The following is a 57,671-nucleotide window of genomic DNA, read 5'->3' on the forward strand; positions in this document are numbered from 1 at the left end:
ACGCACCGATGGCAGAAGACACCGTGTTCGAAGACAAAGGCGTGAAAGTGGTCGTCGATGGTAAAAGCCTGCAATTTTTAGACGGTACCGAGCTCGACTTCGTCAAAGAAGGTCTTAACGAAGGGTTTAAATTTACTAACCCTAACGTGAAAGATGAGTGTGGCTGCGGTGAAAGCTTCCACGTCTGATACTCGCAAATACCCCGTGTAGCGCAAGTTGTACGGGGTATCACGCTCTACTATGAAACCCCGAGTCTGTTATGGATTACTTTACCCTCTTTGGGTTACCGCCAGAATTTGCCCTTAACACTGAGCTGTTGGCTACCCGTTACCAGGAGCTGCAACGCCAGTTCCATCCTGATAAATACGCCAGTCGCCCCCAGGCAGAAATTCTGCTGGCGGTGCAACAGTCGGCGACCATCAATCAGGCATGGCAAACACTGCGTCATCCATTGCCGCGCGCAGAGTACATCCTCTCCCTCAACGGTTTTGATCTGGCGAACGAACAGCATACCGTGCGTGACACCGCGTTTTTGATGGAACAACTCGAATTGCGCGAAGAGCTTGATAATATCGAGCACGCCAAAGATAGCGACCGCCTGGAATCCTTCCGCGCCAATGTTAATGCGATGGTGAAAACCCGCATGGCTTTGATGGTAGAGCAGTTGGATAATCAGGACTGGACGCAGGCGGCGGATACTGTGCGTAAACTGCGTTTTCTCGATAAACTGCGCAGCCAAATAGAACAACTCGAAGAAAAGCTGCTCGATTTTTAACTGGAAGCTCAATATGGCGTTATTACAAATTAGTGAGCCGGGCCTGAGTGCGGCACCCCATCAGCGTAAGCTTGCGGCGGGTATCGACTTAGGCACCACGAATTCACTGGTTGCAACTGTTCGTAGCGGGCAAGCTGAAACGCTGCCTGACCATGAAGGGCGTCACCTGTTACCTTCGGTGGTGCACTACCAGCAACAAGGCCTGAATGTGGGCTGGGACGCGCGTGCGCAAGCCGCAACAGATCCGGCAAACACCATCAGCTCCGTAAAACGTCTGATGGGCCGTTCGCTTGCCGATATCCAGGCGCGTTACCCGCATCTGCCTTATTCATTCAAAGCGAGTGAAAACGGCCTGCCGATGTTAGATACCCCGGCCGGGCTGCTGAACCCTATTCGTATTTCATCCGACATCCTTAAAGCACTTTCCGCTCGCGCAACCGAAGCGTTAGAAGGTGAACTTGATGGCGTGGTGATTACCGTTCCTGCTTATTTCGACGATGCACAACGCCAGGGCACCAAAGACGCTGCGCGTCTGGCTGGCCTGCATGTGTTGCGCCTGCTTAACGAACCGACCGCAGCGGCTATCGCCTACGGCCTGGATTCTGGCAAAGAAGGCGTTATCGCGGTCTATGATTTGGGCGGCGGTACTTTTGATATATCTATTCTGCGTTTAAGCCGTGGTGTGTTTGAAGTGCTGGCAACCGGCGGCGATTCCGCGCTGGGCGGCGATGATTTCGACCATCTGCTGGCTGACTGGTTGCGTGAGCAAGCCGGTGTGGCTGATCGCAGCGACAACCGAGTGCAGCGCCAGTTACTCGACGCCGCCATTGCTGCGAAGATCGCCCTGAGCGATGCCGAAACCGCGACGGTTGAAGTCGCAGGCTGGACAGGCACTGTGACGCGCGAGCAGTTTAACGAGCTGATTGCAGCGCTGGTTAAACGTACTTTACTGGCTTGCCGCCGTGCGCTCAAAGACGCAGGCGTGGAAGCAGATGAAGTGCTGGAAGTGGTCATGGTTGGCGGTTCAACTCGCGTACCATTAGTGCGTGAACGTGTTGGCGAATTCTTTGGCCGCACGCCGCTGACTTCCATCGACCCGGACAAAGTTGTCGCCATTGGTGCGGCAATTCAGGCGGATATACTGGTGGGTAATAAGCCAGACAGCGAAATGCTGTTGCTGGATGTGATTCCACTGTCGCTTGGCCTCGAAACCATGGGCGGCCTGGTAGAGAAAGTCATTCCACGTAATACCACCATTCCAGTGGCGCGTGCGCAGGACTTTACGACCTTCAAAGACGGCCAGACGGCGATGTCGATTCAGGTGTTACAGGGCGAGCGCGAACTGGTACAAGATTGCCGTTCACTGGCTCGTTTTGCGCTGCGCGGAATACCTGCGATGCCAGCGGGTGGGGCGCATATTCGCGTCACCTTCCAGGTGGATGCTGACGGCTTACTGAGCGTCACCGCGATGGAGAAATCCACCGGCGTTGAAGCATCAATCCAGGTGAAACCTTCTTATGGCCTGAGTGATGGCGAAATCGCCAGCATGATTCAGGACTCCATGAGCTATGCCGAGCATGATGTGAAAGCGCGCATGCTTGCAGAGCAAAAAGTCGATGCAGCCCGGGTTCTGGAAAGCCTGCAGGGTGCATTAACCAGCGATGCCGCGCTATTAAGCGCTCATGAGCGAGCGGAAATTGACTCAGCGGTTGCGGCGTTAAGTGCTGCTGCAGCGGGCGATGACACCGATGCTATTGAACAAGCCATTAAAAACGTAGACAAACAAACACAGGATTTCGCCGCACGTCGTATGGATGAATCAATCCGTAAGGCGCTGAAAGGCCACTCCGTGGACGAGGTTTAACATGCCAAAGATTGTTTTTCTGCCTCATCAGGATTTGTGTCCAGATGGTGCAGTTTTGGAAGCGAATGTCGGTGAAACCATTCTTGACGTTGCACTGCGCAACGGCATCGAGATTGAACACGCCTGTGAAAAATCCTGTGCCTGCACCACTTGCCACTGTGTCGTGCGTGAAGGCTTCGACTCCCTTGCTGAAAGCACGGAAGATGAAGACGACATGCTGGACAAGGCCTGGGGCCTCGAGCCTGAAAGTCGCTTAAGCTGCCAGGCTCGCGTGACTGATGAAGACCTGGTTGTTGAAATGCCACGTTACACCATCAACCATGCACGTGAGCACTAACAGGAGTAGCTTATGGGACTGAAATGGACCGATAGCCGCGAAATTGGCGAAGCGCTGTACGACAGCCGCCCGGATCTTGATCCAAAAACGGTGCGTTTTACCGATCTGCACCAGTGGATCTGCGATTTGGAAGATTTTGATGACGATCCAGGCGCATCCAATGAAAAAATTCTGGAAGCGATTCTGTTAGTCTGGTTAGATGAGACTGACTAATTGAACCAAGCGGGCTGCCTCAGGCGGCCCGTTTTTATATGAAGCATGAGCTGAAAAGTATAAGGAAAAGAAAATGTCAGAAGCCATGAAAATCACGCTATCCACCTCGCCTGCCGATGCGCGTTGGGGCGAAAAAGCCGCTTACAGTATTAATGACGAAGGAATTACCCTGCACCTGACAGGCAAAGATGACCTGGGGCTAATCCAACGTGCGGCACGTAAAATTGACGGCCAGGGCCTGAAACACGTACAGCTGGCAGGTGATGGCTGGGATGTCGAAAAGAGCTGGGCATTCTGGCTGGGTTACCGTGCACCGAAAGGCACGCGCAAAGTTGACTGGGCTGTGCTTGGCGAAGCCGAGCAAAAAGAGCTGAATAACCGCCTGAAAATCATCGACTGGGTGCGCCACACCATTAACACGCCTGCTGAAGAGCTCGGCCCGGAGCAACTGGCTTCCCGCGCCGTTGACCTGCTGTGTGACGTGGCTTGCGATAATGTTTCTTACCGCATCACCAAAGGCGAAGATCTGCGCGAGCAGAACTATATGGGTATCCATACTGTTGGCCGCGGTTCCGAGCGCCCACCTGTGTTACTGGCGCTGGATTACAACCCAACTGGCAACCCGGATGCACCGGTTTATGCCTGCCTGGTCGGTAAAGGTATCACTTTCGATTCCGGCGGCTACAGCATGAAGCAAAGTGCATTCATGGATTCCATGAAGTCCGATATGGGCGGCGCTGCCACCATTACCGGTGCACTGGCATTTGCAATCACTCGCGGTCTCGATAAGCGCGTGAAACTGTACCTGTGCTGCGCAGACAACCTGGTGAGCGGTAACGCCTTCAAACTGGGCGACATCATTAAATATCGCAACGGCAAAACCGTTGAAATCATGAATACCGACGCAGAAGGCCGCCTGGTGCTGGCTGATGGTCTGATTGACGCTTGTGCGCAAAAACCAGAATTGATCATCGACTGCGCAACCTTAACGGGTGCGGCGAAAACCGCGTTGGGTAATGATTACCACGCGCTGTTCAGCTTTGACGACGGGCTGGTCAACCGTTTGATGGAAAGCGCTGCGGCAGAAAACGAGCCATTCTGGCGTTTGCCGCTGGCTGAATTCCACCGCAACCAGTTGCCATCTAACTTTGCCGAGCTGAACAACACTTCAAACGCGTCCTTCCCAGCAGGTGCCAGCACGGCGGCAGGCTTCTTGTCCCACTTCGTGGAAAACTATCATGAAGGTTGGCTGCACATTGACTGCTCTGCTACTTACCGTAAAGGTGCGGTTGAGCAGTGGTCCGCTGGCGCAACAGGCATTGGTGTACGCGCGATTGCGAATTTGTTGACTGGAAAGTAACGTTACCTCAAGTTAATGTCGGATGTCGCTAACGCTAATCCGACATACGAAGGTAATGAAAGCAGTTGTAGGGTGGATTAGCGAAGCGACATCCACCATATTGCTGGTAAGCGAGCGGTGGATGGCACTTCATTTATCTACCCAACAAATTCTCATTCTGTTTTCCCCTGGAATTACCATGTCAGAAGCAAAAAACGAACTCGAAACGCTGCTTGAGCAGGCCGCCACGGAACCCGCTCACCGCCCGGCATTCTTCCGCGTGTTACTGGAATCCACCGTTTGGGTACCGGGTACCGCCGCTGAAGGCGAAGCTATTGACGCCGATAGTGCAGTCGAATTGCAGCACTGGGAAAAAGATGACGGCACATCCGTCATTCCGTTCTTCACCTCCGTTGAAGCGTTGCAACAGGCGATAAGCCACGAACAGGCATTTGTCGTGATGCCAGTGCGCACTCTGTTTGAAATGACGCAGGGCGCGACACTGTTTCTGAATGCAAAACTGCCCACCGGTAAAGAATTTACCCCGCGTGAAATCACTCATTTGATAAGCGATGAAAGTGACCCTTTAACTCAGCAGGAAGTGCTGGATGGCGGGACATCTTTGCTGCTTTCCGAAGTGGCTGAGCCACCGGCACAAATGGTCGACTCCCTGACCACGCTGTTTAAAAACCTGAAAACCGTGAAGCGTGCGTTTATCTGCTCGATTAAAGAACATGCAGATGAACAACCGAACCTGCTGATTGGTATTGAAGCTGAAGGTGATATCGACGCGATTATTCGCCAGGCGGGAAGTGTTGCAACGGACACCTTACCGGGCGACGAGCCAGTCGATATTTGCCTGGTGGCGGAAGGTGAGAAGGGCATCAGCCACTTTATGATGGCGCACATTACACCTTTCTATGAACGCCGTTGGGGCAGTTTCCTGCGTGATTTTAAAACCAACCGGATTATCTGATTTTTTATGCTGTTGCCTGCAACAGCAATAAATCAATCAGCATCACCAGATTCGACTCAAATGAGGTGATCCCGGCGGCCTCTGCCGCATAGTGGATTGCCTCGTCATACAGCGGAAAATGCACATCAGCCAGTTCGGATAAACTGTTTGGCGATGCTCGCGTGAACGCCACAATCGACATCCCCACATTTTGCGCGACCCGCGCCTTATCCAATACTTGCTCTGTTTCACCGCTGCGAGAAATGGCGATAAACACCTGATACTTTGAGGCGTTACTTAAAAAGATGCCCCGACTGTCGCCCGGCCCGGAAATAAACGCCGTTTTCCCCAACACCTGAAGTTTCTTGGTCAGGTATTCCGCGAATAAATAAGAAAACCCGGCTCCGTACAAAAAGAAACTCTCTTTTTCCCGCAGTAATGTCGCAAACTCCGCCATCAGTTCAGGCGTGACCCAACGGAAAGTCTGGCGGTAATTATCGACAAACTGATCAAATAAAACCGGCAGTTCGCTGGTGGACTGAGCAGGTTGGTTAGCAATATGCGGAGTGCTGGAAAGTAGCTGCTTACAATGCCAGATAAACTCGCTGTAACCGCTAAATCCGAGCTTCTGGCACAGTCGCATAATGGTGGCGCTGGAAACAAAAGTCACCTGAGCAAGTTCCCGCACCGTGATATTACCTACCAGCAATGGGTGGTTTGTCACGTGCGAGAGAACGCGGTATTCAGCGCGGGTTAAAGATTCCCCGCGCTCAAGAAGACCTGCCAGTCGGTTGTCCATTACTGTGCTTGAGCAGGTTCGACGGGTAAATCCGGTCGTGCTCCCCATTCACTCCAGGAGCCGTCGTACAATGAAACACCGTTAACGCCAAGCGTGGTTAGCGCCAATACCACCACTGCTGCTGTTACGCCTGAACCGCAACTGGCGATAATCGGTTTATCAAAGCTCACGCCCTGGCGGGTAAAGATTTCACTCAGTTCATCGGTAGTTTTCAACTGACCATTTTCTACCAGATCGCCCCAGGGTACGTTCAGCGCACCTGGAATATGCCCACGCCTTAAACCAGGACGAGGTTCATCCGCTTGTGCGTTAAAACGTGGAGCAGGGCGAGCATCAACAATCTGCGCAGTGCCTTCATGGCTAACCAGCAGAACATCGGTCAGGCGCTTAATCACCATTGGATCGAAATTCACGTCGAAATCGCCTTCCGGCAATTCAACATCACCTTGCTGTAGAGGCAGTTCTTCACGCTGCCAGTCGGCCAGGCCACCAGCCAGAATCGACACACTTTCAACGCCGAAAGTACGCAGCATCCACCATGCTCGCGGTGCGGAGAACAGGTTGCCTTCATCGTAAACAACCAGATGTTTATCACTACTGATACCCAGCTCTCGCATGGCGACAGCAAAGGCTTCAGCACGCGGCATCATATGTGGTAAAGGGCTGGTGTGGTCGGAAAGGGCTTCGATATCGAAAAATACTGCGCCAGGCAGATGGCCGGCACGGTACTCAGCCTGCATATCACGTAAATGTTCCTGACCAGCTGGTGCCATACGAGCATCAATAATCTGGATGTTCTCATCATTAATATGTTCTGCGAGCCAGTCGCCCGCAACGAAGAAAGTGGTGGACATGGTTGCCTCCGAATCGTTATTTACTCTCGGATTGTCGGTGTTTTTCACCAAACCGACAAGCAACCATGTCCAGGTGCGCGAGGTGCCTCGTATTTATTGCAAAACTATTTCACAGCCTCGCCATCTTTCCAGGCCTGTTGCAGTTGCGGCCAGTAATCGCGATTAGCTTCAATCATATCGTCGAGAATCGCTTTTGCATGTTGCATAGTAGGCACGCTGCGGTTGAGCGTAAACGCCTGCAATGCCTTTTCATAACTGCCTTCGATAGTGGCTTCGACCAGCAATTGTTCTGAAGCTAGCTGCTGCATCAATAATGTCTGATGGAACAGTGGAACCGCACCCATGCGTACCGGTTCTGGCCCTTCGGAAGTGATATAAGCCGGGACTTCAACCATTGCGTCATACGGCAGGTTGGCAATCGCCCCTTTGTTTTCCACAATCACCAGGTGACGCTGGCGCAAATCAAAGGCCAGTGAACAAGCGACATCAACAATAAAGGCACCGTGTACGCCAACATGGAATGCGTCCGGCAAAATCCCGGTTTTTTTGTATTCATCCGCCGCTGCAAACAGCTTCTTCTCGCGCCCATCCATCACTTCGTTGGCACGAGTGTAATCAGGGTTTTGGTGCTCAACGATGTCGTTTGGCATTAGGTAATACTGCAAATACGGGTTCGGCAGATATTCCGGGAAATGGTCCATAATCGGCTTAATGTGACGCCAGGTTTTCACCCATGACGGGTCGGAATGTTGCGGATCGGTTTGTGCGGCATCTTCTGTCAGTAGGCCAAACTTAGCGATATGGCGGCGCAGCTCCGGCAGGCGGTCTTCGCCATCAACCAGCACGCGGGTAAACCAGCCGAAATGGTTCAGGCCGAAGTAATCGACTTCCAGCTTGTGGCGATCAACCCCAAGAATGGCACCCATATTGCGCATTGCCGCTACCGGCATATCGCAAATATTTAACACGCGAGCTTTCGGGCGCAGACGACGAACCCCTTCAGCAACAATTGCCGCCGGGTTGGAATAGTTCACAATCCACGCTTTTTGATGGGCGTAACGCTCAACAAAATCACATAACTCGACCATAGGCAAAATGGTGCGCAGGCCATATGCCAGGCCGCCTGGCCCGCAGGTTTCTTGCCCAACCACACCATGGCGTAGAGGGATTTTTTCATCCTGCTCACGCATCTTATATTGCCCGACGCGCATTTGTGCGAAGACAAAATGGGCACCACTAAAGGCAACTTCCGGGTCAGTAGTTACGGTGAATTTTATGCTTTGGCTATGGTCGCGAATGACTTTCTCAACCACCGGAGCAATGACCGACTGGCGCTCGCCATCAATATCGTAAAGGCGAATTTCAGCTAACGGGAAATCGGCCAGGCGCACCATCAGGCTTTTAACAATGCCAGGCGTGTAAGTACTACCGCCACCGGCAATGGACAAAATAAATGGGGGGTTAAACATCATTGACTCCTTTAGAGAAATGTCTCTACTGCTTCACGCATTTTTTTGACATGCAGCCCGTAGACCACCTGAACGTTATTACCTTGTTTAATGACCCCTTTCGCACCCGTTGATTTCAGGCGGGGTTCGTCGATAACTGACACATCGCGCACCGTGACTCGCAAGCGGGTGTAACAGTTGTCGACCACTTCAATATTGGCCCGGCCACCGAGGCCTTCGATAATCGCTTCACCCAAGCCATCGTTGCTGCCTTTGGCTTGATACTCTTGTTTGCTATACAGTTTTGTCTCCTGGTCATCACTCTCGCGCCCCGGCGTTTTCATATCGAAACGGCGAATCAGGAAACGGAACACCAGGAAATAGATAACCGACATCACCAGCCCGACCGCGATGTACATCGGCCAGTTGGATTTCTCGGTGCCAAGCGGCAGGTTATAGAGAATGAAATCGATAATTCCGTTGGCACCGATGGCGTGAACGCCCAGCAGATAGAACAGCATCATGCCAATACCAGTCAGTACCGCATGCACTCCGAACAGCAGTGGGGCGACAAACAGGAAGGAAAACTCCAGTGGCTCCGTAACACCAACCAGCATGGATGTCAGGGCTGCCGGGATGAGAATGGCTTTGGCTGCTGCTTTGCGCTCAGGTTTCGCCGTCATATACATCGCAAGAGCCGCAGCAGGGAGGCCGAACATTTTGCTTATGCCGCGAGCATCCCAAACAACGGTGCTGCTAAGTTGATGGACGCTCGGACATGCCATTTCTGCGAAGTAAATATTGCGCGCGCCCTGGTAAACGCTGCCGCAAACATCGGCAGTCCCCCCTAATTCGGTATACAGGAATGGGGTATAAACAAGGTGATGTAGACCCGTTGGCACCAGAATACGTTCCAGGAAACCGTAGATAGCAACGCCAAATGCCCCGGCACCTTTAATCGCCAGCGCCAGTGCGCTGATACCATGCTGAGCAAATGGCCAGAGTTCGCTCATCACCACGCCAAGCAACATTGAAACCGGCAGCATAATAATGGCGACAAAACAGTGGCCGGAGTAAATGGCCATCGCGCCAGAAAACTGTACGCTGGAATAGCGGTTGTACAGATATCCTGAAAGCGCCCCGGTCAGTATCCCGGCAAAAACACCCATCTCAAGCACTTGCACACCTAAAACCATGCTTTGCCCAGCGGCCCGCATTTGGTCGGCAGGTGCTAATTCGCCCTGCAATTGCAACGTTACATTCATCGCATTAATGAAGACGATAAAAGTGACCAGGCCAATCAATGCTGCATATCCTTTGTCTTTTGCAGCAAGGCCAATTGGGATCCCAACGCCAAACACCAGAGCCAGGTTTGCCAGTACCGAAACGGCAGATTTAGCGATCAGCACACCCGTATGCTGAATAGAAGAGTGACCGAGGAACGGTAAGTACTCGGCCAGGTTTCCATTGCCCAATACATTACCAAACGCGATAAATAAACCGACGATGGGTAAAATAAGTACTGGGCCGTAGAGCGATTTTCCGAAGTTTTGTAGGGCATTAACGGCACTTTTCATTTAGCAGTCTCTTATTATTACTTTGGCTAAACACCGCGTTGAGGCAGCGACTCAGCCAGAAATGTAGCAAGAAAAAAGGCACTTCATCCATCTATCCTATTGTTTTAAAAACAAATGACTCACAAGGTAACATATAACCTTTCAGGTTGTGATCGCGCTTGCACTTTGAAACGACACGCTGATGAAACCGTTGCACGATGCCAGCTTCCCTTTGCGAGCGAGTACGCAATGCCGAATTTGGATACTTTCGTTTTTCTGATGAACCCGCATAATAGTTGTAGAACTTGGTGATTTAATGGGCCCAATCGGCCAGGGATAAAAATGAGATCAATTCGTCTGGTAGGACTGGCAGCAACGCTAATGGCTGCTTTGGCACTTGCGGGCTGTGACAATAACGACAAACCAAAACCGGTGGCGAAGAGCGAAACTTCCGCTCAGCAACAGGATGCTACCCCAGTTAAGCCTGATGCCTCGCAGCTTGAAAAACTGGCGAAGGATTCAGCAGGCAAGCCGCTTAAATTGCTTGATGCCTCTGAAGTACAGCTTGATGGTGCAAGCACGTTGGTACTCACATTCTCGATTCCCTTAGATCCCAACCAGGATTTCTCCCGGGTGGCGCATTTAGTCGATAAAACCAGCGGGAAAGTTGATGGTGCGTGGGAGCTTTCAGCCGACCTCAAAGAATTGCGTTTACGCCATCTCGAGCCGAAACGTGAACTGATTTTGACCGTTGATAGTGGGCTGCTTGCACTCAATAAAGCGACATTCGATAGTAATTTTGAGAAGCAAATTTCAACCCGTGATATTCAACCGAGCGTTGGTTTTGCCAGCCGGGGGTCATTACTTCCGACTAAAGTTATTGCCGGTTTACCGGTCATGGCGCTCAACGTCGATAAAATTGACGTCAATTTCTACCGTATAAAAAGTGAATCACTAGGTTCCTTTGTTAGCCAGTGGCAATACCGAAACTCAGTATCTAATTGGGAATCGGACAATCTTTTAAAACTTGCTGACTTAGTTTACAGCGGCAGGTTCGATCTTAATCCGGCACGTAATACCCGCGAAAAATTATTGCTACCGTTAGGCGAGATTAAGCCGCTGCAACAGCCAGGCGTCTATATCGCCATTATGAATCAGGCAGGCCATTACAGTTACAGCAACGCGGCGACGTTGTTTACTTTAAGTGATATCGGGGTGTCAGCTCACCGCTACCATGACCGCCTGGATGTGTTTACTCAAAGTCTTGAAAATGGTGCTGCACAATCAGATGTCGAAATCACGTTGCTTGATGAAAAAGGGCACACGCTTGCACAGGCTAAGAGTGATGGCGATGGTCATGCGGTGCTTGAGAAAATAGAAAAAGGCACGTTGTTGCTGGCGAGAACAAGCGAGCAGACGACGATGCTAGACTTAAACCGCCCGGCGCTGGATCTGGCCGAGTTTAACATTGCTGGTGAGCCCGGTTTCAGTAAGGAGCTGTTTATGTTTGGCCCAAGGGATCTCTACCGCCCTGGGGAAACAGTACTGCTGAATGCATTGTTACGTGATAGTGACGGGAAGGTATTACCAGCACAGCCAGTAAAACTGGAAGTTGTAAAACCTGATGGCCAAGTCGCCAGAACGCAGGTCTGGCAATCAGAAAATGGCTTATATCAGTTCAGTTATCCGCTAAGTCATGATGTACAAACGGGTAACTGGCAAGTGCGTGTAAATACGGGTGATAACCAGCCACGCATTTGGGCTTTTAAAGTTGAAGACTTCATGCCGGAGCGTATGGCTCTGAACATCACAAACCAATCGCAATCCGTTGGCCCTGATGAGTCTGTGAATTTCCAGATTGCCGGGCGTTATTTGTACGGTGCACCAGCTTCCGGGAACAGCTTGCAAGGGCAATTGTTCCTGCGCCCATTACGTGAAGCTGTATCGGCCTTACCAGGCTTCCAGTTTGGCGACATTAACGAGGAAAACCTCACCCGAAATCTTGATGAGGTTCAGCTTCAGCTTGATGAACAAGGCAAAACAACGGTAAGCACAGATAGTCAATGGGCAGATGTTCACTCACCATTACGGCTGGTACTGCAAGCCAGCTTGCTAGAGTCAGGTGGCCGTCCGGTAACACGCCGTGCGGAGCAAGCTATTTGGCCTGCGGAAGCACTGCCGGGCATTCGTCCTCAATTTGCGAGTAAAGAAATTTACGATTACCGCACCGACAGCACACGAATCCAGCCGATAGTCGACGAGGACACGAACGCAGGTTTTGATATCGTTTATGCCAATGCTAAAGGTGAGAAACTGGCGGTCTCTGGTCTTGATGTGCGTTTAATTCGCGAACGTCGGGATTACTTCTGGAACTGGGAAGAGGGCCAGGGCTGGCAGTCTCAATACGATCAGAAAGATCTCGTAGAGGCTGAACAAAAACTGGATCTTGCCGCAGGTGAAACGGGCAAAGTGGCTTTCCCGGTTGAGTGGGGTTCCTACCGTCTGGAAGTTCGCGATCCTGACACTAATATCGTCAGTAGCATTCGTTTTTGGGCAGGCTACAGCTGGCAGGACAACAGCGATGGAGAGGGGGCTGTGCGCCCTGACCGTGTAACGCTGAAAATTGATAAACCGAGTTATAAGCCTGGTGACACCATCAATCTGCATATTTCTGCTCCGGCGGCTGGCAAAGGCTATGCAATGGTTGAGTCCAGCGATGGCCCGCTGTGGTGGAAAGAAATTGATGTTCCGGAGAAAGGTCTGGATATCGCTATTCCGGTCGATAATAGCTGGCAGCGGCATGATCTGTATCTCAGCACGCTTGTTATTCGACCTGGAGATAAGAGCCGTGCCTCCACGCCAAAACGTTCTGTTGGGATTTTGCATCTGCCACTGGGAGACGAAAGCCGCAGACTGGCGCTTTCTTTAGAAGCACCAACTAAAATGCGTCCGAATCAAAACCTCACGGTTAAAGTAAAAACCAAGCCGATTAACGGTGAAATGCCAAAGCAAATTCATGTGCTGGTTTCAGCTGTGGATAGCGGCGTGCTGAATATTACTGACTACAAAACCCCAGATCCTTGGGAAGCCTTCTTTGGCCGTAAACGTTATGGAGCGGATTTATACGATATCTATGGCCAGGTCATTGAGGGGGAAGGGCGGCTTGCGGCTTTACGTTTTGGTGGTGATGGCGATGAAGGTGACGAATTAAGCCGTGGCGGTAAAAAGCCGGTAAACCATGTCACTATCATCGCTCAGCAAGCTCAGCCAGTGCAATTAGACGCAAATGGTGAAGGTACTGTCACGCTCCCTATTGGTGATTTTAATGGTGAGCTACGGGTTATGGCGCAAGCCTGGACCGACGACCACTTTGGTAACAGTGACGAAAAAGTTGTTGTTGCGGCTCCGTTGGTTACTGAACTTGCAGCACCACGCTTCATGGCCAGTGGTGACAGTAGCCGTTTGGCTATGGACCTCACCAACCTGACAGACCAACCTCAACAACTTAGTATTAACCTGAAAACTACCGGCTTGATTGCATTGAACTCTGCTTCAGTGCAATCCGTGACGTTACTACCGGGTGCACGCAAAACCGTGTTTATTCCGGTTCGCGCATTGAACGGCTTCGGTGATGGGGAGTTAGCAGCACAAATTACCGGACTTAGCTTGCCTGGTGAAACTTTTGCCCCACAGCAAAAACTGTGGAAATTAGGTGTCCGTCCTCCGTTCCCGGCGCAAAACATCAACAGTGGTGCGGTGCTTGCAGCGGGTGAAGTTTGGGATATTCCACCGCAACACATTTCCGGCCTGGCACCTGCAACACTTGAAGGCCAGGTGCTATTGAGTGGTCGGCCGCCGCTAAACCTCGCTCGCTATATTCGCGAACTGAAAGCCTATCCATATGGCTGCCTGGAACAGACTACTAGTGGGTTGTTCCCGTCGCTTTATACCAACCAGGCACAGTTAGCAGCTCTGGGCATTACAGGAACTAGCGATGAACAGCGCCGCGCTGCAATCGACCTGGGGATTGCTCGCCTGCTGGACATGCAACGCGACAATGGCAGTTTCGGCCTATGGGACAAAGAAGGGCCAGAAGAATACTGGCTAACAGCGTATGTGACCGATTTCCTTGTTCGTGCGAGTGAGCAGGGTTATAGCGTTAATACTGACTCGCTAAATAAAGCTAACCAGCGCCTGCTACGTTATCTCCAGGATTCCGGAGTTATCGCTTTACGCTACAGTGATGATGCTGCTGCCAGTAAATTTGCTGTTCAAGCGTACGCCGCTCAGGTATTAGCTCGTCAGCAAAAAGCACCATTGGGTGCCTTGCGTGAACTTTGGTTGCGCCATAGCAGTGCTCGTGCAGGCTTACCGCTGTTACAACTTGGTGTGGCACTGAAGTTGATGGGAGATGCACCACGAGGTGATGAAGCTATCAAGTTAGGTTTGCAAACCAGCCGTAGCGACGAACGTATCTGGATGGCAGATTATGGCAGTGAGTTGCGTGACAAAGCGATGATGCTGAGCCTGCTGGAAGAGAACAAATTGCTACCAGAACAGCAGAATCAATTGCTGATGGACCTCTCTAATCTTGCATACAGCCAGCGCTGGCTTTCCACGCAGGAAAGTAATGCGTTGTTCCTGGCGGGTCGCAACTGGCAAACGGCGAAAGGGGATTGGCAGTCACAGGTATCTTTTGCAACCGAATCATTATCGGGTACTCAATCAGTGACACGTAATTTGTCTGCTGAACAACTCGCTGGCCTACAGATTTCTAATACCGGGACGGGTAATCTCTATCTTCGATTAGATACGGTTGGTTATCCACAACAGGCTCCAGCGCCTTACAGCAACGTGTTGCACATCGAACGCCATTTCCTTGATGCGAAAGGTAACAGCAAGTCGTTGTCAGAATTGAAAAGTGGTGAATTGGTGATGGTCTGGCTGGATGTATGGGCAGATAAAAATGTGCCTGATGCTCTGGTCGTTGATTTGCTGCCTGCCGGGTTTGAGTTGGAAAACCAGAACCTTTCTGAAAGCAGCGCCAACCTGAGTGACAGTGATAGCCAGATTCAGGGCTTGTTGAACCAGATGCAGCAGGCGGATATCCAGCATATGGAGTTCCGTGACGATCGCTTTGTTGCCGCGTTACCGCTCAATGAAGGCCAGCATGCGACCCTGGTTTACCTTGCTCGCGCTGTGACTCCGGGAAACTATAACGTGCCGGTTTCACAAGTGGAGTCGATGTATGTACCTCAGTGGCGGGCAACAGGAACCAGCACCGGCATGCTGACTGTTCATCCGTAACTGGCAAGGCAAAATGCTAAAGCCATTTCGCTGGCAGCGCCGCTATTTCCTGGTGGTGCTGCCAATTATTTTATGTCTGGGGATTTGGCTGGCAGACCGGCTTTGGCCGCTGCCGCTTTCTCAGGCGAATAACGCACGAGTTGTCGTCGCGGCTGATGGCACACCCTTGTGGCGTTTCGCTGATGAGAACGGGATCTGGCGCTATCCGGTTACGTTAAACGATGTTTCACCTCGTTATCTCGAAGCTTTAATCAACTATGAAGATCGCTGGTTCTGGGATCATCCGGGAATTAATCCTCTATCGATTTTGCGTGCAGCCGGGCAGGATTTGCTTAGCGGCAAAGTGATTTCCGGTGGCAGTACCTTGACGATGCAAGTCGCCCGCTTGCTCGACCCGCACCCTCGCACATTTGGGGGCAAAATCCGCCAGGTTTGGCGCGCTTTGCAACTCGAATGGCATCTATCGAAAGAACAAATTCTCACGCTCTACCTTAACCGCGCACCGTTTGGCGGGACGTTACAAGGAGTGGGGGCTGCCAGTTGGGTTTACCTCGGAAAATCCCCGCAACACCTAAGTTATGCTGAAGCTGCTTTACTGGCGGTTCTTCCGCAAGCGCCAAGCCGTTTGCGCCCGGATCGCTGGCCTGAGCGGGCGCAAGCCGCCCGTAACAAAGTTCTTATGCGTATGGCCGAGCAAGCCGTCTGGGAGCCACAGCAGGTAAAAGAATCTCTCGAAGAACCGGTATGGCTGGCGCCACGGCAAATGCCGCAATTGGCGCCGTTGTTTTCACGCTATCTGGTGAACCGCAGCAAAGAACAGAAAATAACGACAACGCTGGATGCGCCATTGCAGCGCCAATTGGAAGAGCTGGCACTGAACTGGAAAGCTCAGCTCCCGCCACGTTCATCAATGGCGATATTGGTTGTCGATCATACCACCATGGAAGTGCGTGGCTGGGTTGGTTCAGCCGATATCACCGATCAAAGTCGTTTCGGGCATGTCGATATGGTCACCGCAATTCGTTCACCCGGATCGGTGCTGAAACCCTTTGTTTATGGCCTGGCGCTGGATGATGGGCTGATTCACGCCACGTCATTGTTACAGGACGTACCGCGCCGCTTCGGTGATTACCGGCCAGGGAATTTTGATACTGGTTTTCATGGCCCGGTCAGTATGAGTGAAGCGCTGGTGCGTTCCCTCAATCTCCCGGCGGTTCAGGTACTCGAAGCCTACGGCCCGAAACGTTTTGCCGCACAATTGCGAAACATTGGTTTGGATTTGCGGTTCCCGCAAGGCAGTGAACCTAATCTCTCGCTGATTCTTGGCGGCGGCGGTGCGCGTCTTGATCAGATTGTCGCTGCATATAGCGCCTTTGCCCGTCATGGTAGAGCTGCTCAGTTACGTTTACAGCCAGAGCAACCATTAGTCGAGCGCCCATTGATGTCGGCTGGTGCGGCCTGGATTATTCGCCGTATTCTGGCAGGAGAGGCACAGCCGCAGCCCGATGCCACATTGCCTGCCGTTGTGCCTTTGGCCTGGAAAACAGGCACCAGTTATGGATATCGCGATGCGTGGGCCATTGGAATTAACCCACGTTATTTGATTGGTATCTGGACAGGACGCCCGGATAGCACACCGGTTGCCGGGCAGTTTGGCTTAGGAAGTGCCGTGCCGTTACTTAATCAAGTTAACAACTTACTACAAGCCAACTCTGGTGTGCAGCAGGCGCGGCTACCCGTTGACCCTCGTCCGCCTTCTGTTTCCGAAGGGAAAATTTGCTGGCCGGGTGGGCAGAATTTGCCAGCCGCAGATAGTAATTGCCGGCGCAAATTAACGGGTTGGTTACTCGATAACAGCGAGCCGCCCACGCTTGAAGCACCAGGCCAGGAAGGAATTCAGGGATTAAGAAAGGTCGTCTGGTTAGATGAACAGGGAAAACGCGTGGCTGCTGATTGCTCGGGAGCAAGGCAGCAGACTATCTCTTTGTGGCCGCTGCCGCTTGAACCATGGTTACCGATGAGTGAAAGACGTGCAGCCCGTTTGCCGGAATTGTCAGAGCAATGCCCGCCCCAGCAGAAAGATGAAGTTACGCCTTTATTGTTGTTAGGGGTTCGCGAGGGCGCTATTTTGAAGCGTCTTCCTGGTGAATTGCGCTTACCGCTTCGTTTAAGTGTTCAGGGAGGACAGGGCGATCGCTGGTGGTTTTTAAACGGTGAACCGGTTAGTGGAAATAGTAGCGCAATCGCACTAAATCTGGATAAACCGGGAGCGTACCAGGTTTTGGTTCTTGATGAAGCTGGGCAGATTGCCGCCGCTCATTTCGTATTGCAGTAGAGCGTTAGTCTAATTTTCAGGCGTTCGCATTAAAATGTTGCCGATATTCATCTTATTTTAAAAAAATGTTACCTGTATCCATAGGCAACGCGAGACTTGCTCATTATAATCGGCGCCAAATCATAACCGGTTATCCCTCCCTTCAGGGGCCGGGCAAACAGAACAGACACAGAGGTAATCATGGCTATTGAACGTACTTTTTCCATCATCAAACCAAACGCGGTGGCAAAAAACGTTATTGGTAATATTTATGCTCGTTTTGAATCCGCAGGGTTTAAGATTGTTGGCGCAAAAATGCTGCACCTGACTTCTGAACAGGCTCAGGGTTTCTACGCTGAGCACGAAGGCAAGCCTTTCTTCGATGGTCTGGTTGCGTTTATGACTTCCGGCCCAATCATGGTTAGCGTACTGGAAGGCGAAAATGCCGTTCAGCGTCACCGTGACATCCTGGGTGCAACCAATCCGGCAAACGCTTTGGCTGGTACTCTGCGTGCAGATTACGCTGACAGCTTTACCGAAAACGGCACTCACGGTTCTGATTCTGCTGAATCTGCTGCGCGTGAAATCGCTTATTTCTTCGCTGAAGGCGAAGTTTGCCCACGCACTCGCTAATAAGCATTAACTGTTAAGCGACAGTTACATTTTATTTGTATGTACGTCGCTTTCAGCCATGGCTTCTGTGCCATAGAATTTGTACAATGCTACGCCCCGGATGAGCTTGCTCTTCGGGGCGTATCTTTTTAACCCACCTGGGGCCGTAACGTGTAACAACGAGGCCGGAAGAAATTATGTCAGAGCAAATTATCACTCCTGAGACACCAGTTTCAGTCGTTTCCAACAAGTCCGAAAAAATCAACCTGTTGGATCTTAACCGCCAGCAACTGCGTGAGTTTTTTGCCGAAATGGGCGAAAAACCATTCCGCGCCGATCAGGTCATGAAATGGATGTATCACTATTGCAGTGATGACTTCGATGAAATGACTGACATCAACAAAGTTCTGCGTAACAGACTTAAAGAAGTCGCTGAAATCCGCGCTCCTGAAGTTGCCGAAGAACAGCGTTCTGCCGATGGCACTATTAAATGGGCAATCCGCATCGCTGACCAGCTCGTTGAAACGGTGTATATCCCTGAAGAAGACCGCGCCACACTGTGCGTTTCTTCTCAAGTTGGATGTGCTCTGGAATGTAAATTCTGCTCAACAGCTCAGCAAGGCTTCAACCGTAACCTGCGTGTTTCCGAAATCATCGGGCAGGTATGGCGTGCGGCGAAAATTATCGGCGCGCAAAAGAAAACCGGCGTACGTCCTATTACCAACGTCGTCATGATGGGTATGGGTGAACCGCTGCTGAACCTCAACAATGTGGTTCCAGCAATGGAAATCATGCTTGATGACTTTGGTTTCGGGCTTTCCAAACGTCGCGTTACTCTTTCTACTTCAGGTGTAGTTCCGGCGCTCGATAAGTTGGGTGACATGATTGATGTGGCATTAGCCATTTCTCTGCATGCTCCCACCGACGAAATTCGCGACCAGATCATGCCGATCAACAAAAAGTACAACATCGAGACTTTCCTGTCCTCTGTGCGTCGTTATCTGGAGAAATCCAACGCCAACCAGGGTCGTGTAACCGTGGAATACGTTCTGCTGGATCACGTCAACGATGGTACTGATCATGCGCATCAATTGGCAGAATGCCTGAAAGATACGCCATGTAAAATTAACCTGATCCCATGGAACCCGTTCCCTGGAGCGCCATATGGCCGTAGCTCCAACAGCCGTATCGACCGTTTCTCAAAAGTATTAATGAGTTACGGCTTCACTACCATCGTGCGTAAAACGCGTGGCGATGATATTGACGCGGCTTGTGGTCAGCTGGCTGGCGAAGTGATTGACCGCACCAAACGTACGTTACGTAAGCGTATGCAAGGTGAACCTATTGATGTTAAAGCAGTCTGATAAGCTATTGCTTTTGTCAGATAAGAACCCTGTGCCAGCGATGCCACGGGGTTCAAAAAACACATAGTTATATCTTGCAGTTATGCAAGTTTAGCGAGTGACTTTAAGATTAATAATTACGGTGCGTTTCATAGCGCTTTAAGGCAGTATGTAACGGTACAACAATAGTTTAGGCGCATCTATTTAAACCATCGCTGGTCGCAATTGACTGACAACATTAAAAATGGTGTCTATGGTTAACTCATCAGTGATTAAGTCGTTCACAAAATGCAGCATGTTTATGTGAACAAGTAGTTTGAGCTGAATGTTATGTTGTCTGGGGTTTATCCTCCAGAACACAGATTTGTTTCGCGAAGCGGGAGAGCGTGGTGAAGCGGAAACGCTGTGCTACAAGACTCCGGCCTAATTCCTCAATCGAACAGTCCCAGCAATTGTAGCTAATGAATACTGAAGCCACTCACGAATCAAATGCAGAAAAAACCACGGGTGAACGTTTACGTGTTGCCCGTGAAGAACTCGGTCTTAGCCAACAAGCCGTGGCCGAACGCCTGTGCCTGAAAGTTTCTACCGTTCGGGATATTGAAGATGACAAGGCACCTGCCGAGTTAGCCTCTACTTTCCTGCGTGGTTATATCCGTTCTTATGCACGTCTTGTGCGTATTCCGGAAGAAGAACTGTTGCCAATGATGGAAAAACAGGCACCTATCAGAGCTGCTAAAGTGGCTCCGATGCAAAGTTTTTCACTGGGGAAACGCCGTAAGAAACGTGACGGTTGGCTGATGAGCGTAACCTGGCTCGTTTTGTTCGTCGTTATCGGCCTGACGGGTGCATGGTGGTGGCAAAACCACAAAGCGCAGCAGGAAGAGATTTCGACTATGGCCGATCAATCTTCAGCTGAACTTTCTGCCAGCAACAGTAACTCTCAGTCAGTACCTTTAACTACCAGCGACTCATCTACTGCTGATACTTCTGCACAGCAACCTGTGCAGACCCCAGCGGCATCGCAGCCTGCTCCAGTGACTGATTCAGCATCAAATCAGACTCCAGCAGCAACGGCTCAGCAAACCACTACAGCGGATTCTTCCGCAGTAGTGGCACCAAGCCAGGCACCTGTAGACAATGCGCAAGCCACTGCAACGCCAGCGGCTCCGGCGCAAAATGCCGCACTCCCTACCGATCAGGCTGCTGTGACTACGGCTCCTGCAACTGACCCGAATGCGTTAGTGATGAACTTTAACGCCGATTGCTGGCTTGAAGTGACTGACGCAACCGGCAAGAAATTGTTCAGCGGTATGCAGCGTAAAGATGGCAATTTGAATTTAGCCGGTCAGGCACCGTATAAGTTGAAAATTGGTGCTCCAGCTGCGGTTCAGATTCAGTTCCAGGGTAAACCTGTCGATTTGAGTCGCTTTATCAGAACTAGCCAGGTTGCACGTCTGACAGTAAGTGCTGAATAATTGCAGCCAGCATGACGCGTAATTGTGGAGATTTGTAATGCATAATCAAGCCCCAATTCAACGTAGAAAATCCAAACGGATCTACGTCGGGAATGTGCCAATCGGCGACGGGGCACCGATCGCCGTTCAGTCTATGACCAACACCCGAACCACTGATGTTGAAGCCACTGTTAATCAGATTCGAGCCTTAGAAAGAGTTGGGGCCGATATCGTTCGTATATCCGTGCCAACGATGGACGCAGCAGAAGCGTTCAAGCTTATCAAACAGCAGGTCAACGTCCCGTTGGTCGCTGATATCCATTTTGACTATCGTATCGCCCTCAAAGTTGCTGAGTATGGCGTCGATTGCTTACGTATCAACCCCGGCAACATTGGCAACGAAGAGCGTATTCGCGCCGTTGTAGATTGTGCCCGGGACAAAAACATTCCGATCCGTATCGGTGTTAACGCCGGATCGCTGGAAAAAGATCTGCAAGAAAAGTATGGCGAGCCAACGCCCCAGGCGTTGTTAGAATCGGCGATGCGTCACGTGGATCATCTGGATCGTCTCAACTTTGATCAGTTCAAAGTGAGCGTAAAAGCCTCCGACGTTTTCCTGGCGGTTGAATCTTATCGTTTACTGGCTAAGCAAATTGATCAACCGCTGCATCTCGGGATCACCGAAGCTGGCGGCATGCGTAGCGGCTCAGTGAAATCAGCGATTGGCCTCGGCTTACTGCTTTCCGAAGGGATCGGTGACACGCTGCGCGTATCACTGGCTGCCGATCCGGTTGAAGAGATCAAGGTCGGTTTCGACATTCTGAAATCTTTGCGTATCCGTGCACGCGGTATTAACTTTATCGCCTGCCCAACCTGTTCGCGCCAGGAGTTCGATGTGATCGGTACCGTGAACGCTCTCGAAGAGCGCCTGGAAGATATCATCACGCCAATGGATGTTTCGATTATTGGTTGTGTGGTGAACGGGCCGGGCGAAGCGCTGGTTTCCACTTTAGGTGTGACCGGTGGCCACAAGATGAGTGGTTTCTACGAAGACGGTGTGCGTCAGCGCGAGCGAATGGATAACGAAAACATGATTGCGCAGCTTGAAGCGCGTATTCGTGCCAAGGCTTCCATGCTTGATGAATCGCAGCGGATTAGTATCCAGCAGTTGGAAAAATAGTGCGAAACATGGGAAGCATTCGGCTTCCCGTGTATGATTGAACCCGCCAGACGTTTTGCTAAAGCAAACAGTCTGATTTCGGGTTCATTTTTTGTATAAATTCGGTAGAGAATAAACGTGGCAAAAAACATTCAAGCCATCCGCGGCATGAACGATTACCTGCCTGGCGAAACCGCCATTTGGCAGCGCATTGAAGGCATTCTGAAACAGGTGCTCGGCAGCTACGGTTACAGTGAAATCCGTTTGCCGATTGTAGAGCAGACCCCGTTATTCAAACGCGCAATCGGTGAAGTGACCGACGTGGTTGAAAAAGAGATGTATACCTTTGAGGACCGCAACGGCGATAGCCTGACTCTGCGTCCTGAAGGCACCGCGGGCTGCGTGCGTGCCGGTATCGAACATGGTCTTCTGTACAATCAGGAACAGCGCTTGTGGTACATCGGGCCGATGTTCCGTCATGAGCGTCCGCAAAAAGGGCGTTACCGTCAGTTCAATCAGTTGGGTGTCGAAGTCTTTGGTCTGCAAGGGCCTGATATTGATGCTGAGCTGATCATGCTGACCGCGCGCTGGTGGCGTGCGTTGGGTATCGACCAGCATGTTAGCCTGGAACTGAACTCAATTGGTTCGCTTGAAGCACGTGCTAACTACCGTGACGCGCTGGTTGCGTTCCTGGAGCAGCATAAAGAGAAGCTTGACGAAGATTGCCAGCGTCGCATGTACAGCAACCCGTTGCGTGTACTGGACTCTAAAAATCCGGAAGTTCAGGCTCTGCTGGATGATGCACCTACGCTGGGTGATTATCTGGATGAAGATTCTCGTGAACATTTCGCTGGCCTTTGCCAATACCTTGACGCTGCGGGTATCGCGTATACCGTGAATCAGCGCCTGGTGCGTGGTCTGGATTACTATAACCGTACCGTTTTCGAATGGGTAACAAGCAGCCTGGGTTCTCAGGGCACCGTTTGCGCGGGTGGCCGTTACGACGGTTTGGTCGAGCAACTGGGTGGCCGTGCGGCACCTGCTGTTGGCTTCGCTATGGGTCTGGAACGACTTGTTTTACTGGTTCAAGCTATCAACCCGGAATTTAAAGCAGAATCTGTTGTCGATATTTACCTGATATCGTCAGGTCAGGGAACGCAAGCTGCAGCGATGCTGTTAGCTGAGCAATTACGTGATCAGGTCCCGGCTATTAAGCTGATGACTAACTACGGCGGTGGCAACTTCAAGAAGCAGTTCGTCCGTGCAGATAAATGGGGCGCGCGTGCAGCCCTGGTGCTGGGTGAAACTGAAGTCGCAAATGGTCAAGTCGTCGTGAAGGATCTGCGCACAGGTGAGCAAACTACCGTTGAGCAAGTAAACGCGGTCGCTCATTTGCAGGCGCTACTGGGTTAATTTCCCCAGTGATAAATCGTTAAGGAGAAGGACTGCGTGGAAATTTACGAAAACGATAACGAACAGGTTGATGCAGTAAAACGCTTCTTTGCTGAAAACGGCAAAGCGCTAGTGGTTGGTGTCGTATTAGGTATTGGCGCACTGGTTGGTTGGCGTTATTGGAACAGCCACCAGGTTGAAAGCTCGATGGCTTCTTCCCTCGAGTATCAAACTGTGACAGATGCTGTGCGTGCCGATCAACCTGCAACACTGAGTGCAGCAGAGAAATTCGCTGCAAGCACGAAGAATACATATGGTGCTTTAGCGTCATTGGAATTGGCTCAGAAATATGCTGATAACAATGATTTGGCGAAAGCAGCAGCTCAATTGCAGCAAGGCCTAAGCAGCACCAGTGATGCAAATTTGCAGGCGCTGATCAACGCACGTCTGGCGCGTATTCAAATACAACAAAAGCAATCTGATGCGGCGCTGAAAACCCTCGACAGTATTAAAGGCGAAGGTTGGGTAGCGATTGTTGCTGATTTGCGCGGTGAAGCGCTGCTCAGCAAAGGGGATAAGCAAGGTGCACGCGATGCGTGGAGCAAAGGCTCACAAACTGATGCTTCTCCAGCCCTGCGCGAAATGATGCAGATGAAAATTAATAATTTGTCGAGCTAAGAGGGACCCGATGCAATTGCGTAAACTACTTGTACCAGGGCTGATTTCTCTGACGCTGCTCAGCGGTTGTTCACTGTTTAGCGGTGAAGAAGACGTGGTAAAGATGTCTCCACTGCCGACAGTTGAAAACCAGTTTGAACCTGAAAAATCATGGAGTACTTCTGTTGGTAGCGGTATTGGTGATTTCTATTCCAATCTGCACCCAGCATGGCAGGACGGCAACATTTACGCCGCAGACCGCCGTGGTACCGTTAAAGCCGTTAACGCGGATGATGGTAAAGAAGTCTGGTCTGTTGATCTGTCTGAAAAGACAAACTTCTACTCAAGCAACCTGCCAGCACTGCTTTCTGGTGGTGTAACGGTTGATGGTGCGCACGTATACGTTGGTAGTGAGAAAGCGCAGGTTTATGCGCTTAACACCTCTGATGGTAGTATTGCGTGGCAAAGCAAAGCTGCAGGCGAAGTCCTTTCTCGTCCTGTGGTCAGCGACGGTTTAGTTCTGGTTCACACCAGCAATGGCCAGCTTCAGGCATTTGATGAAACTGACGGTGCAGTGAAATGGACCGTAAACCTGGATATGCCAGCACTTTCTCTGCGCGGTGAATCTGCACCTGCAATAGCGTTTGGTGCCGCAGTTGTTGGTGGTGATAACGGTCGCGTTAGCGCTGTGTTAATGAAACAAGGCCAACTTATTTGGCAACAGCGTATCTCTCAGGCAACCGGTGCTACCGAAATTGACCGTCTGAGCGATGTTGATACCACGCCTGTCATTGTTAATGGTGTGGTCTATGCTCTGGCATATAACGGCAACCTGACTGCGTTGGATCTGCGTTCAGGCCAGGTGATGTGGAAACGTGAGTTGGGTTCAGTAAACGATTTCATCGTTGATGCGAACCGTATTTTCCTTGTCGATCAGAATGACCGCGTTGTTGCTCTGAATGCTGATGGCGGTGTAACTCTGTGGACGCAAAGCGACCTGCTGCACCGTAATCTGACCTCTCCTGTTTTGTACAACGGTTATCTAGTTGTAGGTGACAGCGAAGGGTATATGCACTGGATCAATGCCGATGACGGCCGCTTTGTTGCTCAACAAAAAGTGGACAGTTCTGGTTTCCAGACTGAGCCAGTTGTTGCCAGCGACAAGCTGCTGATTCAGGCGAAAGACGGTACGTTGTACGCTATCAAGCGTTAAATTTGCCTGAAGTATTTTTAAGTGCGAAACGGTTCCGGTAGTCCAGGAGCCGTTTCCTGTTTTTAGAAACGATGTGATTTGACGTCGTTTGAAGATGAATTTTGAGTTATGAGGTTTTAATCATGGTACCTGTGGTTGCGCTTGTCGGGCGCCCTAATGTCGGAAAATCCACGTTGTTTAACCGCTTGACGCGTACCCGAGATGCGCTGGTCGCGGATTTCCCGGGGCTGACTCGCGACCGCAAGTATGGTCGTGCTGAAGTGGAAGGTCGCGAATTTATTGCTATTGATACCGGTGGTATTGATGGCACGGAAGACGGCGTTGAAACGCATATGGCTGCGCAGTCGCTGTTAGCGATTGAAGAAGCTGATGTGGTGCTGTTTATGGTGGATGCACGTGCTGGTCTGATGCCTGCCGATGAAGCCATTGCTAAACACCTGCGTTCTCGTCAGAAGCCAACCTTCCTGGTGGCAAACAAAACTGATGGCATGGACCCGGATCAGGCGGTTATTGATTTCTACTCCCTGGGTTTAGGTGAAATTCACCCGATTGCTGCTTCTCATGGCCGCGGCGTGACAACGCTTCTCGAACACGTTCTGATTCCTTTCATCGACGAAAAAAATCCGCGTGAGCCGGAAGAAGAAATTGATGAAGATGCAGCCTATTGGGCAGCATTCAATGCTAAACATGGCATTGTGTCTGAAGATGACGAAGAGATTGAAGAAGAGGAAGAAGAACCTTTCAACCCTCAGGATCTCCCAATCAAATTGGCGATTGTTGGCCGTCCGAACGTAGGTAAGTCAACGCTTACTAACCGTATTCTTGGCGAAGACCGCGTTGTGGTTTACGACATGCCGGGCACCACCCGTGACAGCATCTACATCCCAATGGAACGTGATGAACGTGAATTCATTCTTATCGACACCGCGGGTGTACGTAAGCGTGGCAAAATCACGGAAACCGTTGAGAAATTCTCGGTAATCAAAACGCTGCAAGCCATTGAAGATGCCAACGTTGTATTACTGGTGATTGATGCGCGTGAAGGTATTTCCGATCAGGATCTCTCTCTGCTCGGCTTTATCCTGAATAGTGGGCGCTCACTGGTAATTGTGGTCAACAAGTGGGATGGCTTGAGCAACGAAGTCAGAGAGCAAGTTAAAGAAACGCTGGATTATCGTCTGGGCTTTATCGACTTTGCTCGCGTGCACTTCATCTCTGCGCTGCATGGCAGCGGTGTGGGCAACTTGTTTGAGTCCGTTCGTGAAGCCTATGACAGCTCAACGCGCCGTGTAAGTACTGCGCTGCTGACGCGTATTATGTCTATGGCTGCTGAAGATCACCAGCCGCCGTTGGTACGTGGCCGTCGCGTTAAGCTGAAATATGCTCACGCCGGTGGTTATAACCCACCAATTGTTGTGATTCACGGTAACCAGGTAAAAGACCTGCCAGACTCCTACAAACGTTATCTGATGAACTACTTCCGCAAATCGCTGGATGTAATGGGTACGCCAATCCGTATTCAGTTCAAAGAAGGGGAGAACCCGTTTGCTAACAAACGTAACACTCTGACACCGAACCAGTTGCGTAAGCGCCAGCGTTTGATTAAACACATCAAGAAAAGCAAATAATTCGTCGCGGAGATAACCGCTTACGAAGAGTAAAAAACCCGGTTTTTACACCGGGTTTTTTTATAACCGTTATTCCTTAATTTGATACTTACTTTGCAGTTCACTCAAACGTTGTTGATAAGAGCCTGCAAGGCATGCGTTTTTATCATCTTCCTTCCAGCACTCATTTCTTCCTTTAATCCATCCACGCTGCTCGGCTTTAATCGTTGAATTATTATGGGATTTTGCCAGCGCCTGTTTGTAGGTTTCGGTCAACTTAAGATCCATTGCTGATAGCGTGGTGCTTTGGCAGATAAGGTCTTCCATGCTGCCTTTAGTTACCGCAGCACAAGAAAATGATGGGCCAGCATTCGTTGTGGTTTTCTTCTGCGCAGCCGGCGCAAAACTTACTTCATCCTCGGCTAAACAGACACCATGGATACGGTTTGGACCTGTATAAGAAATGTCAGGGTTGCCTTCTGTTGAACGCATAATACTGATAACCGTTTTTCCACTGGTTGCCTCCCAATAGGTTGGGCTGCTCTGTTTAATCGTCGCTTTTTGGCCATCAACCCAAACGCCACCATTACCGTCGCTGTATACGCCCCCAGTTTTTCCGCAGCTAAAATTGAATGACTGTGGAGGAGTTGCGAATGAAGCCAGGGGAAGTAGGGCAAGCGCAATTAACGTTAGTTTTTTCATTCTCAAACCTTTAGATGAAGCCGATGATATTCAGTTGATAGTTATAATATAAGTAGCAAATCCATACCCGACAAGTCATAAATCCATATTCAGCACATATCATTTACATAATATGATTATCTTTAAATAACTCCCTCCTGAATTTTAATGAAAAATAATTTATTTCTAACATAAATGAAGGTAAGGGGTTTTAATTTATCACTGATACATTTTAGTGATGTTGAAACCTTGATTTTATCTTCTTTGCTATGTATTAATTATACAAAATAAAACACATAAATACGCGGTGAGAATGTTAATGGCTATCCTGCAGGGAATAAAATATGTTGTGATAATGTTTGCTTCTTTGTTATCTTTTTTTGCAAAGGCTGATGACTTAATTCAAAACATTAAAAACAGCCACAGTATAACCTTGTCGTATTTAGATGGAGAATTTCCTTTCTCTTATACGCTTGCAGGTAAGCCTACTGGTGTGGCAATTGATTTATGTGAAAGCGTTGCGCAGCATATCAGCAAGGAGATGGGCGGCACGCCGCTTCAGATTAAGTGGATTAAAGTGGCCCCGGCAGCACGCTTCCAGTCATTGATAAACCACCAGTCTGATATTGAGTGCTCGAACATTACAAACTCTATCGAGCGCCAGCAATATCTCTTGTTTTCTATACCTTATTTTTACGCATCCACCGCATTTATTTCCCACAAAGCTAATCACCTCAGTAACACGAAAGTGCTCTCCGGCCACACCATTTTCGTTACATCAGGTGATATAGCGGTGCAAGCGGTGACGAAACTCAATACTAAATTAGGTTATTCACTTTTCACTCATTTAACTCAATCAGCGCTTTCCGGCTTTGAAGATATGAAATTGACAGACAACTCCGTATTTGTTGCTGATGATATTTTGCTGTATTCGCTTAGGGCAACGAGTTCGAATCCCGAAGAATATGCTCTTTCCAATGATAATCTCATCGATGCACAACCCTTTGCTTTAGCGTTATCCCATGAATCCCGCACTCTACAAAAAGAAGTTAACAATGCGATGATGGAAATATTTGCTGAAGGTGAATTTAACAGAATATATAACAAATGGTTTTTATCCCGTATTTCGCCAGATAATATATTGATTAACATGCCAATGTCGGAGAAGTTGAAGAAGGATATTGCAAAATGGAGCGCTGAGTTTCCTGGGTTACCGGGAAAACAATAGTTTTCTTAATATCCATTAAAATACAAAAATAACATAGCCCACTTTATACATGCTCATTTCTGCCCGGTAAGCGGTCTGACTTTTTGGTGCAAAGCGGGCTTATAACTTTCCCTTTCAGTTTTACACCAGTTAAACGACGCAAAAATGCCTGCTCTAGTAACCAGGTGAGTTTAAATGCGCCTGCATGATGACTTAGTCCTTCCGGGCGAATATTAGAAATACAGTTGCGTTCTGACCCCAGGCGTTTGCGCTCCGGTTCGCTGCATCGTAAGCCTCTTGCATCAGAGCCAGATTAATTCCCAAACCACTTTTGGCGGCTTCGGTTCCCGCTACAGACTGAAAACTAAGTCCACGGGTGCGCCACGTTCAATCAGCTGCAGTGTTACACCCTTTCAGGGAGTCATGTTGCGACATTTGGGGGAGAGCAACGTCAAAGCGTTGTTGGTGCTTAATGATCGGTTTGTCTTTATCATTAACCCAATAAGTTATTGCGGTTTAAGCCGCAGACTGTCGTTGAATGTAGTCAGGAGTGATGATGGAAATGAAATGCCCAAACTGTGAAAAACAGTTGCTGCAAACAGACTCAGGTGCGCACTGCGAAGCCTGCCAGCAGGATTTTCACCTGGAAGCCCGCTGCCCGGATTGCCACAAACCGTTGGAAGTCTTAAAAGCCTGTGGGGCCGTCGACTATTTCTGCCAGAACGGCCACGGATTGATTTCAAAAAAACGTGTTCAGTTCGTGCCTGTTGCTAACTAAGTTCTAACTTTTCGCCGTAACTTTACGCTTGCGAACAGGTTTCACCGGTGTAATGCCGGTGACCTGGCTTTCCACCCACCCATCTTCCAGACGCGTTGTTAGCGTATCTCCGGACTGCACCTGTTTGGTTTTCTTCAGCACTTTTCCATCTGTCGCCGTTGTCACACTGTAACCACGTGCAAGCGTTGCCAGAGGGCTGACTGCTTCAAGCTGGACGATAGCGGTGCCAAAGCGCTGCCGGGTATTATTCAGCCGTGCGGTAACGACTTGCGATAAACGGTATTCAAGCTGTTGCAAGCGAGTTTGAGCGCGATGGATTCGTGACTGAGGCTGCTGCTGATTCAAACGCTGCATCAAACGTTGCTGCTGCTGATTGCTGCGGCGCAGTTTTGCGTCCATCGCGACATTTAAGCGTTGCTGCAAGCGCTCAAGCGTCGTTTGCTGACGCGCTAAACGCAGCTGCGGATGCTGCTGTTGTAAACGGTGATACAAACGAGTGAAACGCTGCATGCGCTGGGCGAGATAGTAATCCATCGCCATTTCCATACGCTGTTGGTGAGACTGAATCTGGCGCAGGAGTTCTGTCTGATTACGACTGATAATTTCCGCCGCAGCGGAAGGGGTCGGCGCGCGAATATCTGCCACAAAATCGGCGATCGTGACGTCAGTTTCATGCCCTACGGCGCTAACGACCGGAATCGCACTCGCGAAAATCGCCCGTGCAACGCGCTCATCGTTAAAGCTCCACAAGTCTTCCAGAGAACCGCCGCCGCGTCCGACAATCAGCACATCACACTCTTTGCGAAGGTTGGCAAGCTCGATGGCGCGAACGATTTGCAATGGCGCATCGTTGCCCTGTACCGCAGTCGGGTAAATGATCACTGGCAAAGAGGGGTCACGACGTTTGAGCACATGCAAAATGTCATGCAGCGCAGCACCGGTTTTTGACGTGATGACGCCAACCTGGCGTGCAGGCGTAGGCAATGGCTGCTTGTGAATTTGGTCGAACAAACCTTCAACTGTGAGGCGTTGTTTTAATTCTTCATACTGCTGCTGCAACAGCCCTTCGCCAGCAGGCTGCATACTTTCCACGATTATCTGGTAATCGCCACGCGGCTCGTAAAGCGTGATGGTGGCACGCACTAAAACCTGTTGCCCATGTTGCGGGCGGAAAGTTACACGCCGATTGCTGTTGCGAAACATCGCTCCGCGAATCTGAGCCGTATCGTCTTTAAGTGTGAAGTACCAGTGACCGGAAGCTGGTTGGGTAAAGTTGGAAATTTCACCGCTGATCCATACTTGCCCCATCTCTTGTTCCAGCAGCATGCGGACCGTCTGATTCAGGCGGCTGACGGTAAAAATTGATGGAATATTTATCGTTGACATGTGACCTGGATCAAATTCTAAATCAGCAAGTTATTCGGTCGATAGTACCTTCCATATCGTACTTGGCAAGGAGTTTTCTGAAAAAAGTGTGGATGCAATCGATTCCGCTCTGTATAATGCCGCGGCAATATTTTATCTGTTCTCATTCACCCCAGGTTGAGATATTGCCATGCTACGAATCGCTAAAGAAGCACTGACGTTTGATGACGTTCTCCTCGTTCCAGCTCACTCTACAGTTCTGCCTAACACGGCCGATCTCAGCACCCAATTGACCAAAACTATTCGTTTGAATATTCCTATGCTGTCCGCAGCAATGGATACCGTAACGGAAGCCCGTCTGGCCATTGCATTGGCTCAGGAAGGTGGACTTGGTTTCATTCACAAAAACATGTCGATTGAACGCCAGGCTTCTGAAGTCAAACGCGTCAAAAAACACGAAAGTGGCGTTGTTACTGACCCACAGACCGTGCTGCCGACAACCACCCTGCACGAAATTAAAGAACTCACCGAGCGTAACGGCTTTGCGGGTTACCCTGTCGTGACCGAAGGTAACGAACTGGTTGGTATTATTACTGGCCGTGATATTCGTTTCGTTACCGATCTGAGCCAGCCTGTTAGCGTGTACATGACTCCGAAAGAGCGTCTGGTTACCGTGAAAGAAGGCGAAGCGCGTGATGTCGTGTTATCCAAAATGCACGAAAAACGTGTTGAGAAAGCGCTGGTTGTAGACAGCAATTTCCATCTGCTCGGCATGATCACCGTAAAAGACTTCCAGAAAGCAGAACGTAAACCTAACGCCTGTAAGGACGACCAGGGCCGCCTGCGTGTTGGGGCAGCCGTTGGCGCAGGTGCGGGCAACGAAGAGCGTATCGACGCTCTGGTAGCCGCTGGAGTCGATGTTTTACTGATTGACTCCTCTCATGGCCATTCCGAAGGCGTTCTGCAACGTATTCGTGATACTCGTGCTAAATATCCTGACCTGCAAATCATCGGCGGTAACGTCGCGACTGCAGCTGGTGCACGTGCTCTGGCTGAAGCCGGTGTGAGCGCGGTTAAAGTGGGTATCGGTCCTGGTTCAATCTGTACTACTCGTATCGTTACCGGCGTAGGTGTTCCGCAAATTACTGCGGTTGCTGATGCTGTTGAAGCACTGGAGGGGACGGGCATTCCCGTTATCGCTGACGGCGGTATCCGTTTCTCTGGTGACATTGCTAAAGCCATCGCGGCTGGCGCATCTGCGGTAATGGTTGGCGGTATGCTGGCAGGGACTGAAGAATCTCCAGGTGAAATCGAACTTTACCAGGGCCGTTCTTTCAAATCCTACCGCGGTATGGGTTCTCTGGGCGCGATGTCCAAAGGCTCTTCTGACCGTTACTTCCAGACTGACAACGCAGCCGATAAACTGGTACCGGAAGGTATCGAAGGTCGTGTGGCGTACAAAGGTCACCTGAAAGCGATAGTTCACCAGCAGATGGGCGGCCTGCGTTCCTGCATGGGTCTGACCGGCTGTGCTACCATCGACGACCTGCGTACCAAAGCGGAATTTGTACGCATCAGTGGTGCGGGTATTCAGGAAAGTCACGTGCACGATGTGACGATTACTAAAGAGTCCCCAAATTACCGCATGGGCTCCTGATTCTCCTCGCCTGGCTTTATGCCAGGCGATTTTCTTTCTCTGTTTCACTTGCCTCGGAATAAGCGTCAATGACGGAAAATATCCATAAACATCGCATACTTATCCTTGATTTCGGTTCTCAGTACACTCAACTGGTTGCACGCCGTGTGCGTGAACTGGGCGTTTACTGTGAGCTGTGGGCATGGGATGTCACGGAAGCACAGATTCGTGAATTCAATCCAAGCGGTATCATCCTTTCTGGTGGCCCGGAAAGTACTACTGAGCTGAATAGCCCACGTGCGCCTGAATATGTGTTTACTGCAGGTGTACCCGTGTTTGGTGTGTGCTACGGCATGCAGACCATGGCGATGCAGCTTGGCGGCCATGTTGAAGGTTCCAACGAACGTGAGTTCGGCTATGCGCAGGTTGAAGTGAAAACTGACAGCGCACTGGTTCGCGGCATTGAAGACTCCCTGAGTGCAGACGGCAAACCTTTGCTGGATGTCTGGATGAGCCACGGCGATAAAGTCACCGCGATCCCTTCTGACTTCGTCACCGTTGCAAGCACCGAGACTTGCCCGTTTGCGATTATGGCAAACGAAGAAAAACGTTTTTATGGCGTGCAGTTCCACCCGGAAGTGACCCATACCCGCCAGGGCCAGCGTCTGCTGGAGCGTTTTGTTCTGGATATCTGCGGTTGCGAAGCACTGTGGACTCCGGCAAAAATTATCGAAGACGCGATTGTTCGTTTGCGTGAACAAGTGGGCAACGACAAGGTGATTCTTGGCCTGTCTGGTGGCGTGGATTCATCCGTTACCGCCATGCTGCTTCACCGCGCGATTGGCGACCGTCTGACTTGTGTGTTCGTGGATAACGGCCTGCTGCGTTTGAATGAAGCTGAACAAGTGATGGATATGTTTGGCGACCACTTCGGCCTGAATATTATTCACGTTAAAGGCGAAGAGCGTTTCCTGTCCGCATTGAAAGGCGAGAACGATCCAGAAGCGAAACGTAAAATCATCGGCCGCGTGTTTGTTGAAGTGTTTGATGAAGAAGCACTGAAACTGGAAGATGTGAAGTGGTTGGCGCAGGGCACCATTTACCCGGACGTTATCGAATCAGCGGCTTCTGCCACCGGTAAAGCACACGTCATCAAATCTCACCACAACGTGGGCGGCTTGCCGAAAGAGATGAAGATGGGTCTGGTTGAGCCGTTGCGTGAACTGTTCAAAGACGAAGTGCGTAAAATCGGCCTGGAGCTGGGTCTGCCGTACGACATGCTTTACCGTCACCCGTTCCCGGGGCCAGGTCTTGGCGTGCGTGTGTTGGGCGAAGTGAAGAAAGAGTATTGCGACCTGCTTCGCCGCGCTGATGCTATCTTCATTGAAGAGCTGCATAAAGCCGATCTCTACAACAAAGTGAGCCAGGCGTTCACCGTGTTCCTGCCGGTGCGTTCTGTTGGTGTTATGGGCGACGGTCGTAAATACGATTGGGTTGTATCACTGCGTGCAGTTGAAACCATCGACTTTATGACCGCGCATTGGGCACATCTGCCATACGATTTCCTTGGCCGTGTATCCAACCGCATTATCAACGAAGTTAACGGCATTTCCCGTGTGGTTTACGATATTTCTGGCAAACCGCCAGCAACTATCGAGTGGGAATGATTTCGCGTCTGGCAACAGCTGGTACCGATAAGCATTAAAAATACCTAAGTCCGCGTAATTGCGGGCTTTTTTGTTTTTATGTCTGGCACTTTCTGGCAGCTGTTAGCAACGGGAATCACGGTTTTTTCAATGGGATTTTTGATGGTACTCTCTGGTTTCGAATTCAGGTTTGAAAAAGTACCATGTGATAAATTTCGGTTGAGTTATGGTATTTGTTTTTTATAAATCAATTAAAAACAGATAGTTAAATAACTTTTCTGAATTTTTTACAACATGGTATTTTTTGATAAAGGAAAACAATAAACCATGTTGACTGACACCAGGCTGCGTCACCTTAAGCCGAAGGAGAAACTCTATAAAGTTAATGATCGTGATGGTCTATATGTTGCGGTGACTCCGGCTAGAACAATCTCATTTCGTTATAACTATTCAATAAACGGAAGACAGGAGACCGTTACATTTGGCCGCTATGGTGTGGGAGGGATCACGCTTGCAGAAGCGCGTGAACGGCTCAATGAAGCTAAAAAAATGGTTGTCGGTGGAAGATCGCCTGCGAGGGAAAAAGCCAGAGATAAAGCGCGTATCACAGATGCGGAGACTTTTGGTGCGTGGGCCGAGAAATGGTTACGCGGTTATCAAATGGCAGAATCGATGCGTGATATGCGGCGTTCGGTATATCAAAGGGAGTTGAAGTCAAAATTTGCGCAGCAGAAATTGACCGAGATTACACATGAAGACTTACGCGCATTAACCGATAACATTGTCGAGAGAGGGGCACCGGCGACAGCTGTGCACGCCAGAGAGATTGTATTGCAAGTCTATCGCTGGGCTATTGAGCGCGGTCAGAAGGTGGATAATCCAGCTGATTTGGTACGGCCTGCAAGCATAGCGAAATTTGAGCCTCGTGACAGGGCATTGACGCCAATTGAAATCGGTCTGATGTATCTTAAACTGATCCTACCCGCGAATAGTGGACACATTACGTTGGTAGGATCTGTATGAAGACGGTTCTCTGACCGCCGTGGCATCAGGTGAAGAGGTCGTACCCGCGTCTGAACTTGCTGCGGCCAATAAGCAAATCCGCGAACTTCAGCGTCTTCTGGGCAAAAAGACGATGGAAGCTGAGATACTCAAAGAGGCCATGGAGTTCGGCCGGGCAAAAAAATGGATAGCGCATGCGCCCTTGTTGCCCGGGGACGACGACTGACCGACGTCTGCCGGAGTATTGGCGTGTCGCGTGCGCAACTGAGCATCAGAGTTCACCGGCCACCTGACTGGCAGGATCGCAGACGTCAACCCCGCTCTGACGATAGCGCCGTGTTATCCCGGATAAACACGGCGGTGTCTGACTTGCCGACGTATGGCTATCGCCGCGTGTGGGCGATGCTGCGACGGGAGTCAGAGCGGGATGGCCTGGCTGTGGTTAATGCGAAGCGGGTGTATCGCATTATGAGAGCATACCATCTGCTTCTTGAGCGTAAACCTGCTGAGCCTCGCCGGAAGTGCGCGCACAAGGGGCGCGTGGCGGTAGCTGAAAGTAACCGGCGCTGGTCTTATAAGATGAATGGCAAAACCCCGGTGCTGACCGACGGTCATTACAGCCGGGCCAACTCGCTCTCCTCGGAAGTGATTATCGAATATAAGTTTAATCTGTTCTGATATGTTTGCCCCGCCGCCAACGGCGGGGCAAACCTTCACAAATTACTTCTTCACCTCATTGAGTTCATCGTTATAGCTTTCCCGCGTCACGCATACGCAGAGAATGGTAATCAGCGCCATACAGGCAAGAAACAGCGAGATAGGCCACGACTCGCCGCCGGACCACACCAGCAGCAAAGTGCCGATCATCGGCGTTAACCCCCCGACGATATTCGCCAACTGGAAACCTAACGACACGCCGGTATAGCGCACGCTGGTGTCAAAAAGCTCCGAAAAGAAAGCGGGTTGAACGCTGAACATCATTCCCAGCCCAATGGAATAGCAGAAGGTGGTGGCGAACATAAACATTTTCACCGAGCCGGAATCGATCATCCAGAACAGCGGGAAGGCAAAGATCAGCGTGATGGCAGCCCCTGCAAGATACACCGGGCGACGGCCAATTTTATCGGATAGCCAGCCAAAGAATGGGAAGGTAAAGATACCGACAAAGCTGGCCAACAGCAGACCATTTAGCGCCGTTTCACGGGTGAAGTTCAGCTCCCTGGTGACGTACGACATGAAGAACGCCACCGTCAACCAGCCCAGCACAATCTCCCCCATGCGCATGCCCATTGCCAGAAACACCGCTTTGCGATGGTGCTTCAGCACAGCGAGAATCGGAAACTGTTGCTCCGCCGCTTTTGGCGCGTTCTGCTGCTGTTTCTGATTTTCCTGGAATACCGGCGTCTCTTCAATGCGCGAACGGATAAACATCCCCACGAACAGCAGCGCGATACTCAGCAGGAAAGGTACGCGCCAGCCCCAGGACATCAGGTCATCTTCCGGCAACATCACCACCAGCGCGAAAACGGCTGTCGCAATAAACAATCCAAGCACGTTACCTAACTGGACAAAAGTGCCAAAAAAGCCACGACGGTTGCGTGGCGCATATTCGGTGATAAGCGTGGTCGCCCCGCCCCACTCGCCGCCGATAGCAAATCCCTGGCAAAGGCGTAAAAAGATCAGGATCAGCGGCGCGGCGTTGCCGATGGTGTCATAGCTGGGGATGAGTCCAATGCAGAACGTCGAGATCCCCATAATCATCAGCGACAGCACTAGCGATTTTTTACGGCCAATTTTATCGCCGTAGTGGCCAAAAACGATGGCTCCGATGGGTCGGCTCACAAAGGTGATTGACAGCGTCAGGAAGGATACCAGTAGCGCCATCAGCGGTGAGAGATTGGGGAAAAAGAGTGACGGGAACACCAGAGCGGCGGCGGTACCGTAAATAAAAAAGTCATAAAACTCGATGGTTGTGCCGGATAAACCCGAGCCTAGCACGGTGATCAGTTTTCTTCGTTCATGCTTTTGTAGCGATGTTTGTTCATCTTTTGCAGGGGTAATGGCTGGCGAGGTAAGCATAGTCATCATTAAATCCTCTGTCCTGAATCATTATTGTTAAATCGGGCGACGCCTGGCTAACAGCAGCGGCGAAGGGAAAATCGCCAGTAAAGCTAACTCGAATTAGCTAATTATAACAAGATACAGAGATTCACAACGTAAATGCTAAGAGAGTGTGACCAGGATCGGTTAAATTTTAACACTCATGCAAATCACCGAGGGCAGCAAGGCGAGCAAAAATACGTTATAACCCATTAAAAATAAATGAAATATCTGTTATTCGGTGATCAAGCATAATCAATCCATCTCTCTTCACCCTTTTTCCCACCTTCGCAACGCTTTTACAGACATTTTTCCCCCACACTCAAAATAAATTAAATAAAAACATAAATATCAATACATTAACAAAACTATATTGATAGCCATCACAAAATCACGGTAAAGGCTTTGTCCCTGTCTTTTTTTTACCCTAATTTGCTAATTCGAGTTAGCTAATGAAATCAGCAACCAAAGAAGCGGCTGATACTGCACAAAACCATGCGCAGCACGATGAACGATAACTAAGCTACCTATCCCCTACAGGAGAAATTCACATGTTGAATTTAACGTTACCCGCGGAAGCCGAGTTTATTACCCCGAAATCAGGCGAAGTTTTAATGGTTACCAATGCGGATCTCCGCGAACCGGCTAACGTCACCTGCTGGCCCACACAAAAATTATTTGAACAACGTCTGGAAGCGGCGCTGGAAACATTAGGCTACCGACTGCGTCGTGCCCATCCAGTGAATGAGAGCCGCGGTCACGGGTTTATCAGCAGCCAGAAGGAAGGTAGCGATCTGTTCGCCCAAATCGATCCGGATGCGCCGGTTATCGTCCTGCTGACCGCCTGGCAATACTCTCACCATCTTGCTCCTTCGCTGGTGCATCATCGCGGCCACATTTTGCTGCTCGCCAATTTCGATGGCACCTGGCCGGGCCTGGTCGGCATGCTCTGCATGGCCGGATGCCTCACCAGCCTTGAGCGCAACTACTCGCGTCTGTGGTCAGAAACCTTCGCCGATGACGCGTTTATTCGTGGCTTAGAGACCTGGCTGCGCGATGGCCACCTCAGCCATAAGCTCGGCTATCTGCATCCGGTCGCCCCTAGCGCGCCGCTGCTGGCCAGCGAAGCCGGGCAGATTGGCGTCAAAGTTGGGCAGTCGATCATCAAACACAAAGCCATTGTCGGTCTGTTCGACACCTTCTGTATGGGGATGATCAACGGTGTCTTCCCGCAAAAAGCGATGATCGATGTGGGGATGCCGGTGGAGTCGCTATCGCAATCGGCGCTGCTGGTTGAGATGAATAAGGTACCGACCGCCCTGCGCGAAGCCTGCCTCGACTGGTACGAAACTCGCGGAATGCAGTTTGAATTCGGCCCTGACAGTGCGCAGGATCTCACCCGGGAGCAGGTGCTGCAACAGTGCGCAATGATGATCGCTATGGCGCGTTTCGTGAAGCGATTCGGGCTGACGGCGGTTGGCGTGCAGTATCAACAGGGGCTCAAAGACAGCTGTGCGGCCTCTGATTTTGCAGAGGGTGCTATCGGCAACGCCGAGCGCTTCCCGATCCCGGATGAGCACGGCGAGATTATCTGCCCGGATGCGCCAATCCCCTGCATCAACGAGGTGGATATGGGCAGCGCCATCCCGCAGGTAATGCTGGCGAAGCTGCTCGGCGCACTGGGCATGGAAAGCGAAACCACTCTCCACGATATCCGCTGGGGTAGCGAATACAACGGCACATTTTATTGGGATCTGGAGATCTCCGGTGCGGTCCCGTTCGCCCATCTGAAAGGCGGGATCGCCGGAGCCACCGGCTATCGCCAGCCGCCGATGTTCTTCCCCTCCGGCGGTTCAACTATCGCCGGACAGGGCAAAGCCGGGCGCTTTATCTGGGCGCGCGCGCACTATGAAGGCACTCAGGTGATCCTGCACATCGGCACCGGTACCGCCGTCGAACTACCGCATGACGAGTTCGAACGCCGCCGCAAGGCGACAAACTACGAGTGGCCGCTACTCAACGCCGTTCTCGACGGGGTTTCGCGCGACGATTTAATGGCGGGACACCAGAGCAACCATCTCAGTCTGGCTTACGTAGAGGAGGAGGTTTTATCCGAAGTGCTGAACGCCTTTATTGCCCAGGCGCTGACGCAAAATATAAAAGTCTTTATCGCAGGCGATGCTCATTTATTAATGAAATAAAAACTGATTCGCTTATGTAATTTTTACGTTGTTAGCGATCCTGGCAAACATCCGCTTAATTCGCCTCTTTATCGCCCATAAAGAGCGGGTCAACGCGCATCTGTTCGGGCGGGCCTTTTGCTTGCCCGGACGAGAGAGGATTATATGTATCAGCAGCAACACATTGAATTTATCATCAAAAAGGCAAAGAAACGGCTCGACCTACAGGAAGCCCCCGGCTGTACCAAAGCGGGATGGCTAATGATCACCGCATTATTAATTGAGTCATGGGATATTTATTCCATGGCGTTTATCTTATTCGCCCTGAAAGATATTTATGAACCCAGCAGCTGGCTGCTCGGTTTTACCGCCGCCGGTACTCAGCTTGGCGCGGTTATCGGCGCACTGGTCGGTGGCTGGCTGACCGATAAGCTTGGAAGACGCAAAATTTTCCTCTGGTCGATGATCCTGTTCGCGATTTTCGCCGTTCTCCAGGGCCTGGCGCCCAATATATACTGGCTGGCGATTATTCGCTGCCTCGCCGGGATCCCGGTGGGCGCGGACGTGGCCAACGGCTTTACCTACATCATGGAAGTCATGCCGAAAGGCAAACGCGAGGTGATGGCGAACCGCTGGCAGTTTATGTTCGCGCTGGGAATTATCGCCGCTATTCTGCTGGTCACTACTCTGGTCGCGCTTGATGTTCACCCGGATATGATCTGGCGTATCGTGCTGGCGGTTCCGGCGATCCCTGCCTGTCTGCTGCTGTTTATGCGTCGGGAGCTACCGGAAACGCCAGCATGGTTTGTGGAACGCGGCCGCTTTATCGAAGCTAAAAAAGCTTCCCGCGAATATTACGGCGAACAGGATGGCCGCCTGCTGGACGACATTCTGCCCAACGAAAACGTCGCTATCGCCGACCCGACGCTCAAAGAGACGTTGCACGATCTGTTCCGCCGCCCGTTTACCCGCCGCACAACCCTGTTCGGCTGGTTCTCCTGCGCCGTACAGTCGTTTGAGAACTATGCCTTCTCGTTCTTCCTGCCGCTGATCCTCGTCACCATCGGTATTTCCGGGCAGATCCAGAACAACCTCGCTCTGCTGGCGGTGAACTGTATCGCCGCGCTCTCGGCGTTCGTTGGCCCACTGCTGCTGCCGACACTCGGCCATAAAGGGCTGAGCAAATATGGCTTCCTGCTGGTGACCATTGGTATCTCGATTTCGGCGTGGGGCGTCTATAGCAGCAGCTTCGCTTTTATTATCTTCGGCGCAGCGCTGATGCTGTGGGGCCACTACTGGGACTCTGAAAGCGGGATGACGGTCATCTCCCTGGTGGCAAAACCGCGCTACCGTGGCGTGGCTTCCGGTATCGGCTACACCATCGTCAAGGTCACCGCCTTCGTCACCACTCTGGTATTCCCGACCCTGTTTGAAGCGGTTGGCGTGCCGGTGGCCTCAATGATTATCGCTATCGCGCCGTTCTGCGCCTTCCTCGCCTCCATTTTCCTGCTGCCAGAAGTCTTCGGCCATGCGGTGGGCGACGAAAACGATCAAGAACATGACGCCAGCCCGGCAATCGCCCTGCAGGGTCATGAATCCCCGGCCTCAACTTCTAAACATTAACCGTCCGGGCCGCAGAGGCGGCCCCCGCTGAACACATAAAGGAAGGAATCAGATGAACAGCACAAAAATGCCCGTGATTGAAAATATCGAACTGATGACTGCCCGCGTCCCGCTACCGGAAGGCCCATGGGGGGATCAGATTCACCACGTCACTGATATCGAAGTGGCGATTGTTGATGTCTACGGTTCAAACGGCCACGTCGGTACCGGTTTTAGCCACACTTCCGGCTGGTGCGGAAAAACCATCTCCGCGCTGATTGCTGAGATTATCCCGGACGTGATCGGCCAGCCACTCTCGCCGCGCGGCCTGTGGCATCGTTCGTATAAACATATTCACGACGTCGGCGGCGCGGGCGTCACCACCCATGCTCTGGCGGCGCTGGATATCGCCTACTGGGATCTGTTGGGCAAAACTCTTAACACGCCAATCATCGACATTATTGGCCGCGTGCGCGATCGCGTTCCGCTGTACGGCAGCGGCATCAACTTGCATCTGTCTATCGAAGAAGTGATCGACCAGGTCAAACGCTGGAAAAGCACCGGCTACCTGGCGGCGAAAGTGAAAGTAGGCAAACCGACGCTGGAAGAAGACGTAGAGCGCCTGCGCAAAATTCAGGAAGCGGTGCCGGGATTTCCGCTGGCGGTGGACGCCAACCAGGGCTGGAACTTCCCGCAGGCGCTGCGCGCGTTCAAGCTGTTCGAGCCGCTCAACTTGTTATGGATTGAAGAGCCTCTGCCCTCCGACGATATCACCGGCCATCTCAAGCTTCGCGAACGCAGCACTACGCCTATCGCACTGGGCGAAAACGTCTATAACTTAAACCAGTTCACGCAATACATCGAGAGCGGCTGTGCGGATTACATCCAGGCTGATCTCGGACGCGTCGGCGGGATCACTGGTTATCTGGATATCGCCGCCGTCGCCCGTGCGCACAACCTGCCGATGACGCCGCATTTTGTCATGGAGCTCAGCGCCAGCCTGCTGGCAACGGTACCGAATATCTCATACGCCGAAATGACCGACGGTGGGCGCTGGAAGGATCTGCGCATTATCGCCGAGGCGGGCGAAGAGGTGGACGGCTACTACGTGCCGAGCGAACGACCGGGCCACGGCATCATTCTCGATCGTGACTATCTCGCAACACACAAAATCTAACCACTCAGTGATGGGGAAAGGACAATGGAAGACACGTTATTCTCAGTTAAAGACAAGGTCATCATCGTGACCGGCGGCCTTGGACAGCTGGGGGCGCAGTACGTGAAGACCTTACATGAGCGCGGCGCAAAGGTGGCGGCGCTAGCCACCCGTGTCGATGCCGCACGTATCGATCGCGTGCTGGGGGCGATAAAGGACTCCGACCGCCTACTGTGCGCGGAAGTGAATATTACCGACAAAGCCAGCATTAACCGGGTTCTTGATAGCATCGAAACAAAATGGGGCGTGCCGGATGGCCTGGTGAACAATGCGGGGGTTGATACCCAGCCCAGCGCGCCGCCGGAAGTTTCCGGCCCGTTTGAGGAGTTCCCGGAAGAGGTATTCCGCGAAGTGGTGGAAGTGAACCTGGTCGGCACCTTCCTGATGACTCAGCAGGTTGGCAAGCGCATGAAGCAGGCCGGCAAAGGCGGCTCGATTATCAACGTCGGATCGATCTACGGCGTGGTCTCCCCGGTGCAGGATATCTATAGCTATAAAAAAGAGGATACCGGTATTCCGTTCGTCAAGCCGGTGGCCTATTCAGCGGCAAAGTCCGGGCTGTATAACTTTACCCGCTACTGCGCCACCTACTGGGGCCGCGATGGCATTCGCGTCAATACCCTGACCCTTTCCGGCGTTGAGCGTAGCGACCAGGATCCGCGTTTTCAGAAAAACTACACCAACCGCATTCCGATTGGACGGATGGCAAAACCACATGAGTACAACGGTGCGGTGGTGTTCCTGCTCTCCGACGCGTCGGTCTATATGACCGGCTCCAACGTCGTCGTGGATGGAGGCTGGACCGCATGGTAAACGATAAATGGCAGGTTTTTCGCGGCATTATCTCCGCTGTAGTGACGCCGATGCATGCCGACGAGTCGGTAAACTATGCGGCGCTGGACACCCTCGCCCGTGCCCAACTGGCCCGCGGGGTTGAAGGCTTTTACTGCTGCGGCTCCTCCGGAGAGGGGCCGTTACTGCGTTTCGATGAGCGCAGGCAGGTGCTGGCAACGCTGGTACAGGCGGCGGAAGGCAAAGTGCCGGTAATTTCCCACGTCGGAACGCCGCGTACCCGGGATGCCGTCGAGCTGGCAAAAAGCGCCGAGCAGGACGGGGCCAGCGCGGTATCGCTGGTACCGCCCTACTACTACAAATACAGCCGCGAGGAGATTATCGCCTACTACCGTCGAGTACTGGACGCCATTTCGATTCCGGTGATTTTGTATAATATTCCGCAGTTTACCAGCGTCGAGCTTGACCATCAGACCGCCGAAGCGCTGCTCGGCGACGAGCAGGTGCTGGGGGTGAAGCACACTTCGCATAACCTCTACTCGCTGGAGCGGATGATCGCCCGCTATCCGGACAAAGTGTTCTTTAACGGTTTCGATGAGATCTTCCTTTCCAGCCTCGCGGCAGGTGCGACGGCCACAGTCGGTACCACGGTCAACCTCCAGCCGGAGCTGTTTCTCGCTCTGTGCAGCGCGTTTAAGCAGGGCGATATCGCCCGGGCGCAGCGCTTACAGCAGCAGATTAACGAGGTGGTGGAAAACCTGGTGGCGCGCGGCGTGTTCCAGTCGGCGAAGTATCTTGCCGGTAAAGAGACCGTCGATACAGGACCAACCCGCGAGCCGTTTGTGGCGCTGACGGCGGCGCAAAAAGGGGAGTTGGACGAACTTCATGTGCGCTTACGGGGGTATATCGCCGATGCCGGACAATGACGCGCTCTGCCCCCAGGTCCATCTGAACGATAGCGTCGTGTGTCAGCAGGTCGCGCGGTTTTTACAGGAAACGGAAAGCGATTTGCGTACCCGGGGGCTGGCGGTGGCGGTTGTCGGGCCGGAGGGCGAGCTCATCGCCTTTGGCGCGCACGCGCGCTGCCCACCGCTGCCGCGCCAGCTGGCGCAGCGCAAGGCCTGGAGCGCTCTGCGCTTTCGCCGTCCGACGGCAACGCTGGCGCAAGAGGTCAGCGCCGGTACCCTGCGGCTGGCGGTATTTAATGACCCGAAGCTGCTGGCAATGCCGGGCGGCGAGCCGGTTATCGTCGAAGGGCTGGCCATTGGCGGCGTCGGAATCAGCGGCCTGCCGCCGGCGCTGGACGCCGAGCTGGCGGCGCGGTTTGTTCAGCGGCTGATTGCGTAATCGTTCCCGGAGGCGTTGCTGCGCACCTGTCCGGGCTACGCGTCATATGCCCAGCTCCGACGCTCTTTTCCCCCTCTCCCTTCCAGGGAGAGGGTCTTTTCCGTTTCCACTTAACTCCGCTGCTTCTCCACCGATAAAGGGCGATGAATCAGCGTCATCGGCACCGTGATCTTCACGTCGGCATTCTCGCCCTGCATCTTCTGCTGCATCAGATGAAACGCATGCTGCGCCCAGGCGTCCTCGTCCTGACGCATCGACCACACCGCATTCGGCAGGAAACCTAACATCTGATGTTCATCGAAGGTCCCAATCGGGATATCTGATGGAATAAAACCATAAGTTTCCCGCAACGCGCTTAGCGTCCCCTCCAGAATCGGCAGCGATGAGGCGATAAACGCCTTCGGCGGCTCCCGATGCTGGCGGAGGAAATCGAGCATCAGCTGCCTCCCCTCTTCCTGACGGTTATGGCTGGCAGACAAAATCCACTCTTTTCCGGCGGGCAGCTCACTCAGATAGCCCTGCAAACGGCGCTGGATCGACGGTTGCTGGGTATCCCCGGCGATAAAAGAAATCGGCGAGACATCTACCGCCTGAGTCATTGCCTGCACCAGCTTTTTACTGCCGTTGTAGTTATCACTCACCACCAGCGACACATCGCTCTCGCCAAAATCACGGTCGAGCAGCACCAGCGGCCGCTTGCGCGCCATCTTCTGATGATGCAGCTGCGTTTCCCGGGTAGAAGGCACCACAAAGAGCCCATCGACTTTGCGCGCCAGCAGCCCTTCGACCAGGCTGGTTTCATGCTCGCTGTCGCTGTAGGTAGAGGCGATCATTAGTTGATACCCTGCCTGACGGCAGCAGGCTTCCAGCTTTTCCGCCAGCGTGGAGAAAAACAGGTTCGACAGGCGCGGGATCACCAACCCTAAGGTCTCGGTTTTATTGAGCTTCAGGCTGCGGGCGATGTGGTTAACGACCAGCCCGTTCTCAGCGATATAATCATTAATACGCTGCTGCGTTTTGGCGCTGATGCGGTACTGCTCAGCCTTACCCCCCAGCACCAGCCGCACGGTAGTAATCGAGATTTCCAGCGCTCTGGCGACTTGCTCAACAGTTTTGGCCATAACATCATTTTCCATAACGAACAGAACTGCTTAATCATAAACTAATTCGAGTTAGCAATACATTAGATGGGCTGTTATTTGGTTCATCGCGGATAAGCGTGAACCAATAGAAAACGGCGGTAAAAGTGGTTAGTTTTGTATTCGCCAAAACACTAACCAGCCACTTAACCGCCGTCTGCCATGAATGCTAATCTTTCTTCCCTCTTCTGGGAAGGTTTCACTGTTGATTCCTTTACGCATCCAGCCCCTGATGCCCTGTTTATTACGCTCCGGCCTGACCCCGGCTTTGCGCCATCCTGCCGTCGGTGTGGCTGCACTGACTGTGCTGTCCATGATGTCTCTGTTCGCCGGGTTCGTGAGCGCGATTTACTCCACTGGCGTGTCACTCTTCAGCTTCCCGTCCGTCGTCTGCGCTGTTCCCGTTGCGGGGTCGTTACTGAGCGCATCTCATGGTTGCCCGAACGGCAGCGTTACACGTCCTCGTTAGCGACCTGGGTGGAGTCTCTCACCCGGTTATTGCCGATTAAGCATGTGGCACAGTTGACCGGCCTACACTGGCATACCATTAAAAATATTGATTGCCGGCGCCTGCGGCGGGAGCTACAGGAGCCAGAACGACACACGTTACGCCGCCTGATAATGGATGAGTTCGCGCTGTTCAAAGGGCATCGTTATGCCACGGTTATGGTGGATGCAGATACACAACGGGTGCTGTGGGTTGGCGAAGGCCGCAGCCGGGTGGCCTTCCGCCCGTTCTTCACCTGGCTGGGCCCGCAAGGATGTGCCGCTATTGAATCTGTGGTGATGGATATGAATACAGCGCTGGACCTGGAGGTGAGAGCGCAGTGCCCGCAGGCGGAAGTGGTGTATGACCTGTTTCATATTGTGGCGAAATTCGGCCGGGAAGTTATCGACAGAGTTAGGATCGACCAGGCAAATCAGTTGCGTGACAACAGCAAGGCGCGGAAGGTCATCAAACGCAGCCGCTGGTTGTTACTGCGCAATCCGGAGAATCTGCCGGCCGGACATGAAGTAAAACTGGCCGAGTTGCTGGAGGCGAATCAGCCGTTAAATACGGTATATGTGATGAAAACAGCCCTGAAAGAGCTGTGGTATGCACCGGATAAGGAAGTCGCACAGAGTCGCTGGAATGAGTGGTACAGGCAGTCACAGGAAAGTGGTATCAGGGTGTTGCAGCAGTTCGCGGATAAGCTGGAGGGTTACGTGAGCGGAATAATCGCGAGTGCCACACACCGTCTGAATACAAGCGTACTGGAGGGGATGAATAACAGGATCAAAGTGATAAAACGGATGGCGTATCGATACCGGGATAACGACTACTTTTTTATGAAGATAAAAGCAGCGTTCCCCGGTAAAGCGCGATGAACCCGATTTTCTTATGCTGTGGAGCTGCTGGCTGAGATTGCTCGTCAGCTTATGTGGGTGAGTTGGTCATCTTGGAGAGGCAGCAATTGGCAGCCTTTGCCATGATAGAGGTTGATCCGACATTCTTAAATGTTTTTACTATGCATGGCACTTTTCATGGCTTTTCGGTTGTGGTGTATATTAAGTATATGTTTCATAATAACTTAACAAGTTTGTTTATAATAGAGTTGGAATAATCAGTCGTTAGGTAGCATTAATACCTGTCGTTTCTTCATCGAATCGAAGCCCATTTTTTAATGGGCTTTTTTTACGATGCAATTTAACCGAGCCGCGCATGCAACCAGGGCAGCAGCTGTTTTTTGCGACTTAGCATTCCGGCGATGGTAACGGGTGCATTATCGGTAAGTGCCGGGCCCGCAAAATAGAGCCTTGAACACTCCGCGCTGATATCGGTCAGCATCAAAACCACCAACCCAGCCCCTGATGTGGTGACCCGCTGTTCCATGGCTGATTTAAGCTCATCAATCAGCGGCTCCGCCTGCGCAAGAGAATATAATTCGAGTTGTGCGGCGAGGACTTTATTCCCCGAAATATCAAACATTTTACTGTCTTTATCGAGCAGCTCATCTGCGCTCAAGCCGATGATATCTGTCTTGGCCGTCAGCAAATCACGAATGAAATCTTCACGCTCCACTTTTGTGAGAGCGCAGAGCTCATCAACGGCCTGGCGGTCTTCTTCAGTAGTGGTCGGTGAGCGAAGGGCGACGGTATCACTTAACACGGCGCCCAATAGCAAAATGGCTTCACCAGAGGAGATCTCACGGCGATGAGCGGGAGTCATCAACAGCCATAACAATGTTGCACTGCTGCCGACAGGTTTAATCCAGACTTCAGGAGGGAGTTGAGTGATCAGGCCGCCAAGACGGTGGTGGTCGATAATTCCGACAACATTGCTTTCATTGAGCGTGGCCGGTCCTTGCGCAGGTTCGGTGAAATCAACCAGCCAGACATCTTTACCCGCAAGGGAATCATCAAGCAGTGGTGGGTGCGTCAGGTCAGCATGGCGGAAAATGTAGGCTGTTTCTCTATTTAACTCACCGAGGCGAAACGCCCGAGCATGTTGCCCTTTAATCGTTAACCAACGCGCAGCCACATAGGCCGTGCAGACGGTATCGCTGTCCGGATTTAAATGGCCAAAGACATGTATCATTTAATCTCTCCTGCTCACTATTCTATGTGCTTCGCGGCTTGTCTTTAGAGTATAGGATGCTATCGGTTCTGATTTCACAACCTAAGAGTGGGCAGCATAAATTCGCTGTGATGAAGGGAAATAAAAAACCCTCTGTTTTGCAGAGGGTTTTGCTTTATGCGGCTTAAGCTAAAATTCGTTCTGCCCAGACGCTAATATCATCACCGCTGCCGAGATCGGCCTGCACCAGGCCATTCACCATGAAGGTTGGTGAAACATGAATCCCATTCTGACGGGCATATTTACTGTGCCATTTAATATCATTCTGTAATGCCGGGTGGGCGAATGCCTGCGCCAACGCCACACCGCTGTAACGTTCGATACGGTCAATGATTTGCTGCGGTGTCGCATCCATATTCGGGCCGCTGCAATGCTCGGTAAACTCGAATTCTTCACGGTGATCGGCAACGGCTTGCATCACTTTATGCGCAGCTTCACGGCCTTGCGGAAGAGTGGATGCGGCAAGAATACAGCGCACAATCACACCGGAAAACATATGCCATGGTTGCGACTGAAGGCGAATATTCACCGTGACGTTGTCTTCACCCACTTTTTCCAACAGTGCGCCGAGCTTATTGAAAGCGCGAACAGAGAATGGGCAGGTCGGCTCAAGAAAAACTTCAAATGTGCGCGGACCGTGACCCCAGACCAGTGGTTGAGCATGAGGTTTATCGTTTTGACTCATAGTGATCCCTTTATTGTGTTTTCAGCGTTGGTATGCGAAACAACTTATCAGATATTGAACGGATTTATACTTCGTCCGAAGACCACACCGGATAGTCGGTATAACCCGCTTCTTTGCCGCCAAACAGTGCCGCGTGATTGCTAATAGATGCCAGCGGCAAGTTTTCCTCAAGGCGGCGCGGGAAATCAGGGTTGGCAACAAACGGGCGGCCAAAGGCAACCAGATCCACGATACCTGCCGCGAGGAATTTTTCTGCTTTCTCCTGGGTGTAATTCCCCGCCACGATTATGGCACCACTGAATGTTGCCCGAAGCGTTTCACGGAACTCGTACGGTACTTGCGGTGCGTCATCCCAGTCGGCTTCCGCCAGATGGATAAAGGCAATGCCTTTTTGCTCACACCAGGCCGCCAGTGCCAGAATCGCTTCAATAGCCTGCGGGTCGTCCATTCCACGCTGAGTAATAAATGGAGCCAGGCGAATACCGGTTCTGTCTGCACCAATGGCATCGCTAATGGCTTCCAGCACTTCTTGCGCAAAACGCACGCGGTTTGCCAGGCTGCCACCGTATTCATCGGTGCGTTTGTTGGAGCTGCGGCGCAGGAATTGGTCAATCAAATACCCGTTGCCACCATGAACCTCTACACCGTCGAAACCCGCGTCAATGGCATTGAGCGCCGCCTGGCGATAGTCGGCAATCACCTGGCCAATATCTTCATGCGTTAATTCACGCGGAACAGGGCTGTCTACCATTCGGCCTACACCGTCTTCGCCCACGACCCAAACTTGCGCATCGGGTGCCAGTGCAGAAGGTGCGACGGGTTTGCCATCAGCGTGAAAACTTTCATGGGACATGCGGCCGACGTGCCACAGCTGCGAGAAGATTTTCCCGCCAACCTGATGAACGGCATCGGTCACCAGGCGCCAGCCGCTGATTTGTTCTGGGGAGTGAATACCCGGCGTCCAGGAATAACCCTGACCTTGTGGCGAAATTTGTGTCGCTTCGGTAATGATAACTCCGGCACTGGCACGTTGTTGGTAATACTTCGCCATCATCGACGTAGGGATATTACCCGGCTGTGCGGAGCGAGAACGCGTCATCGGCGCCATAACAATACGGCTACGGGTTTCAACTGACCCTACACGAGAGGTCTCAAACAGGTGACGTGATTTCATTTCTTCGACTCCGAGATAATTATGATGCCTTGACTTTACGTCCTGCTTGTCGTTTTGATAATGGCATTGAAATCTGATTGTCTATTCAGGAAATTAGAATAATGGGTAAGCTCGAAGATATGACCTTGCTGGTGGCCGTGGTTGATGCCGGTGGACTGGCTGCGGCGGGAAGGCGGATGAATTTGTCGCCTGCTACCATGACTGCGCGACTAAAAGCATTAGAGGAACGCTATCAGACACGCTTTTTTAACCGTTCAACACGGGCCATAGCATTGACGCGGAGCGGTGAGGAGTTTTACTACGCCGCTCTGCGCGTGCTTGAGGAAGTAGAGCTGGCCGAATCGAAATTGATGCAAAAAGAGGGCATTCTGAGTGGCACGCTACGGATTGCAGCGCCGTCTGATTTTGGGCGTCAGTATTTATCACCTGCGTTACTCGATTTTTCCCGTCAGCACCCGGAAGTTAAAAGTTCGTTGTATCTCAGCGAAGATGTGGTGGATTTGATTTCTTTACGGCTCGATATGAGCATTCGTTTTGGTAACCTGCCGGACAGCAATCTGGTAACGAAAGTCATCAGGCAGAACTATCGCGTGCTGGTGGCATCTCCGGCTTACCTTCATACCCATGGGGAACCGCATTCAGTGCAAGATCTGGCCGGACATCGCTGCCTGGTGATGGAGCGTCGTGGAACGCTGATGAATGAATGGCGCTTTGAGGCTGAAGGGGAAATGCAAAGTGCACGCGTTACACCTGCCATGGTGTGCGACGACGGTGCACTTTTGCGCCAGTGGGTGCTGGCCGGGGCCGGTATTGCCAGTAAATCCTGGTGGGATGTTAAACGCGATGTTGAACAAGGGCGGCTGAAAGTGTTGTTGGCAGACAGTTTCATTGGCTTTAGCAGGCACGACAAAAAACAGGTGGGGCTACAGTTTGTTTATCCACAGCGCCGCTTTCAGCCATTACAGGTTTCCATGTTCAGCGAATTTTTCATCAACTGGTTGGATAATGAATAAATCGGCCGGGTAATAGGCGTGACAAATCCCACTGGCAGTTATCAGTGTTATAATTTTTAATTAAAAGAAGGCGTTACCGGTTAGTGCTATCCACTGACAGGCTGCTTTGTTGTGCTTCTACTTTGTCCTGATGATGGTACCAGGCACCGATGGCAGAATAGACAAAACGGCCGAAAAGGAAGAGAAAACTGATGAGCAGAATAATGCGGGTCATACGATTGTTAAACTTATGTCGTCTTCGCATACTCGTAACCTGTGTCACGCAAATGATCCTTGATGTTTACCCGTCAACTGCGGGCGACGGGGATATTTATACACAGTGATGCCCTAAGGTCAATTGCGGGTCATCGGTGAATAACGTACTAAATCATTTCTCCCTGTTATATAAACATTTCTTAATATTAGTTGATTAGTATATCTACAGTTATTTTTTTGAATTATTCACTTTTGGACTTTAATCTCCATCAAAAAATTGATTAAGATCATCTTTGTAACTCCATCCCTAACTAGAATCTGCACTCTATTCCATAGCGATATGGTTTTATCGGCCAGGTTGGAAGCCTGTTCGAAACTTACCCGAGCTGGACGACAGGGTTCTTGGCGATAACTAATGCATCTGGCAAGCTGGTATAACAAATATAAAAATCAATGGTGGGCACTTCCTTTGGTGCTGCCGAGTCTACTTTTTCCTATAGCCGAATGGTGTAATGCCCATACCGTCATGGACGGGGGGCGCGTATTTCTCGTCTATGTGCCACTTGGGCTAATGACAGCATTTATGGTGGTTTTCGGTTGGGCAGCACTGCCGGGAATTATTGTTGCGTTACTCCTCCGATATGTCCCTCTAAAAGGCGAAATTGCTGCATTACTGGCAGTGGTTCACTTTATCGTCCCAATCACGATCAGTTGGGGTGGCTACCGTATTTTCGTTCCACGGCGTGGCTCAGTGATGTTTGGTGCTATCAAACTTACAGGGCAGCGCATGTTGTGGTTGGTGTTAGTTAACTCTGTAACATTTTTAGTTATCTACCAGATAGGGGTTTTCTTCGGTTGGTATGATGTATCCAACAATATCGGTGCGGAAAATCCCCTCCACACCCGCACATTAATTAATTTTCAGGCGGTGCTGATTGGTTGTTTGACGGGGATGCCTTTCTTTTACTCCGTCATTCGTATGTTCCGAAATCCACGCTTTATGTTTTCATTTTTCTCGCGGATGAAGGCTCAAATGCAGTCGGGCGTGACCAAAGTCGAGATTACGCTATGGGCTGGGTTGGTCATCGTATTAGTTAGTCTGCTGCTGTTACCCTTAAATGATTTCAGCACCATTTTCACAACGGATTACACCTTAACGCTGATTCTACCGCTAATGTTATGGGGCGCGATGCGCTTTGGTTTTCTGTTTATCACCATGTCATGGGCGGTGATACTGACGATCCTGTGCAGCGGTTTTCATAACTATTTGCCGCCATATATGGGCTTTCAACTCCATCTGGCCATAGCCTCATCCTGTTATGCTGTGTTCTCTATCACCATCTATTTGATGGCTGTTGTCACTACTCGCCAGCGTTTTCTGCATAGCAAGGCGCGCCGTGTTGCTTTTATCGACCCCATCGTTCAAATGCCCAATTTGCGCGCGCTTAATCGCGACTTATCTCGTTATCCGTGTTCAGCTCTGGCTTTTCTACGCGTGCCCGAACTTGAGCTTTTAGGTCGAAATTACGGAGTGCAACTTCGTATCCAATACAAGCAGCAGCTCAATGAATATCTGCATCCGATATTAACCGCCAACGAACGGGTCTATCACTTGTCTGGACATGAGCTGGCTGTTCGGTTGAACTATGACTCTTATCATGAGCGTATCGACGCCCTCGACCATCGCGTTAAGCAGTTCCGCTTTATGTGGGATGGTATGCCGATGCAGCCACAAGTAGGCATCAGCTTTTGCTATGTTCGCCAGCCTGTCACCCATATTTACTTCCTGTTAGGTGAGCTTAGTACCATGGCTGATTTGTCGCTTTCGACATCAAAGCCTGAAAGCTTGCAGCAGCAAGGCACAAACCATGTGCAGAATGCGGTAAGAAAGAAAGTGGCGATGATGAATCGCCTGCAAGTCGCCATTGATTCAGGGAATTTCATCTTGATGGCGCAACGTATCGAAGGGATTCGTGGTGACTCTTATCATGAAATCTTGCTGCGTATGAAAGGGGATAACGACGGGGATGCGATGTTTATGCCCGATGCGTTTTTGCCGGTGGCACATGAGTTTGGCTTGTCTTCTAAAATCGATAAATGGGTGTTAGAAGCAACGCTTGAGTTCATGAGCAAGTATCGAAAACAACTTCCCGGAAGCCGTTTCTCCATTAACCTCACCCCCGCTTCTGTAGGGCGTTTGCAGTTTGCGAGCGAAGTGAAACATCTACTTGAGCGTTACAAAATTGAACCCTGGCAGCTTATTTTCGAAGTCACCGAAAGCAATTCATTAACCAATCTTGAGCAAGCTAACGCGACTTTGACTATGTTGCAAAATATGGGCTGTCGGATTGCTATTGATGATTTTGGTACAGGGTATGCCAGCTATGCGCGGCTGAAAGATATTAGCGCGGATATCCTGAAAATTGACGGTAGTTTTATCCGGAATATACTAACCAGTAGTCTGGATTATCAAATTGTTGATTCAATCTGCCAATTAGCACGGATGAAAAAGATGCAGTTGGTTGCCGAATATGTTGAAAGCGAGGCGGTCAAGGCAGCGGTGCAAAGTCTGGGGATTGATTACATACAAGGGTATTTGGTTGGACGGCCGCTTTTGCTCGAGAAGCTTGTCATTCAGGAAAATCGAGATACCGAATAACCAAACGCCCTGATGGGCGTTTGGTTGAGTAAATAATCAGGCGGTGGTGTTCGGGCTAGCTTCTTCTTCAATCTTAAGCTTCCAGCCTGGTGTGTTATCCCAATACTGCTGTTCGCGCTCTAAATCGAGCAATACCAAAGTGTTCAGGCTGAACCAGTCATGTGGGAAACGCAGTGTCCATTTGTGCTCATCAGTTTCTAACACCAATGTCGGCGGAGTGGTTGTTGCCTGACGTTGATTATTCAGTAACACGCCCAGGCGCAGAATTTGAATTAGCGGTAGGAACTGCTTTTTCTTAAACAGCGTAAATCGTGGCAGGTCATCGATTTTTACCGCTTTGCGGTGATAGCGCACCAGCGAAGAGATGAGCATTTGTTGCTCTTGATTAAAGCCAGGCAAGTTGCTGTGTTGCAGGATATAAGCCGAGTGGCGATGTAGCCCACTATGGTTAATATTCAGTCCAACCTCGTGCAACATCGCTGACCATTTCAACAGGGCGGCCATTTGCGGATTAGCTTGTTTTGGGTTTTGTACTTCCCACTGTTGATAGATATGCTCAGTCGTTGTCAGTACACGTTTAGCCTGATCACTGTCGATATTGTACTGGTTTGCCAGACTTTGCGCGGTGCGAATACGAATATCCTGATGGCGGAAACGACCCTCCATTTCATACAGAACACCTTCGCGCAGAGCTCCGTCAGACAGACGTAACTCTCGAATTGCCAGCGAGTCGAAAACACCACAGAGAATCGCAAGGCCTGGTACAAACACGGCTTTACGTTCCTCCGATAATCCCGGCAGGCTCATAGTGCTGAAACTCTTATACTTCAGCACTTCATCACGCAGCATTTCCAGGCGTTCAGGGGTGATAATCCCGTCCTTTTCACCCATGTTGACCAGCACTTCATGCGCCGCTTTGATGGTGCCAGAGGCCCCCATCGCAACATTCCAGCCCTGTAAGCGGTACTGCCAGGAGAGGTTTTCCAGCTTCTGCACAGCTGCGAGGCGAGCGCGTTTAAAGTTTTCCGGGTTGATATTCCCTTTTGGGAAGAAGTTTTGTGCGAAGCTCACACAACCCATGCGGCGGCTTTCGACCAGCATTGGCTCGAAATCCTCACCAATTACCAGTTCGGTTGAGCCACCACCAATATCAATAACCAGTTTGCGGCCTTTTTCCGGCTGGGTATGTTCTACACCCATGAAAATCAGACGCGCTTCTTCGTTACCTGAAATAATTTCAATCGGGTAGGGGATAACCTGTTCGGCGCGCTTAAGGAACTCTGCGGCATTTACGGCCAGGCGTAAACTGTGAGTACCCACGATACAGACGTTTTCCGCGGAGAACCCCTGAAGACGTTCAGCAAATAACGCAAGGCACGACAGCCCACGCTCTATCGCTTCTTCGCTTAACTCGTTCTCAGCATTCAGACCATCGGCTAAATGGACACGTTGTTTCAGACGACCAATGATTTGCATTGCGCCATCTACCACACGCGCGATAACCATGTGGAAACTGTTCGAGCCAAGGTCTACCGCTGCGAACTCTTGCGGCCGTGGAGCATGTTTTTTTATCGGCATGTTTTTGTCATCAACATAGTTTTATAGTCGACATGGTGCATTATTCAGGTTGTTCAAGAGATTTAATGTAATCGTAAATCGCCAGTTGCGACCGTACCTTACGGCGGTTGCCGCGCGGCACATAACGATTACTCAGTTCTTTGTCGATGTAGCGCGCTTTTACCGTATCACTGAACAGTATTTCAATGATATCCAGCACCCGTTGTTTCAGGCGCGGGTCGAGAATAGCAACGGCCACCTCGATGCGATAATCAATGTTGCGCGTCATCCAGTCGGCAGAGGAAAGAAACACTTTTTTGTCGCCGCCATTTTCAAACACATATACGCGATCGTGCTCGAGATAGCGGTCAACAATACTGATTACGCGAATATTGTCGCTAATACCGTCCAAATTGGGGATAAGCGAGCACATGCCACGGATCAGCAGATTAACTTTTACACCTGAGCTAGAAGCCGCATACAGGCGGTCTACCAGCCCTTTATCGACCAGGTTATTCAGTTTCAGCGTGATGCCAGACGGCTCGCCATTTTGTGCATTAGCAATTTCTTTATCGACCAAATCGTAAAGCAGGCGGCGTGAGTTCTGTGGTGAAACCATCAGATGTTCGAATGTCACCGGGCGATAAGGGTTTTCGATAAAGTTAAATACGCGGCGTACTTCGTTGGTGATGCGCGCATCGCAGGTCAGTAACGAATAGTCGGTATAAAGCCGTGCAGTTTTCTCGTTAAAGTTACCGGTACCGATGTGGGCATAACGCACCACCTCTTCACCCTCTTTACGAGAAATCAGGAATAATTTGGCGTGAATCTTCAGGCCAGGGGCTGAGAAGATAACGTGCACGCCCGCTTCGGTCAGGCGTTTCGCCCAGTGAATATTGGCTTCTTCGTCAAATCGCGCTTGCAGCTCAACCACCACGGTGACTTTCTTGCCATTGTGCGCGGCGTGAATCATTGATTCGATAATACGAGAGTCTTTCGCCACGCGATAAATATTGATTTTAATCGCCAGCACGCTCGGGTCGAACGACGCCTGGCGCAACAATTCCAGCACGTGCTCAAAGGTGTGATACGGATAGTAGAGCAGCACGTCGCGGTTGCGGATTGCATCAAAGCCGTTACGGAATTTATCGAACCATATATGGCGCAAACGCGGCATCGGCTTGTTCACTAAATTGGCTTTGCCGACGTTAGGAAAATTAATGAAATCTTTGAAGTTATGGTAGCGACCACCCGGTACGATGGAATCGTAATTGGTGATGGTCAGTTTGTTACGCAGCATTTCAACCATCGCATCAGGCATATCACGCTGATACACAAAACGCACCGGCTCAGCTGTCAAACGCTGTTTCAGGCTTGATGACATCAGTTCCAGCAAGCTCGATTCCATTTCCGTTACCAGATCGTATTCTGCGTCGCGGGTCATTTTCATTGAGTAGGCGTTCAAGGAATCGTAATCGAAGAAGCCTTTGAAAATATCGTCCAGGCAATAACGCAAAATGTTATCTAGCAGGATCATCGGTTTGCGGCGGCGTGGTGCTTCCGGCGGCAAATTAACAAAGCGCGGTACTTTATCTGATGGAATTTCTAGCAGCGCGTAGCGAATGTCATCGCCACGAATGATCTCTACGGCGAGATAGGTGTAGTCATCTTTAAGAAACTGCACCAGATCGGTGTCGTGGTTAATCAGGATCGGTGTGATGTGCTGGCGCAAATAGTGTTTAAAGTAATGTCGCAGCCAGTTTTGCTGATTCGGGGAAAGCTGGCGTTCATTGATCAAGAAGATCTGATTACGCGCCATTTCCAGCAGCAGATCGTTATACAGCCCATCAAACTCTTGATCGGCCTTTAGAACACGCGC

44 protein-coding genes and 4 pseudogenes (2 of these 48 cut by a window edge) are annotated in these 57,671 nt (G+C 51.1%); 32 read left to right on the forward strand and 16 right to left on the reverse strand.

The window, feature by feature from the left end:
* The 7 genes from iscA to sseB form a co-directional block, all read left to right on the forward strand.
* Nucleotides 1-188: the 3' portion of an iron-sulfur cluster assembly protein IscA gene (iscA, locus tag EDF88_RS12405; protein ID WP_064513071.1), read on the forward strand. It extends 136 nt beyond the left edge of the window; the window shows 188 of its 324 coding nt (coding positions 137-324); its start codon lies beyond the left edge, outside the window; the stop codon is at nt 186-188.
* Nucleotides 189-259: 71 nt separating this feature from the next.
* Nucleotides 260-775 (forward strand): co-chaperone HscB, encoded by a 516-nt coding sequence (hscB, locus tag EDF88_RS12410; protein WP_134184931.1) that lies wholly within the window; start codon nt 260-262, stop codon nt 773-775.
* A 13-nt stretch (nt 776-788) separates the two neighbouring features.
* Nucleotides 789-2,639 carry a Fe-S protein assembly chaperone HscA gene (hscA, locus tag EDF88_RS12415; RefSeq protein ID WP_134184933.1) on the forward strand — a complete coding sequence of 617 codons (1,851 nt, stop codon included), beginning with the start codon at nt 789-791 and terminating at the stop codon, nt 2,637-2,639.
* Between the two features lies 1 nt (nt 2,640).
* A complete protein-coding gene (gene fdx / locus EDF88_RS12420; protein ID WP_034459208.1) occupies nt 2,641-2,976 on the forward strand; it encodes an ISC system 2Fe-2S type ferredoxin in 336 nt (111 codons plus the stop codon).
* Nucleotides 2,977-2,988: 12 nt separating this feature from the next.
* The gene (iscX, locus tag EDF88_RS12425; RefSeq protein ID WP_064513065.1) at nt 2,989-3,189 is read left to right on the forward strand and encodes a Fe-S cluster assembly protein IscX; all 201 of its coding nucleotides are present in this window, start codon (nt 2,989-2,991) and stop codon (nt 3,187-3,189) included.
* 73 nt (nt 3,190-3,262) lie between these two features.
* Nucleotides 3,263-4,549 carry an aminopeptidase PepB gene (gene pepB / locus EDF88_RS12430; protein ID WP_134184935.1) on the forward strand — a complete coding sequence of 429 codons (1,287 nt, stop codon included), beginning with the start codon at nt 3,263-3,265 and terminating at the stop codon, nt 4,547-4,549.
* A gap of 178 nt (nt 4,550-4,727) precedes the next feature.
* Entirely contained in the window at nt 4,728-5,504 is a 777-nt protein-coding gene (gene sseB / locus EDF88_RS12435; RefSeq protein WP_064513061.1) for an enhanced serine sensitivity protein SseB, read from the forward strand.
* 4 nt (nt 5,505-5,508) lie between these two features.
* On the opposite strand, the gene EDF88_RS12440 is transcribed toward sseB, so the two are convergent.
* From EDF88_RS12440 to EDF88_RS12455, 4 genes are all read right to left on the reverse strand, one after another.
* On the reverse strand, nt 5,509-6,282 hold the full coding sequence (locus EDF88_RS12440) for a MurR/RpiR family transcriptional regulator (protein ID WP_134185583.1): 774 nt from the start codon (nt 6,280-6,282) through the stop codon (nt 5,509-5,511).
* A complete protein-coding gene (gene sseA, locus EDF88_RS12445; RefSeq protein ID WP_064513057.1) occupies nt 6,282-7,136 on the reverse strand; it encodes a 3-mercaptopyruvate sulfurtransferase in 855 nt (284 codons plus the stop codon). Before sseA ends, EDF88_RS12440 begins: the two co-directional genes overlap by 1 nt.
* 104 nt (nt 7,137-7,240) lie before the next feature.
* Entirely contained in the window at nt 7,241-8,605 is a 1,365-nt protein-coding gene (locus EDF88_RS12450) for a 6-phospho-alpha-glucosidase (RefSeq protein WP_134184937.1), read from the reverse strand.
* 11 nt (nt 8,606-8,616) lie between these two features.
* Nucleotides 8,617-10,161 (reverse strand): PTS transporter subunit EIIC, encoded by a 1,545-nt coding sequence (locus EDF88_RS12455; RefSeq protein WP_134184939.1) that lies wholly within the window; start codon nt 10,159-10,161, stop codon nt 8,617-8,619.
* 321 nt (nt 10,162-10,482) lie between these two features.
* Here EDF88_RS12455 and EDF88_RS12460 point away from each other — a divergent pair, with 321 nt between their 5' ends.
* The 10 genes from EDF88_RS12460 (at nt 10,483) to der (ending at nt 27,222) form a co-directional block, all read left to right on the forward strand.
* Nucleotides 10,483-15,447 carry an alpha-2-macroglobulin gene (locus tag EDF88_RS12460; RefSeq protein WP_134184941.1) on the forward strand — a complete coding sequence of 1,655 codons (4,965 nt, stop codon included), beginning with the start codon at nt 10,483-10,485 and terminating at the stop codon, nt 15,445-15,447.
* A gap of 13 nt (nt 15,448-15,460) precedes the next feature.
* Nucleotides 15,461-17,782, forward strand: coding sequence for a peptidoglycan glycosyltransferase PbpC (gene pbpC, locus EDF88_RS12465; protein ID WP_134184943.1), 2,322 nt, complete (start codon nt 15,461-15,463; stop codon nt 17,780-17,782).
* Between the two features lie 180 nt (nt 17,783-17,962).
* Nucleotides 17,963-18,394, forward strand: a complete 432-nt coding sequence (gene ndk / locus EDF88_RS12470; RefSeq protein WP_064513049.1) for a nucleoside-diphosphate kinase — start codon at nt 17,963-17,965, stop codon at nt 18,392-18,394.
* A gap of 176 nt (nt 18,395-18,570) precedes the next feature.
* On the forward strand, nt 18,571-19,737 hold the full coding sequence (locus EDF88_RS12475; protein WP_064513046.1) for a bifunctional tRNA (adenosine(37)-C2)-methyltransferase TrmG/ribosomal RNA large subunit methyltransferase RlmN: 1,167 nt from the start codon (nt 18,571-18,573) through the stop codon (nt 19,735-19,737).
* Between the two features lie 440 nt (nt 19,738-20,177).
* Nucleotides 20,178-21,194, forward strand: coding sequence for a cytoskeleton protein RodZ (gene rodZ / locus EDF88_RS12480; RefSeq protein ID WP_064513044.1), 1,017 nt, complete (start codon nt 20,178-20,180; stop codon nt 21,192-21,194).
* A gap of 37 nt (nt 21,195-21,231) precedes the next feature.
* Nucleotides 21,232-22,353, forward strand: a complete 1,122-nt coding sequence (ispG, locus tag EDF88_RS12485) for a flavodoxin-dependent (E)-4-hydroxy-3-methylbut-2-enyl-diphosphate synthase (RefSeq protein ID WP_064513042.1) — start codon at nt 21,232-21,234, stop codon at nt 22,351-22,353.
* Between the two features lie 117 nt (nt 22,354-22,470).
* Nucleotides 22,471-23,745 (forward strand): histidine--tRNA ligase, encoded by a 1,275-nt coding sequence (gene hisS, locus EDF88_RS12490; protein ID WP_134184945.1) that lies wholly within the window; start codon nt 22,471-22,473, stop codon nt 23,743-23,745.
* 36 nt (nt 23,746-23,781) lie between these two features.
* Nucleotides 23,782-24,402: a YfgM family protein gene (locus EDF88_RS12495; RefSeq protein ID WP_034459176.1), complete on the forward strand. Its 621-nt coding sequence runs from the start codon at nt 23,782-23,784 to the stop codon at nt 24,400-24,402.
* Between the two features lie 10 nt (nt 24,403-24,412).
* Nucleotides 24,413-25,594: an outer membrane protein assembly factor BamB gene (bamB, locus tag EDF88_RS12500; RefSeq protein WP_064513038.1), complete on the forward strand. Its 1,182-nt coding sequence runs from the start codon at nt 24,413-24,415 to the stop codon at nt 25,592-25,594.
* Between the two features lie 122 nt (nt 25,595-25,716).
* A complete protein-coding gene (gene der / locus EDF88_RS12505; RefSeq protein WP_064513036.1) occupies nt 25,717-27,222 on the forward strand; it encodes a ribosome biogenesis GTPase Der in 1,506 nt (501 codons plus the stop codon).
* 69 nt (nt 27,223-27,291) lie between these two features.
* On the opposite strand, the gene EDF88_RS12510 is transcribed toward der, so the two are convergent.
* Nucleotides 27,292-27,903: a lysozyme inhibitor LprI family protein gene (locus tag EDF88_RS12510; RefSeq protein WP_134184947.1), complete on the reverse strand. Its 612-nt coding sequence runs from the start codon at nt 27,901-27,903 to the stop codon at nt 27,292-27,294.
* A gap of 298 nt (nt 27,904-28,201) precedes the next feature.
* Between EDF88_RS12510 and EDF88_RS12515 the strand changes: the two genes are divergently transcribed.
* Complete coding sequence (locus tag EDF88_RS12515) at nt 28,202-29,110, forward strand: transporter substrate-binding domain-containing protein (protein WP_166671972.1); 909 nt, start codon at nt 28,202-28,204, stop codon at nt 29,108-29,110.
* Between the two features lie 53 nt (nt 29,111-29,163).
* On the opposite strand, the pseudogene EDF88_RS12520 reads toward EDF88_RS12515, so the two are convergent.
* Both EDF88_RS12520 and eutB read right to left on the reverse strand, forming a co-directional pair.
* Nucleotides 29,164-29,393, reverse strand: a pseudogene (locus EDF88_RS12520) (ethanolamine ammonia-lyase light chain EutC); the annotation flags it as partial.
* Nucleotides 29,369-29,493 (reverse strand): annotated as a pseudogene (eutB, locus tag EDF88_RS12525) (ethanolamine ammonia-lyase subunit EutB); the annotation flags it as partial. The pseudogenes EDF88_RS12520 and eutB, both read right to left, overlap by 25 nt.
* A gap of 152 nt (nt 29,494-29,645) precedes the next feature.
* Between eutB and EDF88_RS12530 the strand changes: the two are divergent.
* Nucleotides 29,646-29,867 carry a zinc ribbon domain-containing protein gene (locus tag EDF88_RS12530; protein WP_064513030.1) on the forward strand — a complete coding sequence of 74 codons (222 nt, stop codon included), beginning with the start codon at nt 29,646-29,648 and terminating at the stop codon, nt 29,865-29,867.
* Between the two features lie 3 nt (nt 29,868-29,870).
* Here the strand turns inward: EDF88_RS12530 and xseA are convergent, their stop codons facing one another.
* A complete protein-coding gene (gene xseA, locus EDF88_RS12535) occupies nt 29,871-31,253 on the reverse strand; it encodes an exodeoxyribonuclease VII large subunit (RefSeq protein WP_134184951.1) in 1,383 nt (460 codons plus the stop codon).
* A 169-nt stretch (nt 31,254-31,422) separates the two neighbouring features.
* Between xseA and guaB the strand changes: the two genes are divergently transcribed.
* The 4 genes and pseudogenes from guaB to EDF88_RS12555 all read left to right on the forward strand — a co-directional run.
* Nucleotides 31,423-32,889, forward strand: a complete 1,467-nt coding sequence (gene guaB / locus EDF88_RS12540) for an IMP dehydrogenase (RefSeq protein ID WP_064513024.1) — start codon at nt 31,423-31,425, stop codon at nt 32,887-32,889.
* Between the two features lie 68 nt (nt 32,890-32,957).
* The gene (gene guaA / locus EDF88_RS12545; RefSeq protein ID WP_064513022.1) at nt 32,958-34,535 is read left to right on the forward strand and encodes a glutamine-hydrolyzing GMP synthase; all 1,578 of its coding nucleotides are present in this window, start codon (nt 32,958-32,960) and stop codon (nt 34,533-34,535) included.
* A gap of 306 nt (nt 34,536-34,841) precedes the next feature.
* Nucleotides 34,842-35,480: pseudogene (locus EDF88_RS12550) on the forward strand (Arm DNA-binding domain-containing protein); the annotation flags it as partial.
* A 52-nt stretch (nt 35,481-35,532) separates the two neighbouring features.
* A pseudogene (locus EDF88_RS12555) lies at nt 35,533-36,194 on the forward strand (IS3 family transposase); the annotation flags it as partial.
* 42 nt (nt 36,195-36,236) lie between these two features.
* Here the strand turns inward: EDF88_RS12555 and EDF88_RS12560 are convergent.
* Nucleotides 36,237-37,601 carry an MFS transporter gene (locus EDF88_RS12560; protein WP_134185585.1) on the reverse strand — a complete coding sequence of 455 codons (1,365 nt, stop codon included), beginning with the start codon at nt 37,599-37,601 and terminating at the stop codon, nt 36,237-36,239.
* Nucleotides 37,602-38,167: 566 nt separating this feature from the next.
* On the opposite strand from EDF88_RS12560, the gene EDF88_RS12565 reads away from it, so the two are divergent.
* From EDF88_RS12565 to EDF88_RS12590, 6 genes are all read left to right on the forward strand, one after another.
* Complete coding sequence (locus EDF88_RS12565) at nt 38,168-39,817, forward strand: signal transduction protein (protein WP_134184955.1); 1,650 nt, start codon at nt 38,168-38,170, stop codon at nt 39,815-39,817.
* A gap of 144 nt (nt 39,818-39,961) precedes the next feature.
* Nucleotides 39,962-41,419, forward strand: a complete 1,458-nt coding sequence (locus EDF88_RS12570) for an MFS transporter (RefSeq protein ID WP_134184957.1) — start codon at nt 39,962-39,964, stop codon at nt 41,417-41,419.
* Nucleotides 41,420-41,471: 52 nt separating this feature from the next.
* Entirely contained in the window at nt 41,472-42,575 is a 1,104-nt protein-coding gene (locus tag EDF88_RS12575) for a mandelate racemase/muconate lactonizing enzyme family protein (protein WP_134184959.1), read from the forward strand.
* A gap of 24 nt (nt 42,576-42,599) precedes the next feature.
* Nucleotides 42,600-43,427, forward strand: coding sequence for an SDR family oxidoreductase (locus EDF88_RS12580; RefSeq protein WP_134184961.1), 828 nt, complete (start codon nt 42,600-42,602; stop codon nt 43,425-43,427).
* Nucleotides 43,421-44,332, forward strand: coding sequence for a dihydrodipicolinate synthase family protein (locus tag EDF88_RS12585; RefSeq protein WP_134184963.1), 912 nt, complete (start codon nt 43,421-43,423; stop codon nt 44,330-44,332). Before EDF88_RS12580 ends, EDF88_RS12585 begins: the two co-directional genes overlap by 7 nt.
* Complete coding sequence (locus tag EDF88_RS12590; RefSeq protein WP_134184965.1) at nt 44,319-44,753, forward strand: heme-binding protein; 435 nt, start codon at nt 44,319-44,321, stop codon at nt 44,751-44,753. The genes EDF88_RS12585 and EDF88_RS12590 overlap by 14 nt, the downstream gene beginning before the upstream one ends.
* 110 nt (nt 44,754-44,863) lie before the next feature.
* Here EDF88_RS12590 and EDF88_RS12595 read toward each other — a convergent pair whose 3' ends face one another.
* Complete coding sequence (locus tag EDF88_RS12595; protein ID WP_208326141.1) at nt 44,864-45,874, reverse strand: LacI family DNA-binding transcriptional regulator; 1,011 nt, start codon at nt 45,872-45,874, stop codon at nt 44,864-44,866.
* Between the two features lie 180 nt (nt 45,875-46,054).
* Between EDF88_RS12595 and EDF88_RS12600 the strand changes: the two genes are divergently transcribed.
* Nucleotides 46,055-47,260 (forward strand): ISL3 family transposase, encoded by a 1,206-nt coding sequence (locus tag EDF88_RS12600; RefSeq protein WP_134184969.1) that lies wholly within the window; start codon nt 46,055-46,057, stop codon nt 47,258-47,260.
* Nucleotides 47,261-47,579: 319 nt separating this feature from the next.
* Here EDF88_RS12600 and EDF88_RS12605 read toward each other — a convergent pair whose 3' ends face one another.
* The 3 genes from EDF88_RS12605 to EDF88_RS12615 all read right to left on the reverse strand — a co-directional run bounded on the left by EDF88_RS12605 (nt 47,580) and on the right by EDF88_RS12615 (nt 50,368).
* Nucleotides 47,580-48,470 carry a DHHA2 domain-containing protein gene (locus EDF88_RS12605; protein WP_134184971.1) on the reverse strand — a complete coding sequence of 297 codons (891 nt, stop codon included), beginning with the start codon at nt 48,468-48,470 and terminating at the stop codon, nt 47,580-47,582.
* Between the two features lie 163 nt (nt 48,471-48,633).
* Complete coding sequence (locus tag EDF88_RS12610; RefSeq protein ID WP_134184973.1) at nt 48,634-49,194, reverse strand: thioredoxin domain-containing protein; 561 nt, start codon at nt 49,192-49,194, stop codon at nt 48,634-48,636.
* 64 nt (nt 49,195-49,258) lie between these two features.
* Complete coding sequence (locus EDF88_RS12615; RefSeq protein ID WP_134184975.1) at nt 49,259-50,368, reverse strand: alkene reductase; 1,110 nt, start codon at nt 50,366-50,368, stop codon at nt 49,259-49,261.
* 101 nt (nt 50,369-50,469) lie between these two features.
* On the opposite strand from EDF88_RS12615, the gene EDF88_RS12620 reads away from it, so the two are divergent.
* The gene (locus tag EDF88_RS12620; RefSeq protein ID WP_134184977.1) at nt 50,470-51,381 is read left to right on the forward strand and encodes a LysR family transcriptional regulator; all 912 of its coding nucleotides are present in this window, start codon (nt 50,470-50,472) and stop codon (nt 51,379-51,381) included.
* 73 nt (nt 51,382-51,454) lie between these two features.
* Here the strand turns inward: EDF88_RS12620 and EDF88_RS12625 are convergent, their stop codons facing one another.
* A complete protein-coding gene (locus EDF88_RS12625; protein WP_072009456.1) occupies nt 51,455-51,643 on the reverse strand; it encodes a YfgG family protein in 189 nt (62 codons plus the stop codon).
* A gap of 348 nt (nt 51,644-51,991) precedes the next feature.
* On the opposite strand from EDF88_RS12625, the gene EDF88_RS12630 reads away from it, so the two are divergent.
* Nucleotides 51,992-54,235 (forward strand): EAL domain-containing protein, encoded by a 2,244-nt coding sequence (locus EDF88_RS12630; protein WP_134184979.1) that lies wholly within the window; start codon nt 51,992-51,994, stop codon nt 54,233-54,235.
* A gap of 36 nt (nt 54,236-54,271) precedes the next feature.
* On the opposite strand, the gene ppx is transcribed toward EDF88_RS12630, so the two are convergent.
* Both ppx and ppk1 read right to left on the reverse strand, forming a co-directional pair.
* The gene (gene ppx, locus EDF88_RS12635) at nt 54,272-55,813 is read right to left on the reverse strand and encodes an exopolyphosphatase (protein WP_134184981.1); all 1,542 of its coding nucleotides are present in this window, start codon (nt 55,811-55,813) and stop codon (nt 54,272-54,274) included.
* A 40-nt stretch (nt 55,814-55,853) separates the two neighbouring features.
* Nucleotides 55,854-57,671, reverse strand: partial view of a polyphosphate kinase 1 gene (gene ppk1, locus EDF88_RS12640; RefSeq protein WP_134184983.1) — the 3' portion only. 243 nt of this gene lie beyond the right edge of the window; only the last 1,818 of its 2,061 coding nucleotides appear in the window; its start codon lies off the right edge, out of view; its stop codon occupies nt 55,854-55,856.

The organism is Buttiauxella sp. BIGb0552 (assembly GCF_004366275.1).
Classification (GTDB): Bacteria; Pseudomonadota; Gammaproteobacteria; order Enterobacterales; family Enterobacteriaceae; genus Buttiauxella; species Buttiauxella gaviniae.

What these genes read in the sequence shown, in the direction of transcription:
- EDF88_RS12610 (WP_134184973.1), bottom strand. Translation starts at nt 49,194, where the DNA reads ATGAGTCAAAACGATAAACCTCATGCTCAACCACTGGTCTGGGGTCAC.
- sseA (WP_064513057.1), bottom strand. Translation starts at nt 7,136, where the DNA reads ATGTCCACCACTTTCTTCGTTGCGGGCGACTGGCTCGCAGAACATATT.
- ppx (WP_134184981.1), bottom strand. Translation starts at nt 55,813, where the DNA reads ATGCCGATAAAAAAACATGCTCCACGGCCGCAAGAGTTCGCAGCGGTA.
- EDF88_RS12575 (WP_134184959.1), top strand. Translation starts at nt 41,472, where the DNA reads ATGAACAGCACAAAAATGCCCGTGATTGAAAATATCGAACTGATGACT.
- ndk (WP_064513049.1), top strand. Translation starts at nt 17,963, where the DNA reads ATGGCTATTGAACGTACTTTTTCCATCATCAAACCAAACGCGGTGGCA.
- EDF88_RS12615 (WP_134184975.1), bottom strand. Translation starts at nt 50,368, where the DNA reads ATGAAATCACGTCACCTGTTTGAGACCTCTCGTGTAGGGTCAGTTGAA.
- EDF88_RS12515 (WP_166671972.1), top strand. Translation starts at nt 28,202, where the DNA reads ATGGCTATCCTGCAGGGAATAAAATATGTTGTGATAATGTTTGCTTCT.
- sseB (WP_064513061.1), top strand. Translation starts at nt 4,728, where the DNA reads ATGTCAGAAGCAAAAAACGAACTCGAAACGCTGCTTGAGCAGGCCGCC.
- guaA (WP_064513022.1), top strand. Translation starts at nt 32,958, where the DNA reads ATGACGGAAAATATCCATAAACATCGCATACTTATCCTTGATTTCGGT.
- EDF88_RS12590 (WP_134184965.1), top strand. Translation starts at nt 44,319, where the DNA reads ATGCCGGACAATGACGCGCTCTGCCCCCAGGTCCATCTGAACGATAGC.
- rodZ (WP_064513044.1), top strand. Translation starts at nt 20,178, where the DNA reads ATGAATACTGAAGCCACTCACGAATCAAATGCAGAAAAAACCACGGGT.
- hscA (WP_134184933.1), top strand. Translation starts at nt 789, where the DNA reads ATGGCGTTATTACAAATTAGTGAGCCGGGCCTGAGTGCGGCACCCCAT.
- EDF88_RS12600 (WP_134184969.1), top strand. Translation starts at nt 46,055, where the DNA reads ATGAATGCTAATCTTTCTTCCCTCTTCTGGGAAGGTTTCACTGTTGAT.
- pepB (WP_134184935.1), top strand. Translation starts at nt 3,263, where the DNA reads ATGTCAGAAGCCATGAAAATCACGCTATCCACCTCGCCTGCCGATGCG.
- guaB (WP_064513024.1), top strand. Translation starts at nt 31,423, where the DNA reads ATGCTACGAATCGCTAAAGAAGCACTGACGTTTGATGACGTTCTCCTC.
- iscX (WP_064513065.1), top strand. Translation starts at nt 2,989, where the DNA reads ATGGGACTGAAATGGACCGATAGCCGCGAAATTGGCGAAGCGCTGTAC.
- der (WP_064513036.1), top strand. Translation starts at nt 25,717, where the DNA reads ATGGTACCTGTGGTTGCGCTTGTCGGGCGCCCTAATGTCGGAAAATCC.
- EDF88_RS12455 (WP_134184939.1), bottom strand. Translation starts at nt 10,161, where the DNA reads ATGAAAAGTGCCGTTAATGCCCTACAAAACTTCGGAAAATCGCTCTAC.
- EDF88_RS12595 (WP_208326141.1), bottom strand. Translation starts at nt 45,874, where the DNA reads ATGGCCAAAACTGTTGAGCAAGTCGCCAGAGCGCTGGAAATCTCGATT.
- xseA (WP_134184951.1), bottom strand. Translation starts at nt 31,253, where the DNA reads ATGTCAACGATAAATATTCCATCAATTTTTACCGTCAGCCGCCTGAAT.
- EDF88_RS12475 (WP_064513046.1), top strand. Translation starts at nt 18,571, where the DNA reads ATGTCAGAGCAAATTATCACTCCTGAGACACCAGTTTCAGTCGTTTCC.
- EDF88_RS12565 (WP_134184955.1), top strand. Translation starts at nt 38,168, where the DNA reads ATGTTGAATTTAACGTTACCCGCGGAAGCCGAGTTTATTACCCCGAAA.
- bamB (WP_064513038.1), top strand. Translation starts at nt 24,413, where the DNA reads ATGCAATTGCGTAAACTACTTGTACCAGGGCTGATTTCTCTGACGCTG.
- EDF88_RS12580 (WP_134184961.1), top strand. Translation starts at nt 42,600, where the DNA reads ATGGAAGACACGTTATTCTCAGTTAAAGACAAGGTCATCATCGTGACC.
- pbpC (WP_134184943.1), top strand. Translation starts at nt 15,461, where the DNA reads ATGCTAAAGCCATTTCGCTGGCAGCGCCGCTATTTCCTGGTGGTGCTG.
- hscB (WP_134184931.1), top strand. Translation starts at nt 260, where the DNA reads ATGGATTACTTTACCCTCTTTGGGTTACCGCCAGAATTTGCCCTTAAC.
- EDF88_RS12560 (WP_134185585.1), bottom strand. Translation starts at nt 37,601, where the DNA reads ATGACTATGCTTACCTCGCCAGCCATTACCCCTGCAAAAGATGAACAA.
- EDF88_RS12620 (WP_134184977.1), top strand. Translation starts at nt 50,470, where the DNA reads ATGGGTAAGCTCGAAGATATGACCTTGCTGGTGGCCGTGGTTGATGCC.
- EDF88_RS12570 (WP_134184957.1), top strand. Translation starts at nt 39,962, where the DNA reads ATGTATCAGCAGCAACACATTGAATTTATCATCAAAAAGGCAAAGAAA.
- EDF88_RS12460 (WP_134184941.1), top strand. Translation starts at nt 10,483, where the DNA reads ATGAGATCAATTCGTCTGGTAGGACTGGCAGCAACGCTAATGGCTGCT.
- EDF88_RS12530 (WP_064513030.1), top strand. Translation starts at nt 29,646, where the DNA reads ATGGAAATGAAATGCCCAAACTGTGAAAAACAGTTGCTGCAAACAGAC.
- EDF88_RS12630 (WP_134184979.1), top strand. Translation starts at nt 51,992, where the DNA reads ATGCATCTGGCAAGCTGGTATAACAAATATAAAAATCAATGGTGGGCA.
- EDF88_RS12440 (WP_134185583.1), bottom strand. Translation starts at nt 6,282, where the DNA reads ATGGACAACCGACTGGCAGGTCTTCTTGAGCGCGGGGAATCTTTAACC.
- EDF88_RS12450 (WP_134184937.1), bottom strand. Translation starts at nt 8,605, where the DNA reads ATGTTTAACCCCCCATTTATTTTGTCCATTGCCGGTGGCGGTAGTACT.
- EDF88_RS12605 (WP_134184971.1), bottom strand. Translation starts at nt 48,470, where the DNA reads ATGATACATGTCTTTGGCCATTTAAATCCGGACAGCGATACCGTCTGC.
- ispG (WP_064513042.1), top strand. Translation starts at nt 21,232, where the DNA reads ATGCATAATCAAGCCCCAATTCAACGTAGAAAATCCAAACGGATCTAC.
- fdx (WP_034459208.1), top strand. Translation starts at nt 2,641, where the DNA reads ATGCCAAAGATTGTTTTTCTGCCTCATCAGGATTTGTGTCCAGATGGT.
- EDF88_RS12510 (WP_134184947.1), bottom strand. Translation starts at nt 27,903, where the DNA reads ATGAAAAAACTAACGTTAATTGCGCTTGCCCTACTTCCCCTGGCTTCA.
- EDF88_RS12585 (WP_134184963.1), top strand. Translation starts at nt 43,421, where the DNA reads ATGGTAAACGATAAATGGCAGGTTTTTCGCGGCATTATCTCCGCTGTA.